We start from the raw sequence: 57,671 nt of genomic DNA on the forward strand, positions 1-57,671 counted from the left end.
ATCACTTTGGCGGACATGAGAAAAATGTAGCTCGTATGAAATCATCCTCGGTCCGTGTTCTCACACCATACGCGGTGAGTCAGCTACATAGCAACAACGGAGAGACGATTGAACAGGTTACGATCAGTCATGTAGATACGGACGAGGTACAGGTGTTGAATGTCGATGCCGTCATCGTGAATCATGGGCTTAAATCCGACTTCGGCCCGCTTCGGGATTGGGGGCTGGATATGGGTGAGTGGCATGCCCGAGTGAGCGAAAAGCTGGAAACGAATCTGCCGGGGATTTTCGCGGCAGGTGATTTTGTCGAGTACGGAAGCAAACTGTATCTAATTGCCGGTACGTTCACAGATGCCGCCCTTGCACTGAACAGCGCCAAGCTGTACATTGATCCAGCAGCTGACAAAGCGGCATATGTATCTTCTCATAACAGCCGATTCAAGGAAAAAAACCGCGAGCTTGGTGTCGTGGAGTAAGAATATGGAAATAAGTTATATAGGATTAGAGATAGGGTAGGGAAAATGTAAAAGAACTTCCGCGACTACAATTCATGTGGTTTTGGAGGTTCTTTTTTTTGCCAGGTTACTGACTTCTCGTTCTAAAGGTTGGATGCATACACCATATAGAATAAAATGAAGATAGCCTGTCCTTTTCGGTTTTATATAGTAGATTTTGAGTAGAGAAGATAAGGAGCGTGAAAAATGAGCTTACAAGAGGTACTTGAACGGCTAGCAATCCATCTGCCAGACGACATGGTGGAAGCTTTGCATGTACATAGCAAGGAACGAGAGGGACGGAACGTTAAGCTTCGACTCATGAATGAGCAAGAGCTTGCCGAGGGAATCAAGTGGATGGGGCAGATTGAGGTATTTAAACATATCGTCCCTCTATGGACGGATGACCATTCTAATTATGTTGGCATATATGTGGAGGGGCCGTTAGCATATAAGTTGTGTTATATAAGTCACGAGGAAACGGATTTGTCACCGGCGCACAGAAGTGCGTTTTCTCTGATTGCAGAGTTGGAGCAAAATCCAGCACTGGAGTGGGAACAACTACGTAAGGATTATCCATCCGGCGATGACATTAGCACAGAACAATTAGCGGAAGATATTCGTTGCATGAATGAACTAAGAGCCTTGCTAGAGAAGGATTCACCTGTGGATGATGATGTGAGATGTCAGCTTCTTTACAGCCTAATGGCGATCACGCCTATCTGCGAACTAGACTCATTGCTACCCTATTTGGACGATGAGGATATGTATGTACAGGAACGAGCATGTGTCCTTTTGGGACATCATGGATATCAGCCAGCGACCGAATTATTAAAAGAAGTGGTGAAGCATGGAAGCCCGAATGGGAAGCTGGCAGCCCGTAAGGCGCTCTCAATGATTCGTAGTAAGCAAATGGACAAGCATTAAAAAATTAAACGAACCTGCCATAGAAAGTATGGACGGAATTGAAAGGTGACATATGAAGAGACGAACGGAGCAACAGGAAGCGATTTTGGCAAATATTATTCAAAAGGCAGAGCCCTTTGTACAGCAGCAGTTGGAGCGTGATCATAGTGGTCACGATTGGTGGCATATAGACCGGGTGAGAAAGCTGTCCCTTAAAATTGCTGCCAAAGAGGGCGCAGATTCGTTTATTTGTGAACTGGCAGCACTGCTGCATGATGTAGCGGATGAAAAATTAAATGATTCCAAGCAAGCGGGCCTGGATAAAGTAGAGCAGTGGCTGCTTCTGCATGTAAGTGATCCAGATGTGATCACGCACGTGATGACTATTATAGCTACGATGTCCTACAATGGTGGACAAAACCCGCCTGTGCAAACGCTGGAAGGTCAAGTTGTGCAGGATGCAGATCGGTTGGATGCTCTCGGAGCAATTGGGATTGCAAGAACTTTTATGTATGCAGGCTCAAAAGGCAGTATGATGCATCATCCAGATAAAGACTTTTCACAGCATGAGTATCGTGCCGCAGGTAAAAGTGCCATATACCATTTTTACGAAAAGCTGCTAAAACTCAAGGATCTAATGAATACCGCTTATGCCCGAGAGCTGGCGGAGGCCCGGCATCAATGGATGGAGATGTACTTGGAGCAGTTTTATAGAGAATGGAATGTGGATGATAAATAAAGTGTTTCAATAAGGCTGTTTCCTCTAACCGAGCATATCGGAGGGGAAATGGCCTTTATTTTTTCATAAATGTCATATTGATATTATCGAAAATGTGTGTTATTTTATTGTTAATAACATAATGATAATAACAATATATTATAAACTACAATGAAAGCGGGGAAGCGGCTATGTTTGGATTTAATTTTGTTAAATTTCAGCCCAGTGAATATGTGATGAAGGTGAAAAACGGGAAGGTGGTTCGAGAGGGTATTGGATTATCTTTTTATTACTACGCCCCGACCACCTCGGTTGTTGTCGTGCCCGTCTCTTCCATTGATGCGCCGTTCATGTTTGAGGACATGACGAATGATTTTCAGGCGGTGACGGTGCAGGGGCAACTGACGTATCGAATTGTGGATTATCGGAGAACGACGCAGATTTTAAACTATACGTATGACTTGAAGGAACGACGCTACATTTCGGATGATCCGAGCAAGCTGGCCCAACGGGTGATTAACATCGCCAAGGTGCTTACCAAAAAGTATTTGGAGCGTGTCCCGCTCAAAGAAGCTGTTCAGTCCAGTGAACGTCTGGCCCAAAACATGACGAAGGATATTGCACAGCATACGGAAATGGAAAAGCTCGGCATTGAGGTTATGGGACTGTCGATTTTGGCGATTCTACCCAATAAAGAGACGATGAGAGCGCTGGAGGCTCAAGCGAGGGAAGAGATTCTTCGCAACGCGGATCATGCTTTGTATGAGCGTCGTAATGCATCTATTGAGCAAGAGCGGCGTGTGAAGGAAAACGAGCTGAACACTGAGATTGCAGTGGAGACGAAAAAGAAACAAATCCGCGAAACTCAACTCGATGCCGAGCGTTCTGTGAAGCAAAAGCAAAGCGAGATGAAAGAGGAGCAGCTACGATTTGACACGGCCTTGGAGGAGAAAAAACGTGAGCTGATTGAGCTGACCGTAACGAATAAAAAGGCAGAAGCCGATGCCAAGGCCTATGAGCTGACAGCAGTCATGAAATCGTTGCAGGATGTTGAGCCGAACGTACTTCAAGCTATGGCCAACATGGATATGAGCCCGGATAAGCTAATTGCGATTGCATTCCAGGAGCTTGCAGAAAATGCAGGCAAAATCGGTCAGCTGAATATTACGCCGGATCTGCTGCAAGGTCTCATGTCAGATACGGGAGCTAGCGGATCAGCAGGATCGAGAGGGTCTGGAGGAAGAACACGATGAGTAGCCGAATGACAGAGCAGAAGATCATTTTGGTGAAGCGTAAAACGCGACTGGAGGAACTGATTGTCCGATACAATACGGTGCAGCAGGCTCGCTTCTTTATGGAACGGTTGGGTGCGGATTTCAGTGATTATGTGCTGGAGGACGAAAATTACCGCAGGGCGGTGGCAACGGCAACGTCGGAGTTAACGGCCTTGGGTCGTGTTCAGATTGTGGAGCGAGAGCATGTGCCGAACTTTATTTTTGGTGAGCAGGATACAGTGGTGGTGCTGGGTCAGGATGGGCTGGTAGCCAACACGTTAAAATATTTGACCGAGCAGCCGCTTATCGGTGTGAATCCAGATCCATTGCGCTGGGACGGGGTATTGCTGCCGTTTACTGTTTCCGACCTGCGCTGGGTGGTGTCGGATGTGTTCGTGCACAGACGGCCAATTAAGGAAGTTACGCTGGCTAAGGCCCAATTAAATGATGGCCAATCCTTGTATGCTGTAAATGATTTGTTCATTGGGCGCAAAACTCATGTCTCCGCGAGATATGAGCTAAGGCTGGAGGATCAGGTAGAGCAACAATCATCCAGCGGCATTATCGTTTCAACCGGATTGGGAGCGACAGGCTGGCTGACCAGTGTACTGGCTGGAGCGGCCGGAATTGTCGGCAGTGCTACACGGCATCCAATTTCGCTGACCCCAGGCCAGCTGATGCCCGGTGTAGCTTTCACTCAGGAAGGGGTAGCAGACGTAACGAGTCATGATCATCGTGCAACCTGGAGTTCGCCATCGCTTTATTTTACGGTGAGAGAACCATTCCCCAGTCGAACGACTGCTGCGGATCTCGTGTTTGGTCAGGTAGCAGCCGAAAAACCGTTACGGATTGCATCGCAGATGCCGGAAAATGGAGTTATTTTCAGTGATGGAATAGAAAGCGACTTTCTGGAGTTTAATGCTGGCATTGAGGCGACCATTGGACCGGCGGAGAAAAAAGGGCATCTGGTCGTGTAGAGGTTTGTACAAGACGGCAATGGGTAATTATGAGTAAGGTACAACCATCAGATGAAATTAAAAAAAGGAGGAATCAACATGAGCGACCACACTCAAGACGAAGCGAAAATCCGCAACAAGAAGGACGAGGACGGAGATTCCTTGATGGAGAAAACGAAGCTGGAAAATGGCGTGGATATCGAGCCTGAGGCTGATGAATGGATTGCGAAGCCCTCACCAGTGTCATACGATGATACGAAATCCTCTTCGAAGAAATAAGGCTCTTGCGTCCCAATAGAGCAGTGATGCAAAGACAGATGATCCCTAATCGGGTCATCTGTCTTCTTTACATAGGTTAATTGAATCTAGAATATACCTTCCATACTAGCTCACGACGGCTGCTTACATCTGTTTTCAAGAAAATCGCTTTCAGATGATCCTGCACCGTGTAGGCAGTAATATGAAGTGCGCTGGCCAGCTCCTTGGTCGAAAAGCCCTGAACAATGAGTTGGACAATTTGTCTCTCTCGTTCTGACCATGAGTACACCTCGGCCATAAGCGGTAGCATGTCAGTTGCTTTAGCAGCCTCAAACCATACGGCTAGCTGCTTCTGGCCCGTATGCTCCTGTCCGCCTTGCAGAAGGCTGGCTCTGATGGTTACCCATGGGGTTCCTGCGTCTGCGGAGGGGATACATAGTCGGGCTGGTGCAGTGGCAGTGGATAGTGCTCGCAAGCATACCGCCCGGACAGGAGCCGGAAGGCTGTCTTCATGGATTCCCTCCTGCTGCCGAAGCAGCTGTAGCCACTGCTCTGCTACTGTATTGGACGAGATCGCTTCTAGCTTATCGGAAAGCATGAGAATCCCTGGCTCAAGTTCATTTTCCGTGATCATGGCAGGGGCTGGAGATAAACCGACACTGGCCTGACGCAGATGGTAGGCTATGGACGGCGCTAATGCTTCAAGCAGTTGTTGCTCTTCCTCGCTGAATACAGGCTTTCCATGATGACGGAACAACGTAAGAAATCCCCAACAGCTCCCTTTGTACATAAATGGAACACGTAGCTCATCCCCGAATCCGGCGGGTTGCAAAACATCTCTATATCGTGTGCTCCGATCCGGTTGGCCTTGTGTAGACCCATGTAGCGTCGCTACAGACTGTCCTTCTCGCACCAACTGATCATATTTCATCATATCGTCGTGCAGATATTCGTATTCCAGCAGTTTGTTATGAATGTCCTCCACACCCGACTCTGTAAATGCCCCCGTGGAAAGTAGCGTACGCGGATCTACTGAGGTGCAGCATGCCGCATCGAAAGCAATCTGAGTACGCAAGCGGTCGATTAGGGTGTGCTTGTACGTTAGGGATGAAGGTGCTTTTTTCCCCAGATCAATGATTTGCTGTCGGGCGTCCTTAAGCTGTGCAAATTGCGTGTAGTGTGCGTTCATCATTTACTCCTATCGTGAAAGCTGGAGATTCTCAAGCGCGCTTATTTAAATCCCACATTTATGGGATGGTGGATATTCGTATTGTCTTTATAATTGAGAATGATTCTTAATAAAATCTACAATAAACGAATGGTCTGAGAAGATCAAGGCTAAATGTTTGGAGGAAAGCACATATGAGACATACCCCTATTGGAAATACGGACTCAAACCAACCTATGAGCTGGAATCATCCGAATGTGCATAAGTACGCGGATACGATTGCTTTAAAAATACCTGGATATGCTCATTTGTATGAGATGACAGACTGTTTGATAACCGCACAGCTTGAGGCACAAGCTCATACTAGAAATATAGATCCAAATGTGCTAATTGTCGGTGCTGGAGGCGGTCAGGAATTGATAACACTCGGAGGGCGCCATGAAGCATGGTCCTTTACGGCAGTTGATCCCTCTGAGCACATGCTGGATTTGGCACGTAAGCGTGTGACACATGCGGGCATCAGTTCAAAAATATCGTTTGTTGCAGGTACGTTGGAAGAGTTGTCTGGAGAACAGCCTGAAGAACAGCACGAAAAGCACGGCGAAGAGTCATGCAGAGAACCGATCTATGACGCTGCTACCTGCCTGCTGGTGCTTCATTTTCTTCAGAGCTTGGAAAGTAAACAGGCATTGCTACGCCAGATATCCGCTCGACTCAAGCCGGGTGCACCTTTTTGTCTAGCTTCTATTAATGGGAATCCGCAGGAGCCTTCTTTTTCCCTCCAAATGCAGGCGTGGAAAGGTCATATGCTGAGTCAGGGCATTTCACTGGAGGATTGGGAACGATTCGCTGCTTCCATCGGTCGTGAGTCAAACCCGGTGTCCAATGCGGCAATACAGGAACTGTTGATAGATGCAGGCTTTACCCACATCACCCGGTATTATGGCGCTTTTTTAGTAAATGCATGGTTTGCGGTTAAAGAGGGAGAGACGACTTATGACAAAGGATAACATCATCATCATTGGCGGGTATGGCCATGTTGGAAAAATTATATGCACGGAGTTAAGTGAAATGTTTCCCGGCAAGGTATTTGCCGCAGGTCGTAGCCTGGAGCGGGCCACTGAATTTAGCCAACAATCGAATGGTAAGATACGGCCCTTGCAGCTTAATATTCATGAGCCGATGGACCCGTCGATATTAGAGCAAGCCAAGTTGGTGATCATGTGTCTGGATCAGGACAATACGGCCTTGGTACGTGCCTGTCTTCAACATGGGGTGCATTACATGGATATTACCGCGAATGCGGACTTTTTGAGTCAGGTGGAGCAGTGTCATCAGGAGGCCCGAGCTTATCAGGCCACAGCCCTATTAAGTGTAGGATTAGCTCCGGGGCTGACCAATCTGTTGGCACTGCAAGCGACACAGCTCATGGATCAGACGGATGAGTTGAATATATCTTTGATGCTGGGCTTGGGGGATCGACACGGTCAGGCTGCCATTGAGTGGACAGTAGATCAGATTCATGCCGATTTGGAGGTTATAGAACAGGGACGCCCTGTGACTCGAAAAAGCTTTACCGACGGAATAGTAGCAGACTTTGGTGCAGGAGTGGGTCGTCATCGGGCGTATCGATTTCCTTTTTCGGATCAGCAGACACTTCCTCGTACGCTCAAAGTTCCTACGGTTAGCACACGCCTTTGCTTCGATTCGCGCTTGACCACCCGGCTTCTGGCAGGGCTTCGAACGATAGGAGTATCAGGTTTACTCCGACAGAAAACTGTGCGTGATGCTGTAGTTCGCAGCTTTGGCAAGATACATCTAGGAGGGAATGCTGTAGCGGTCAAGGTAGATGCCCGAGGAACGCTCAATGGCAAGGAGACGAAGGTCGAATGTCGGCTGAGGGGGCACCATCAATCTGATTTAACCGCTAAGGCAACCGTCTTTGCAGCGCTCGCCCTGTACCGTTCAGAACTTCCATATGGTGTATTTCACATGGAGCAGGTTTTTTCGTGGAATCGCATGCAGGCTTGGATGGGGCAGCAAGTAGCCGTAGATATTCAGGTGAACGGACAGCAAGTATAGAAGTCATATATTATAATAAAGGACTCTCATATAATCCAAGCTTATTCAGCAATGTATTGCGGATAGGTCTTGGATTTCTTTTCCTATTGAATTACACTAGAAAGAAGTACATATTTTTGGAAAAGACCTAAGGGGATATTTTATGGAAGGCCCGCGCCGTGTTGGTGAAGTTGAAGTTACAAGCCTGGTAGGCCTCTTGACCAATCCGGTCAACTAGCTAGCTGCTGAGGAGTCGATAAGAGATGGATATCGCTTATATCATAGATTTATTACGTAAACACGATGTGACCTTAGCTCCAGGCTTATCCATGCAAGAGGTTACCGACGTCGAAGACAGGTATAATATTCACTTCCCGCCCGATTTGAGGGAGCTTCTGATGAGTGTTCTTCCCATCGGTAAAGGCTTTATCCCTTGGAGAGATACGTCACCACAGCGGATGGGTGTAATTCGACAAAGGTTGAATTGGCCGCTGGAAGGTATGATTTTTGATGTAGAGCAGCATATATTCTGGCCTCCCGAATGGGGCGAAAAACCGACAGATTCGGCGGAAGCCGTTGATATATGTAAACGTGATGTTTTTACGTGTGCCCAAGCTAATCCCGATCAACGGACATCGATATACCCCAGAGCAGCCATCTGAAGAAGGAAATCCGGTATTTTCAGTGTATCAAACGGATATTATCGTGTATGGGGAATGTTTGCAGGAGTATTTCAAGCTGGAATTTGGGGAGAAGCCTTATGAACAAATTGATTTTAATGCCGTAAAAAAAGTGCGTTTTTGGAGCAACTTGTGTGAGTGAGTGTCAGGAAGATGAATAAGTCGAAACGAAGGAAGGGGAGCATGATGTGAAGGTGGAGCAGGAGTTGGAAGAAATCAAAGAAAGGTTGAACCAGATCGAGACACAATTGGAACAAAAGTCGACCTCCAAGAGAATCTTGAAGTACATGATCATTATTTTCTTGTCTATTTTTTTTCTTTTATTTCTAATAGGAATTATTCAATTTGTTTCAACCTAATCGGTGCAAGAGGATGAAGGAAGGGAGCTATTTATGTCCATAGAAGCGATTATTTTTGATCTGGATAATACTCTTATTCATCGTAAACAGGCGTTTGCGGCATATACAGAGCGCTTTATAGAACGATTTATTGTGGCAGAAGAACCGGCGAACCGCGCGGCTGTCGTTGAACGGATACGTTTGGCGGATCAGGACGGATATCGGGATAAGAGGGAACTGTATACCGAGCTGCATGCAGACTTGGAACTGAAAAATCCCGATACGTCAGTAGAAGAGATGCTGGGCTTTTGGTATGGTGAATTTCATAAGTTTACGGTGTTGATGGACGGGGCTAAGGAAGTGTTGTCCGAACTGCGGTCGCGTGGCTTGAAGCTTGGTATTATTACCAACGGCTCACTCCGCACGCAGCAAGCGAAAATAGACCGAGTTATGCTGAGGGACTATGTGGATTCTATTATCGTATCGGGCGGCGTCAACATCCAGAAGCCTAATCCTCGAATTTTCGAGTTGGCTCTGAATGAGCTGGACATTGTCGACCCCGGCCATGCCTGTTATGTAGGCGATCACCCGACAAATGATATTCGTGGTGCACAAAGTGCAGGATTGCATACCATCTGGCTCGAAGGCTTTATGACGTGGCAGGAAACGGGCATTGTACCGGACTATCAGATTGGGAGTTTGCGTGAAATCACAAGTTGGCTGGATCGTCGCAGTTATTCAACGAATAAGGAGGAAGGAGCATCATGAGTATGGAGCAGCAACCGAATCCCATTCTCTTATCGTTCCCTGACCAATTCCAGACGGAACGATTGACCATACGCGCCCCGCAATGGGGGGATGGGGCGGCAGTCAATGAGGCGATGCGAGAGAGTGCGAATGAACTGCGGCCTTGGCTTCCGTTTGCAAGAAATCTTCCTACGGCAGAGGAATCTGAAATCCGTTCGCGCCAAGCCAGACTTAAATTTCTGGATCGGTCTGACATGATGTTGTATATATTTGATACGGCTTCGGGAGAATTTGTAGCCAGCAGCGGTTTGCATCGCATTGATTGGGATGCACGAAGATTTGAAATTGGGTATTGGCTCAGAACATCATGGACCGGAAAAGGCATTATAACAGAGGCGGTGCACGGTATTACGGATTTTGCCATACAGCATTTGCATGCCAATCGGGTGGAGATTCGTTGTGATTCCAGAAACACGCGCAGCGCCAAGGTAGCGGAACGTGCAGGTTTTACACTGGAGGGGATTTTAAGAAACGTCGAGTATGATGAAGAGGGAAGCATGGTACACCAAATGGTTTTTGCCAAGGTGCGTGGTATTGAATTTTAGTATCCTCACACGAACAGTTTGGAAGTTGCTGATACGTTTGTACGATATTACGGAGGCTTATTATGATTAATTATATTATGAAAAATACAGACAAGCTGGTGTGCATACAATATGACATCAGCAAAAGGTTCAGCAATCTTGCAAGCGCTATCCAAGAGAGGATGCTTTACGAATTTCCAGTAGCTTGGCGGAGATGTCCCAGCATTAGGACAGGTGATTTAGCATGAGGAGCGTTCGTAAGAGCGTCATCAGGAAGGCCAATCGGGAAATAAAGGCGGAATTCCGCTGGAAGGCTCGCGCTGCGTACCTAATTGCTGTGCTGGTCACGATTTTGTTGGGTTTGGGAAGCCGGGTTTACTCCTCCCGTTTGCCTGAATTCGTTGCTGATCACTTTGGGGATGCCTTGTGGGCGTGCATGATTTATTTTGGGCTGAGAATGTTGTGGGTGAATCGTCAATTGTCTGTAGCCCTGTGGGGCAGCTTGCTGTTTTGCTTCGCCATTGAGTTCAGCCAGATGTACCAGGCTCCCTGGATTAACCACATTCGGGCAACGACGCTGGGCGGCTTGGTACTTGGGAAAGGGTTTCTGACCGCGGATCTGATCAGGTACACAGTTGGCATTGTGGTATCCTGGGGGCTGGACCAAGGCTGTCAAAAGCTGGCGGGGATCAATACACGTATAGACAATGACAAACCACTCAAATAACCTGAAAAGCGAGGGTTGCGCTTGAAACAAAAGGGAAAGCGTCACAGGTTGTTCGGTAAGATGATTGGATTATGCGCAGGATTCAGCTTGTTGTTTGCAACCATACTTATCCCAGGGCAGGCACTGGCCGAAAGACAACTTGCGGCGCCTCTTCGATTTGACTTTGGCCCTGGGAACGTAGCTGACGGCTACACCCAAGTCACTGCCAAGGATGCTTACACGCCTGAGCGAGGCTATGGATTTACCGATCTTTCCAAAGTGAATGAAGAGGATCGTGGTGGAAGTGATGCTATACGCTCAGATTTTGTTCGTGTTCAAGGATCATCATTTGTTGTCAATTTACCACCTGCGGATTACACGCTTTCCCTGATTGCCGGAGATACTGCCGGAAACACAGACATTACGGTTAAAGCCGAGTCCATCGTCAAGGTAGAACCTACTGCCAAAACAGCAGGACAATTTGTCGAGGCTGGATTTGAACTTGCACTCATCGACGGTCAGCTCGAATTGTATTTCTCAGGTAATGAAGCGAAGATTAACGCTTTGGTTATTACTCCAAAGGATGCTCGAACGGCTGGAGAACACCCTTCGGTATACCTTGCGGGAGATTCTACGGTTCAAACCTATAAATCCGCGATGAAGCCTCAGGCGGGCTGGGGGCAAAAGATTGCTCCGTTCTTCACAGATGAGCCTATTTTTGTGAACCGTTCTATTGGTGGACGAAGCACGAAAACCTTTCTGGTACAAGGGCGGTTAGATGATATTTTACGCAATATCCGTCCAGGAGATTATCTGCTCATACAGTTTGGACATAATGATGCCGCGATCAACAACCAAGAGCGTTATGTTTCACCCGCGGATTACAAAGTTTACTTAAAAACCTACATCCAAGGAGCCATCCAACGCGGTGCAACACCTGTGCTAATTACTCCTGTTGGTCGCCGGGATTATGATGCGGCAAGTGCCTCGTTTCGGATTAGTTTCCCGGAATATGTGCAGGCCATGAAGGAAACGGCATCGGAGACAGATGTTGCGCTGGTCGATCTTAGCCGCTTGAGTGTAGCGTACTATGATACACTTGGTCTGGAAGGAACACTCCCGTTATTTTTACATTTGGAGCCAGGGGTGTATCCTGCATTTCCTGATGGAGTGAAGGATGATACACATTTTCAGGAATACGGTGCGGAGCAAATAGCTCGGCTGGTAGCTCAGGGGATCCGTGAGCTGAATATTCCTTTATCCTCTTATGTACAGGCGGAGGATTCGCAATAAAACACGATTTCCATAGCCATGGTATACTTAGTAAATAAGCTGGTCCTACCCAAAGATAACATTTTTTAGGCTTGGGTAGGGCTTTAATGTTCTGGATCTTAAGGAGGAAGCGAGAATGGCAGTCGCTCAACTTCATAATCTTATTAACGGTCAACTCCTGTACAATCAGCATCGGAGTTTATTTTATATGCGTGAGGGTTCTGTTCTGTTAGGACCTTCATCAGAAATGACGTACTGGCTGACGCAGAGAAGCTCGGAACTGATCCTCATGCTTCAAAGCTTGAAGCGCCAGCAGACGTATAACGCTTTTGTGAAGGATGTAGCGGCTAAAATACTGTCCCAGTTTGTAAATACCAATCAGTATCTACATTTTCACACAGATCATGTGAGGGAGCTTACGGAGCTGTATGATCGACTCTTCACCCGGATTGAAAAACTGTTCCAGAAGAAATTTATAGATAGAGCAACCCTGGACTTGCTGCTCCAGCAACATTACGGGCATTTGAGAGATTTTTTAACTCGTACCAACGGACGTGAAATGTTTGCTAAGTATGCAGAGTGTGAGTATACCTTTTGGATACCTTGTGAGGAATATACGCCGGAGTTGCAAGCCAATCTGCTAGGATTGGACATTGCTCGTGTGCAAGAGCCTGTTCTAGACGTTGGTTGCGGATCTGAGGCACGGTTGGTTACTTATTTACGTGCTTGTGGAATTGAGGCTTACGGAACAGATCGGTTGGCTGAAACAGAAGGTTGTATCACTCGAGGAGATTGGTTAGAGACCACCTTTGGAGAAAGTGCATGGGGGACGATCGTTTCACATATGGCATTCTCCAATCATTTTATACATCATCATCTGAAGGCAGATGGTAATATTCATGAGTACGCTCGCAAATATATGGAATTGCTTAGAGCCATTCGGCCAGGAGGGAGTTTTATTTACAGTCCGTGCCTTCCATTTATGGAAGAGCTTTTGGATGCTCGAATGGGTTATCAAGTAGAGTATATCCAGTCATCTGAAGGTTACAGGGCCACGAAAATAACGCGTATTCATTCATAAGCGCGAGTAGTAGTCCATTCATTTGTCAGATTCATTCTTGGAATGGTAGTATAAGGATAGATATTACTCTATTTGGGATTCTGTTAATGATAGAGATTCTCATGACGCTAATTTGACACCATTATAGGATGATCATTAGCAGCATGGCTGCACTGAATAATAATGATTAGCTTACGGATAACGGAATTTTCAGGAAAGATTAAATCATATTTTCCTAAAAGCCGATATATGGGAATGAGGCGAGAACATACTGTTATTATACCCGCCCGAAAATGGAAGTATATAATTTGGGTTAGGAGAGTAGAAGAAGTGTCAGATCTGTATACGAAAAAAGAAGTAGAAGATTATGTAACGAACGTGGTTTTCGAACGACCTTTAGGTGTAAGCATTTCAGCCATTTTATTGATCTTTAATGGAGCACTTCTGTTGGTGACCCAGCTATTGACGCTTAATGCATTAAATGAGGCTTCTACGTTAGTAGGCATTTGTAGGGGCATGTTTCAAGGATTTATCGCGTTACTCGGTTTGGCAGGGACGACTGCCGGTGTCGGTATGTTATTTGGTAAGAAGTGGGCTTGGTGGCTGGCAGTATTTTATTTTACATATGAGACCATGCGTTATACGTGTGCAATTCTGTTTATACCGGATGTCCCTCCAACGTTGGGCGGTGTACAGCTAAACCCTGCTCTATACTACGTAAAATATGGTATGCGTATTATTTGGAATTTGTTGTTTACATTGTTCATGTGTCGTAGTAAAGTGACAGGTTTTTTTCAAACAAGTGAAATCAACAAGTGGAGAGCATGTATTGTATTATTCTTCATAAATGGAGTGATGGTTGGGGTTGGCTGGTGGCTGATAAGATAGGTTCTTCGATGTGAAGGAGGAGATGGATAATGTCAATGGAAACGTTTCCGATTTTAGAAACCGATAGGCTTCATTTAAGACAGCTTACAGTAGGGGATGCGGAGGATGTGTTCGGCTATTTCTCCAAGGATGAGGTCACACAATATTATGACTTGGAAAGCTTTACAGAGGTAGAGCAAGCCGAAAAATTTATTCGTTCGATGCTAACCAGATATGAGAAGCAAGAGGGCTTTCGTTGGGGGATTACGTTAAAAGAAGCTCCTGAGCGGATCGTGGGTACAATTGGATTTCATAACTGGCAGAAGAAGCACTCCCGTATTGAAATCGGCTATGAGCTGGCACCGGAATATTGGCGGCAAGGTCTGATGACAGAAGCAATGAAGGTGGTCGTGAATTATGGCTTTCATTTGCCGCATGTTCACCGTATAGAAGCCTTCATTGATCCAGATAACGAAGGCTCCAGACGGCTACTACTCAAAAGTGGCTTTACTAAAGAGGGTCACCTGAGAGACTATTTTTATGAAAAAGGTCAGTTTGTCGACGCTGTTATTTTTGGCTACCTTCGGAAGGAGTTTTCCGTGGATCGGTAAGTTTACAAATATCCCTTGTCTCCGTATGGCTGGAGTCGATCAAGCCAGGTCTGCTCCAGCTTTGTCAGTGCATCTTTGACATCAAAGAACGCTGAGTCCTTTTTCTTCAAAACGTCCAGCACTTCAAATTCAAACGAATCTTCGCCATACTCATACCATTCCTGTTGCAGTTGTTTATTCTTAAATCCACCCATGTTCAGCTCAAAACGTCGTCCATTTAGCGACTTTAAATTCGGCGTGGAAGAGACGAAAATTTTCCCATTACGTGTATTTCGAATGCAATAGATTCCTGCCTCTGTCTTCATCTCCATGTACTGCTGCACCAATTCTTTTCTTCGATTCATTGTCGAATCCTCCTATTGTATAAACGTTGAGATTCAAGATTCCTTCAACCAATATTCACTGCCATCCGGCTTACGATCCAATAGATTGTATTCAATCATATATCTTCGCACCGTGACATAATCGTCATATACTTCCTGTAAAATCGCATTGATATCCTTCTCATGATATATTTGTCTCTTTACAAAACGGCCCGCAATTTCACGCAGCACAATCAACTTGTGCTTTTCTTGCATTTTAAAGGTCTTTAGGCGTTCGTCCGTCCCATTCGGAAAATACTTCGTGAGTACCTTTTGCCGTTCGTCTTCCGTAATGTTGTAGCGTTCGTCCACCATCCGTGCTCCTATGGGTACTTCTACAATGGTGGGAGCGTGGCGGTCTTTCTCCTTTAGCAGCTCCATTAAAGTGAGAAATACCTTGGCCTGCCGTTCTTTTTCTTTGAGACCAAAGCGATGATTGCGTATGGTGGATGCGCTACCGATTCCGGTTTCCTTTTGAATATCCGCATCGCCCATGCCTTGATAGAATAACTGAAGCAACCGATTCTGATGATCCGTCAGTCCGGTTAACTTTTTGTCCAGGCCGATTAAATAGTCAAAGACTGAACCATACGTCCGCTCAATATGAAGGCGCATGTACCTCTCGGCATCATAAAATACCCCTTGATCCTGATATATGATGCCTTGCTCATATCGCTGTCCGTCCAACAGGCAAATTACCTGCTCTCCTTGGCGAATATATCCACGCTTCAGTTCTTCGATACCAGCATTCCAGAATAGTTCGGAATGATCCATTTTAGCAAACACCTCAATTAAATGATGATTATTTTATAGACAATATAACATTTTGTTTATTTTAAATCAATGAGTGGATATCTCTTTAGGGTCTCGACAATGTTCGCTATATACAAAAGAGACATAGGATTGTTATCATATGTAAATTGTTGAATTGCATTAAGACTGGATAGTTGCTATATATTGTAATACGGTGGGGTGGTAGACTATGAACAAAATGCGTTTAGAAGAAGTCATAGAAAGTGGAGATTTAAAGGAAGCGGTAAGGATTATAGAGGATGTGGTTGAAAAGTTGGATCATACATTCACTCCAATATTATTGAGATATTTAGCAACGACGGATAGTGTATTGCTAAGAAATGCAATCGCCATAACGTTAGCTGATCTAGGAGACAGTGAAGCGGTGTTACCTCTTATCGACTTATTAAGAAATCCAAAGACCAAGGGGAATAGAGGAACACTGTTATATGCTTTAGAATTTTTTGATGTATCTACTCATGTTGTGGTGCTGGTAGATTTACTGGATGATACCTTTGAAGCGAGTAGACAATCCTATCAACTGATAAGTAACGTACAAGATAAAATTACTAAGGCGCAAAAGGACATATGTAGACAAATCATAAGAAGAAAGCTAGCCGATTATAAAAACAAATATAAGCGTGACTTTTTGCTGGAATCTTTAGAACTTTTTACATGATTCTTTATTAGAGAGGTTTGGTTGGAGTGCTGAAAAAAGCTGTTTTATTCGTGATCGTCATTGTAATTGCATATACAGTTGTATCCATTACAACAGGAAGTCCAATAAAAAGAGTCCAATTTCGGAGCAATGTCACTGACTACCTACATAAAACGTACACTATGAACTGGAAAATTGATTCAGTTGATTATGATTTTAAGAATGATAAATTTATAGCAAATGTGATCTCTGGCTCAGGGATTTCTTTTTTGGTGGATGAAGACTATTATGGGAAAATGATGGATAACTATGCCTGTTCTATTTGGATGGATGAGATAAAAACTGGCGTGACCAAAAAAGCAAAGGAAGTTACAGGATCAGATGCCGAAGTGATAGTAGATATATATAGTCTTGGAAGTCATACTATAATATACCGCGATGAAATTCCAAGCTATTCTACTGTTAGCCGAGCCTTCTCATCAAACGCTACAATTCTTATTAAAGGTAACTTTTCAGCCACTCATTATCTTCAAGAAATGTTGGAAATAAAGCAGTGGATTGTTGAAAAGAAGTATGATGCTTCGTTAACATTTAAGTCTGAGAAGGGGAAAATTTATTTTGCAGTACCTGCAGAAGATCTGAAAAAAATTAAAAAGCCAGAGGATCTCAATCCTTATCGGCTTCAAAATAATTGATTATTCTACCCAAGAAGCTAAAAGTGATGCCTTAAAATGCTACATTCCTTAAAATTATTGTGAGGAGATATGATATGAAATATAGATTTGCTTTCATTGACGATGAAAGTGGGCTCACAGTTGGCTATTGTAGAGATGTGGTTGGTTTAACGGGTGATATCATTGTCGAAACATATGAAAAGGTCATTTTTGAGCAATTTGTATTTAACGAAGAATTCATAGAAAACATAACAAAGACAAAACAATCTGTATACAACTTGTACATTGCTATTTTAAATGATGAAGAAAAAGTGATTGGAAGCTATTATTATCATCTACCTGAATCCTACATAATCCATAAACTGAATTGCAATAAAGGAAACTTCAATCTAGAGTTAACAGGTATACTTGAAACGAAGCCCTCCCCTGTGGAATTAAGATTATGGGAGTTTTTAAAGGGTGCTCAGTCGCTTGAAAATAATATATGGCAAGGCTTTTCTAAAGAAGAACGGTCCGGGTGGCTAAACGTGACTAGAATACATTCTGCATCTAATCAATTTGCCAGACTGGATAAACGAGGAGAAGTCTACACCTTAGACGGCGAATACATATCTGATTTTACAACATTTTTTATAGCACTTGGTGAAGCGATTAATGGGCCCGGAGGGTACTATGGATTTAGCTTGGACAGTATATCGGACTGTCTCTGTGGAGATTTTGGGACAGTAGGACCGTTCACGATCCATTGGAAAAACGCACAATATTTCTTGGTAAGATTCGAGGAAGAATGGGATCAAGAAGAGAGATGTTATGGATTTTCACCACAGCAATATTTTATGGATCTTTTAACGATCTTGGTATCAGGCGGTGTTACCGTGAATTTTTCTTCGAATTAAGATAGCTAAGCAAGAAGGGATTTTTGAAATGGAATATAAATTAATGCAACCACCTTTTGACATGAAAGAATACTCTGAAATGAGTAAAAACGAAGCTAAAAAACATTTTAATTGGTTTAAACAGCAAATACCTTCGCGTTTAGAGCAACTTGGCGCATTTTCACAGATACATCTGGATTACACTGATCGTTCGCTCATAGATATTTGGGAATGGTATCTAGGGAATATACAGATTCAAAGTAAAAGTGCTTCAGAATTAGAAGAGGAGCATCCAGAGACTGAAGAATGGTTGAAGAGCTATATATATATATGAAAAAAACTCGACACAAAGTCTCAAGCTTTTACACTGGATATTGCCATTTATCTAGGAGAGGTTGTAAAAAGTAATCACAGTGGGTTGAACTGGGGAGTTGTTTTTAAACCAAAGTCTTATATTAGCGTAAATCGTCCTGTTATCACTGGTTTGACTAAGGAAACAGATGTGGATGTGATCAGGATTACATCGAATAAAATGTTTGCAGTTTTAAAGGGACAACATAACCCTAATGCTTTATTTGATATTTATCTACATGGAAAGAGTTTATTTGAAATCGCCGATAGGAAGGGATTATGATCTTCTAACCTAATTTAGTGGGAAGATCGGTGAAAAATTTGAATATTATACAAAGAACAGAGAGCCGTAACATGTTAACGGCTCTCTTCGTCGTCTTCCGGCAAGTATTCGATCAGTTCACCAGGGAGTACACCAAGGGTTTTACAAAGAGTATTCAAGGTTGGAAAGTCAATTCGGGCATTTGCGTTGGAGGCCAAAGCTTTAACCGTATTCCTATTAATTCCCGTAATAGAAACAATATCTTTCTGTTCGAGTCCACGGTCTTTCATAATTTTATCAAGAGAAAATCTAATCACAACAATTCCTCCAAAAGTAATCAAGTAAACTAGTTGACATGTATAGAATAGAAGCGTATATTTATAAATAAGTAATCTAGTTAACAAGATTATAAGTAAACTAAGTTGATGCCTTCATAGTATCAAAATGCTTTAAAATTAGCAACAGTTACTATTTTGATAATCCTAAACAAATAAATGCGTGAGGAGGCTTAAAAACTGTATAGAAGTTTCCGTGAAAAATGCATATAACAACGATTTGAATTATTATAAGTGGTTTTTAAAATGGATAAATTGTAATTACAGGTTAATATTTCATCGAACTAAGCTGTGATAAATGGGCAAAAGGAATGGAGCGAGGATATATGACAGAATGGGTAATGGGATTGGAACGGGTATCCATGGTTCAGGGGCCGTATGATTCACCTCATATATATGAGATATGCGAAGGGGTTCTGTATGACCATCAATACTTCTTTTACCTCGAAAATGGCATACTGTGTTTGCGCCATGTGAAGAAGGTGGAGCAATCATATCATACGCATCTTTACCTAGATGGAGAGAGCGGAGGCTTGCAACTGGCAGAGGGTGTACAAGGGGAAGTTATGCAAGTTGTCACGGAGATCATCGAACGCTTACGCGCCAAGGATGGACTGACATTTTTATTCGATGAACTGCTGTGGCTACATGGTAGGGGACCCATTGAATTAAACCTTTTCAATAAGAAGGATGAAGTGACCCCAAGTGGCAGACAACTTGCTACGAAATAAATGATTCTTATGCTCTATATCATGGAACTTGTAGAAAAAAATTATGATTTCAGTGAATGTACCAGTTGTTGACTGATGGAAATGATCGGATACCGAATCAATATGGTCAATTCCACCACAACAGCATCAACAGAGGGAGTAAATCCAAAATCATCTCCCAATAATATGTTTTGCTGCTGCTTTGATGAAGGAAATTCCGGTTCATCCAAGCCATATTGTTCTTTGAATCTCTCTTTCGTTTCATGATCTATGACAAGGTTATCCTGTGCAAAGGTATAGCAGTTAGGAACACTTAACTGTATTAAAAGAAGTAATGCAACGGGTATAAGCACTTTTTTGCTTTGCATGGTTAGCTCCTAGGTTTTCCGTTTTTGACCTCTTAACTTTTGTATCTACCATAATTGCATGTACTTGTGGAGCATTTGAGAGGAGATATGATGAAGCCACTTCTGCACTGGATTCGGAGGCAGAAGTGGCAATTCAACAATCACTGGCGGAATGGTCTGCTGTATGACTTTTTTTAATTTGCCTATAAAGATTCCTGAAGAGCCTTGGAAGAAGTGCTGTAATCAGCATAACGGGGAAGCACAATAGTATAGTATATTCCTACAATAACGGTACAGACCCCAACTAATAAAAACAAGACTTCAATTGAAATAAATGAAGGAAAGCTTACAGCAATGAAACCTAATGTAAGAGACTGGGACAGCATCATTAACGGATTAATCAAACCTTGCACACGTCCCATCATTTGAGGATCTACAATACGAGGAAGCCATCCTCCTATGCCAATGTTAATGAACGGAAGTATCAGTGCAATGACAAAGTTGATAATCAGAAAAGCATAGAGGTGGTTAACAAATCCAAGTATGCACATACCTATTCCGGCTACCAGAACTCCCGCTGCAATCATTTGGTGTAGCTTTAGCTTGGCGGAGATGAGAGATGCGATTAGGGTACCAAGCAACACACCAGCTCCAAAAATAATACCTGTCCAAACCATATACTGCTCATAGTTGCCTGGAGCTAGCTTATATTTAAGAATAAACATCGGTAAAACGCTAAATCCACCATTTAAAATACCAAACATAAAAAAGCCTGAAACCAACCAAAGCAATAGTCTGTTGCGTAATATGTAAAGAAACCCTTGTTTAAAATCGATCATGACAAGTTTGAATTTTAATTGTTTGAATTGATGTGCCCCGTTCGGAAGGCGTACTTCCTTTGGAATTTTGCAGGAACGAATAAGCAGTGCAGACACAATAAAAGAAATAGCATCAATTAGGATGGCTCCAGTAATTCCAAAGTGCCAGTAGACGACGGCCCCCAGAGTTCCTCCAAATAACATGAAAAGACTCCCCATCATTTGATTGAGGCCTGCGGCAATAGTGTAATCATCTTCGTTTAATATTCCCTGTATAATGGCACTTTCGGCTGGGAAGAAAAATTTGGAGGCAGCACTACGGATGAAGAGGAGGGCAAATATCAAAGGGATCGAATCGACCCAAATAAAAATAAGCAAACATAAGGATAAAAAAGCGCTGATCCAGTCACAATTTACAGCAATTTTTTGTCTATCCATCCGATCTGCCAGCACTCCAACCACGAGAAAAACTACCAGCATGGGGAGCGAATACATTAACTCGGCAAGCGTTGCATAATAAGGCTGATTTGTAAACCGTTTCAACAAATAAAACATGAATGCAGTAACCCCGATAATTCCTCCCATTTGTGAGGCGAAGGTTGCCAGAAAAAACCTGACATAATTCTTGTTTCTGAGTACTTGTTTTAATCCAGTCACAGTTCCATCCCTTTCGCTTTCAAAGCGGTTTTTAGATGCCTAATTAAAATAATAGTGAAAAGTAGGAATATTGTACAGAAAAGTGACTTTAATGTCACTTTAAGTTTGAATTTGCATCGTATCAGACCCTCTGCCTTTTAAATTCTGCTGTTAACGATAATCACAGGGGGGTGGACTGGGAAGTTGTTTTCAAAATGGTTTGGCGTAGTATGAGGAGCAACATAAACTAAAATAACCAGCCGTCGGTTGATATCCGACGGCTGGTTATTTTAGTTGCCAGGTGTTTGATTCCTGACTCACAAATGGGTGTCAATCTTCAATCTTAAATGAAGCTAAATCCTCGCCATTTGTAGCGCTCTCTTTTTTATACCAGTCAAAGTTTTTCTTCTTTTTGTGGAATGGCTTCTTTTAATTGTCCGATATGTTGTCTGAAATAATCCATACGGTAATCGTCTATAATGAGGATGTAAGAATTACAGAATAGCCCGATTCATCTCATTTACGCATGGATATGTTGAGAAAAAGGAAATGCTCATAGCTAGAAAACTTTATACAATGGAAGAGGAATAAGAATTGTGAAATTCGACTTTTGATGAAGGATTTCATATAATGTGAGCATATTGTGAACAACTTAAATTGAAGACTTAATAAAAAATGAAAATGATTTCCGTCCAGCTATGAATTTCAAAATTTGACGGAGGGAACGAGATGACAATGGAAGAGAGCAGCAGACAGATACCTTGGCAGGCGTATTACGGACCTAATCTAGGTTATGTGCAGGACCAGTATGAAAAGTATGTAGCGGACCCCGGAACGGTTGATCCGGCTTACCGCGAGCTGTTTGATCAATGGGGTGAGCCGCCACAATCCGAATACTCGGCTGCTTCCATGATAGACAACAAATTGCAAGGCCCCCCCACAAGTGCTTTGGGGCACCTTGATTCGAACACATTGCAGAAAGCGGTTACAGCGGGGAAAATGGTGTGGAATATCCGTGAATACGGACATTTAGCCGCCCAAATCGATCCGCTGGAACTGGATGCAGAGCAGGATACACGCTTGCTTAATCCAGCATCTTACGGTTTAACTGAACAAGACTTAAAGGCTTTTCCAGCCTCTTTAATATGGGATAACGCTCCTGCGGGAACACTTAACGGATGGGAAGCCATTCAACGGTTACGTGTAGCATACACAGGTCCGATTGCCTATGAATTTAGTCATATTCATAACGAGGAGGAACGCCGCTGGCTGAACAGCTATGCAGAATCCGGCTGGTCCTCCAAGCCACTCACAACACAGGAACGCAAGTCGTTGCTGGGCAGATTGGTAGAAGTAGAACAGTTCGAAGAGTTTTTGCACAAAACATTCGTCGGACAGAAACGTTTTTCCATCGAGGGTAATGATGTGCTTGTCCCTGTTCTCGACGAGATTATTCGTCTAACCACAAATGCAGGAGCAAGTCATGTCCTGATGGGTATGGCGCATCGCGGCCGTTTGAATGTACTGGCACATGTGCTGGGCAAGCCTTACAGTAAAATTTTCTCTGAATTTCATCATTCGCCGAATAAAGATTTGATCCCGTCGGAAGGTTCCACAGGAATTAACTACGGCTGGACTGGCGATGTGAAATATCATCTGGGTGCTGATCGTTTTGTAAAAGATGGGGGAGCAGTGCAAGCCCGTCTGACATTGGCAAATAACCCGAGTCACCTGGAATATGTAAATCCGGTAGTACAAGGATTTTCACGAGCTGCACAGGAAGACCGCAGTGAGGCTGGTTATCCGAAGCTGGATGTGAGCAAGGCAGCTACAATTATTATGCACGGTGATGCGGCTTTCCCGGGTGAAGGTATCGTGGCAGAATCACTTAATTTCACCAATTTGCGTGGCTTCCGTAATGGAGGCACGGTCCATATTATTGTGAATAATCGTCTGGGTTTTACAACGGAAAGTGTCGATTCCCGTTCGACCCGATATGCCAGTGATCTGGCTAAAGGCTATGAAATTCCAATTGTGCATGTGAACGCGGATAATCCCGAAGCTTGTATTGCAGCTGCTCGTATGGCTGGCGAATACCGCAATCGTTTCAAGAAGGATTTTCTGATTGATCTGATTGGTTACCGTCGTTATGGTCACAATGAATCCGATGACCCGGAAACAACACAACCACTGGTATATCGTAAGGTGAAGAATCATCCGACCGTGAGCAAATTGTATACTCAAAAGCTGATGAAGCAGGGGGTTGTGGATGAAGCGTTTAGTACCGGCCTTATTGAAAAGGTCCAAACCAGACTGAAGGAAGCGCATGAGCATGTGAAGAATCAACCGGAACAAGAGCCGGAAATGACACCTGTGAAGGCGAAAAAGAATCAGAATTCTATGGTACGTACTGCAGTGGAATTGAAAAAGCTGCGCCAAATCAATGAAAACTTGCTCAAATGGCCACAGGCTTTTCATGTATATCCGAAGCTGGATCGAATTTTACAGCGTAGAAAAACCGCTCTGAACGAGGGAGAAAAGGTAGATTGGAGCTTGGCGGAGACGTTGGCTTTGGCCACCATTCTCGCAGACGGCAAGCCTATTCGTATGACAGGTCAGGATGCGGAGCGAGCTACATTTGCACACCGTAACCTCGTGCTGCATGAGCCTGAAACAGGCCGTACACATTGCCCGTTGCATACATTGCCAGAAGCACGTGCTTCGTTCAGTATTCATAACAGTCCATTGTCTGAGGCATCTGTCCTCGGCTTTGAATACGGCTATAACGTGTATTCTCCTGAAACGTTAGTGATTTGGGAAGCGCAATTCGGCGACTTTGCCAACTGTGCACAGGTTATTTTTGACCAATTCATTTCTGCAGGCCGTGCCAAATGGAGACAGAAATCCAGTCTGGTGATGCTGTTACCGCATGGTAGCGAAGGACAAGGACCAGAGCACACGAGCGCACGTCTGGAGCGTTTTCTCCAGTTGTCCGCACAAAATAACTGGACTGTCGCTAATTTGAGCAGTGCCTCACAGTATTTCCATCTGCTGCGCCGTCAGGCTGCATTAAGCGAAAGTGAGGAAGCCCGTCCGCTTGTGATGATGTCGCCGAAGAGCCTGATTCGTAATAATCGTGTCGCTTCGCCTGCTTCTGAATTCAGTGAAGGAGCATTCCGTCCTGTATTGGAACAGCCTGGTCTGGGGGCACGTCCGGATCGTGTAGAGCGCATTGTACTGTGCAGTGGCAAGATTGCCATTGATCTCGAAGAAGCATTGGAAAAGGATAAGAATGAGGCAGAAGAGCGTCTGCATATTATTCGTGTGGAGCAGTTATACCCTTTCCCGGAAGAGGAAATTCGGAATATTTTCGGCCGCTTCCCGCATGTTAAGGAGTTTGTATGGGCTCAGGAAGAACCTAAAAATATGGGAGCTTGGAGTTACATGGAACCTCGTCTGCGGAATGTTGTGCCACAGGGAGCGGAAATTCGTTACGCAGGCAGACCAGATCGTTCAAGCCCGGCCAGTGGTTATCAGCAAGTACACAGCCTAGAACAACAGCGAATTATTCAATCGGCGTTGAAGCAGGATTCCAAAAACAATATTACACTCGGGAGGTAGCGGCTGTGAGCGATATTATAGTGCCAGCAATGGGAGAATCCATCACGGAAGGAACAATCTCCAAATGGCTTGTGAAGGAAGGGGATTCCGTAGGACAGGGAGATGTTCTACTAGAGCTGGAAACCGATAAGGTCAATCTGGAAATTAGTGCGGAAGAAGCAGGTGTGGTCCAGAAAATCCTTCGTCAGGAGGGTGATACTGTGGTCATCGGTGAAGCTGTTGGCTTGATCGGAAGCGGCAGTGGTGGTGCGGAATCAACCGGTGCTGGAGAAGTTGCAGCGACTCAAGCGCCTGAAGCACCGTCCGTAGCGACTTCACCGTCTTCCGTAGGAGGCGGCGTTAAAGCAGAAGAAAAGTCTGCACCGCCTATTTCATCGAATGGCGACGGGAATGGCCAGACGGCATCACCATCCGCCCGGAAGTTGGCGCGTGAGCGCGGGATTGATCTTGAGCAGGTACAGGGAAAGGACCCGCTCGGACGTGTTTTCCAGGAGGACGTAAAAACGCATAACAGCGCTGAAGTGTCACGTACAGCATCTGTACCTGCGTCTCCCTCTACTAGCAAGCCTGCGCCTACGTCTCCAGCTCAAACGGAGTACAGCAAGCCTGTGGAACGTCAGCGGATGTCTCGACGCAGAGCGACGATCGCTAAGCGTCTTGTTGAAGCACAGCAAACAGCTGCCATGCTCACCACTTTTAATGAAGTGGATATGACCGCCATTCTCGATGTGCGTAAACGCCGTAAAGATAAGTTTAAGGAAAAACATGATGTAGGCTTGGGTTTTATGTCCTTCTTTACAAAGGCAGTGGTTGGTGCACTCAAGCGCTTCCCTACCGTGAATGCAGAAATTAATGGCGATGATATCGTACTGAAAAAATACTATGATATCGGGATCGCTGTATCTGCCAAGGAAGGTTTGGTCGTGCCAGTTGTAAGGGATGCTGATCGTCTCGGCTTTGCTGAGATCGAGAAGAGCATTGCAGATTTGGCTGGCAAAGCACGCTCCAATTCGCTTTCTCTGGCTGACTTGCAAGGTGGAACTTTTACCATAACCAATGGAGGTATTTTCGGTTCCCTGCTGTCTACGCCAATTCTCAATACGCCACAAGTGGGTATTTTGGGAATGCATAAAATTCAACTTCGCCCGATTGCCATCGACGAGGAACGTATGGAAAATCGTCCGATGATGTATATCGCGCTGTCCTACGATCACCGGATTATTGATGGTAGTGAAGCGGTTCGTTTTCTGGTAACGGTCAAAGAATTGCTGGAAGATCCGGAATCATTGTTACTGGAAGGATAAAATAAATCGGGCAAGTGTATCTCCTCTTTACGTGTATGAAAAAAGCAGACTCTTGCGAGTCTGCTTTTTTTCCTGCATAGTTATAACATAAGGCAACTGATATGACAGGCAGTAGATGTAGAGAAGGGAGGGAACTGTTTTGGACAAAGACTTGCGCTATCCGATAGGATCATTCGTTGTTCCAGATACCATTACAGAAGAACAGCTTATCGCATGGATTCACGACATTGCTGAATTGCCTGCACGGCTGCGTCAGGCGGTCCAAGGACTGAATGAGCAGCAGCTAAATACGCCTTATCGCGAAGGGGGCTGGACGATTCGGCAGGTAGTTCATCATGTGGCAGACAGCCATATGAACAGCTATATCCGTTTTAAGCTGGCACTGACGGAGGACACGCCGACGATCAAGCCATATGATGAGGGGCGTTGGGCCGAAATACCAGACGCCAGGGAGCTTCCACTGGAACCTTCGTTGCAATTGCTAGAAGGACTGCATGAACGGTGGGTGACCGTGTTGCGATCGTTGGGAGAGGATCAGCTACACCGATCGTTTATTCATCCTGAATCGGGCCAGACGATCCGCCTGGAACGAAACATCGGCATCTATGCCTGGCATGGCAAACATCATACAGCTCATATTACTTCCTTGAGAGAACGAAATGCATGGTGATTTTTAAAACTATACCCGAATGAAATATAAAGGAATAAAAAGAAACCTTCAATCCCACTTTAATCGTGGTTTTAAAGGTTTCTTTTCTTATTTCCTCACAAGGCTGATGACTTGGGCGAGGTTGATTGTCCGGGTGCCTCGGAGTCTCCAGACAATGCGGAAACAGAGGTCACCTCTGTGTTAACATGACGGTCGAGCCAGTCCACGATGTCACTCATCACCTCTTCGCGGTTTGTTTCATGAAGCATCTCATGGCGACCGTCAGGATAGAGGCGATATTCGATGTCCTGAAGCTCTAGGCTTCGATACATTTCCACTAGTGACAACACACCCTTACCGAATAAACCCACTGGATCACGATCCCCGGCAAAAATATAAACTGGCAGTTTGGGATTGATGTGTTTCAGCGAGGAAGGCCAGTGGATTTCTTGCAATAGCCTGAAAAAATCCAGAAAAAAGCCTGTCGTGCAAATAGCTCCACATAATGGGTCGTGCACGAACTGATCCACTTCCTCAGGATCACGGGACAGCCAGTCAAACGCTGTACGAACCGGACGAAAGGCACGGTTAAAGCCGCCAAAGACCATGGCGTTGAGCAGCATGCTGCGATGATCCATTCCTTGTAGCTTGGCTTGCAGTAGAGCAACTTGCTCTCCGAGTTTTAGGAGACCACGTCGTCCGTTGGTTCCCGATAAAATAAACCCGTGATACGTTTGCCGATCATCATACATAATTTTCTGGGTTAAAAAGGACCCCATGCTGTGACCCAGCAAAAAACGAGACTGATCAGGGAATTCCTTAGCCGCAATTTCGCCTAGCTCCAGCATGCCGTTTGCCATTCGATTAAACGCATTAGCTCCCGGCATACCCAGCTTATCAGGATCACCAGCCGTACGCCCGTGACCGATATGATCGTTGGCATACACACCATAACCGCAACCAGTAAGCTTTTCGGCCAGTCGAATGTAGCGATAGGATGTCTCGCACATACCATGCGAAATTTGAACAATCCCCTTAATGGGCAAATTCTGATCAGGCAACCAGCGGTAGGCAAAAAGCTCTGTTCCGTCATTTTCAGCGATGGTGAAGGTGTATTCCCGCATAATTAGACATCACATCCTTTAAGCTTTAAGGAAGATAAGATCTAAGTACGGTCATTCCGTCATTCAGCGTGTAACCGCTCAGGTTAGCGGGCAACAGGAAGCAATCTCCAGCTTTACAGGAAAGAGACTCGGTATTATTGTTCCATGTTATGGTCCCACTGCCTTCACAAATCACGAGAATGGTGAAGCTGTCTTCCGTTGTAGAAAGTGCCCAACTTCCATCTACGATACCCTTTTCCACAACAAAATACTCACAGGCTGCCAGCTGGAGCCATTTTCCAGGCTGTAAGCCGTCCGTTTTCATCGTTGTTGCGCCTGCACCTTCGTAGGAGGTTACATTAAGGGAATCCTCGATATGCAACTCACGAGGCTTGCCGTCCAGTCCGGGGCGGTTGTAGTCATATAAGCGATAGGTAGTATCCGAATTTTGCTGGATTTCAGCAACGACAACGCCTGCACACAGTGCATGTACGGTTCCGGCGGGGATGAAGAACGTATCGCCTGCTTCGACTGGAACCTGGCGCAAACTGCCGAGGATATCCCCACTTTCAAGAGCTGTGCGCAGACTCTCGCGGGTTACACCTTCGGTCAGACCATAAATAATCTTGGCATCTGGCTTGGCATCAAGCACGTACCACATTTCAGTTTTCCCTAATTCTCCGGCTGGGAGTCCTGCGTAATCATCTGTCGGATGCACCTGAACGGATAAGTCATCATTACAATCCAGTAGTTTGATCAAAAGTGGGAATCGTCCGCCTTTTTCCGATACACCCTTGGCCCCGAGCCAATCCTGCCCGTAGGTCTCGCGGATTTCATCCAGTCCTTTGCCTGCCAGCTCACCATTGATGACCGTTGTTGTTCCGTTTGGATGATCGGCAATCATCCATCCTTCCCCGATATGTCCTTCTGGTGGGGTTAGACCAAATTGCTCTAAGGCCCGTCCTCCCCAAACTCTCTCTTTGAACTCAGGTTGAAATTGCAGCGGGTATGGCTTTAGCATAATTTCTCTCCTCCATAATGAGTAATGAGTGCGACCTAACAGAATAGGGAAATCAATAACGTGCCGCTGGGGCAATAAACTGAGATGAATAGCGCCCGAACGAGCTTGAAAAATGATATATGTAAGGCGGCTAAAAAAGCCGCTCATAACCTGAGTTTAAAATCCGACATTATTTCTTTTCAACCGCCACTACGTAAGGCGAAGCGGCTCGTTGTAATTGACGATAAATAATGCTTTGACCGCTGGAGACCGGGAGAGCTGAAGCCCATTGAAGGACGGCTTCTGCTTCTTCGCTGCCTCCAGCATGCCCTGGATAGAGTACGGCAGTCAGAATGCCGCGTGGTCGCAGCAATTGTAAGGCAGCATCAAGTGCGACGAGCGTGCTGTCTGTATGCGTGATGACAGTCGGATCGGCGCCTTCGGATGGCAAGTAGCCGAGGTTAAACATGACCGCAGCGACTTTGCCATGCAGCATGTCTGGAACGGCCTCCCGCATTTGCTCATGACCTTGTAGCAGTAGCGATACTTCTGCTAATGAAGGCGAAGCGTTTTCTTCCAGTCGACGACGGGCGCAATGCAGTGCTTCTTGCTGGATGTCGAAGCCATAGACACGGCCCCGTTTGCCAGTAGCTTTTGCCAGAAACAACGTATCTGTTCCTGTGCCGACGGTGGCGTCTATAGCAGTATCGCCTGGCTGCACCCGCGCAGCCACCAATTGATGAGCGTAGCTCAGGACGGATAGGAACCCCATTTAAGGTTGCCTCCAGTATTTTCCCTGCCACGTTTCACGTGACTTCAGTTCATGATCGATGGCATTAAGCACTTCCCATTTTTTAAGCGACCACAGGGGTCCCACTAGCAAATCGCGTGGGGCATCTCCGGTTAACCGATGAACGATCATTTCGGGAGGTAAAAACTCCAGCGTATCAACTATCAGCTTAACGTATTCGTCCTTTTCCAGAAAGCGTAGCAATCCCGCTTCATACTGCTTGACCATGGGCGTTTTGCGCATGAGATGCAGCAGGTGGATTTTGATGCCCTGCACATCCATAGCTGCTACTGCACGTCCCGTATCGAGCATCATTTCATGCGTCTCTTGGGGCAGACCATAAATAATGTGGGCGCACACGCGGATATTCCTCTTGCGCAGCTTTTCCACCGCATCCAGATAGCATTGAGTATCATGAGCACGGTTAATCAGCTCTGAGGTCGATTCATGGACAGTTTGCAGACCCATTTCGACCCACAGGTACGTGCGTTCGTTTAGCTCGGCAAGGTAATCCACTACATCGTCAGGCAGGCAATCAGGACGTGTAGCGATGGACAGACCGACAACGCCGGGCTGCTCCAGAATAACCTCAAAGTATTCTCGCAGTTCCTCAACCGGGGCATACGTATTAGTGTAGGCTTGGAAATAGCCAATATATTTGGCGTTTGGCCATTTTAGATGCTGCCGATCCCGAATCGTATTGAACTGGGTGACCAGATCATCACGACGACGCCCAGCAAAATCACCCGATCCGCGTGCGCTACAAAAGGTGCAACCCCCCTTAGCGATGGAACCATCGCGATTCGGACAGGTAAAACCCGCATCCAGCATGACTTTGAACACTTTATTTTGAAATTGCTCACGCATTTCGTAATTCCAAGTATGGAACCGTTTATCTCCCCACAGGAGAGGAGCAGGCAATAAATCTGTTTTCATGGGTGTACTCCTTTTTTTACGATCACCCTATTGTAACAAAAATCAGTCTTCATTGGGAATCATTTGACCGAACAAGTCAATAAAATGTGCGGATTTTATGGCGTTGCGGATTGAAAAAGGTTACACAATGTGTTATATTGTAAGCGGTACCAGACATACAATAAAAAGGACTGTTTTCGATCCTGAAGATAAAAGTTATCCGCTGCTAATGATTATTCTTCAGGGAGGCAGCTATGCTGTTTCTATCGCCTGTTTTAGGGTAAGTGCACGTCGGTTCCATCACAAATAACCCGTGAGGTGATCTTTTATGAATGCGCAGGATAAGACGCGTATGGATAAAGTTACTGTTGAGTTAACCTTTGATGAGGCGTTGGCATTGACTGGTGTCCGTTTTGGGCAGGATCGTCAGATTGGAACGACCGCACGTCAAAAAATCAGAGCGGCTTGCCAAAAGACAATTGATTTTTCACCTGCTGATGGGGTAGACTATGAACAATTAAATTAGTTGGACCCCAATCCAAATATATTGAAAAAGGAATTTCATTTCCGTATCTTCAAGCGGGGGTGAAATTCCTTTTTCCTTGATAACAGAGTATATGGAGGAGTAACATGCGTTTACGCGGAAGAAAAGGAATACGGGAAAGTCTGGAAGAACAGCAGGACCTAGTCATCTTGGAGCCAGCACAGTATAAGGGGAAATGGCAGCAGGTTTTTGGTAATGATCGTCCCATTCATGTGGAATTCGGTATGGGTAAAGGGCAATTTATAAGCCAAATGAGCTTCCGGAATCCGGAGGTTAACTATATTGGCTTTGATATGTATGATGAGCTGGTTCGCCGTGCAACAGAAAAGTCTCGTCTGGCCTGGAGTAATTCAGAGGTTGATACGCCGCCTAATATCAAATTGGCACTGGCAAACATTGAACAGATTGAGAATGTTTTTGAACCAGGAGAGATTGAACGCATTTATCTGAATTTTAGTGATCCCTGGCCTAAAGCCAAGCATGCACGTCGTCGTTTGACGCATCCGCGTTTTTTGGACAAGTACCGTCAGCTTTTGAACAGCAAAGGACAAATTCATTTTAAGACCGATTCGGAGACACTGTTTGAGTTTTCTCTGAATTCGTTTGCCGATAGCGGTTTACAGATGACGAATATTTCGTTAAACCTTCATCGTGAGGGGATCAACGAGGAGCATGTCATGACGGAATATGAACAAAAGTTCATGGGCAAAGGTATGAATATTCATCGAGTCGAGGTGTTGATCGGCAAAGATGCTTTGGAAGAGTACGGAAAAACACGCCTTGAAAAGTATGGGAAATAAAAACAGATTAAACGGATAAAATAAGACAGGGTGCTTCCTTTTAGGAAAGCACCCTGTTCGGTTCCAGTATATCCAAAATACTCTGTGCGCTCTGAAGAGGATAATATCGCGCTACATTATGGACGTGCTCCTGTCGCTTGCGGACGATTTCTGGAAAATCGTGTAGCAGTCGGTTCATCCATTTAACGACAACATCCAGCGAAGTAATCGGTTCTCCGAAGCCTTGAGCCGTAAAGTATTGACAATTTTCCTCCTCCTGTCCAGGGAGAGGTTTGTGAAACAGCATCGGAATCCCTTTGGCCAATCCCTCGGTGCATGTCATTCCGCCGGGTTTGGTGATGAGCAGATTCGATACCTCCATTAATTTGTCGATTTCCCGTGTAAATCCGAAGATGTGAATATTTGGATGATTAAACCTAGGATCCAATTGCATTTTACGACGAATTTTATCATTATGCCCCAAACAAAAAATAAATTGAATGTTTTCTCTCCACTGAGTAAGCGAACGATGTATGACTTCGTCATTCATAAGGCCCCAGCCGCCACCCATAACGAGTACGGTCGGGATGGGTTTAAGTCCAAATTGTTCTCTAATTTCATCGTGCCCAGGATGTTCCCAAAAATTTGGATGAACGGGAATGCCGGTCACCTGGATTTTCGAAACGGGTACTCCGCGTGCACGCAGCTTACGCATGACTTCAGGCGTAGATACAAAGTACCGGTCAACCTCGGGACTAATCCATGTTCCATGTGCATCGTAGTCTGTAATGACAGTACAAAGCGGAACATGTAAGCCTAAGCGCTTCAAACGTGAAATTACCGCGCTTGGGATGGGATGAGTACATACCACCAAATCGGGACGAAGCTGCCGGAGAATGTTTCGGGTCTGCGTGTAGAACAGACGGTGCAAAGCGAGCGTTGTAAGACGGTTTAATGATTTTTTGTACTGATGACGGTAAACCAATCCGACTAGGCGAGGCTGCGATACAACAGTCTTCTTGTATGCTGTAATAATGAGCGGGGCCATTCTTGGATTCAAAAAACTCCCCAGCTCCAGCACTCTTGTCTGCACATTCGGAGAAAGCTTCCGCAAACTGCTTGAGAGCGCGTAGGCAGCTTGAGTATGTCCGGCACCGAAACCTTCCGATAATAATAACACTCGTTTTTTAGCCACTCTCATTTCACCTGTTCCTGCTGGGATGTTCTCAATCATACCATATCGGCTTTAAGGCCAGAATGCAACCGTTCCTATTGCTGCAGACGTTCCGATGACCGCTCCTGCGAGTACATCCGTTGGGTAGTGGAGACCCAGATAAATCCGAGAAAAACCTACAATTGTCGCTACAGGCAACAGCAGCAGTGTTAGCATCGGTGACTGTAGCATAAAAGGCACGGTAGCTGAAAAAATAGCGGTCGTGTGTCCTGAGGGAAAAGAATGGTCCGACAAGGGGTTGCGGAATGTATTTGTACCTGGTAGCGCCAAATACGGGCGAATCCGCGGATACAGCCTTTTAACGATAGCTACGGGGATGTGACTGACCCCGAGAGCGATGGCTCCCTTCATACCGGAATCTTTCCACGGATTCGGAGCGAGCCACCAAATGAGGAGTGTGGAGGCTATAGTAAAGGTAGCCCCACCTAAATGTGTGAGATAATAAAGCCAGAAGTTCAAAAAACGGTTGTGTAAGCGTCCGTTGATCCATTTGAACAACTGCTGCTCCAGATTTACAAGTTTTACGACTAGACGTTGCATTTGGTTTCCTCCGGTTGCCGGTTCAGGTCAGTCGGCAAATATTTTGAGTCATTTTGACATAATCAGACCATAAGTAATTATTCTCTTGCTCTCATCATATTTTTAAACGCTGTTCATTTCAAGAATCACTAAAGATTCATAACTTACTTGGTTCAATTCTACACAAAAATGTTAATGGAATATAAGCCAAATTGTATAACTTTCTTTGCGTTCATCCGTCTAATAAGATAGAGTGTTTAGAAGTGGTTGCTAATTGGCCCACAAAAAGGAGGGACCAAAGAAATAAAAAGTTAGCAAATGGATGAAAATAAGACCTAAGCGTCATGAATGAGAAGCCCAGCGCCGCATTCCCGGTTCAAACGGGAGTTTGTTGTGTTTTTTTGCTGCTGAGACCGGTTTAAGGGCTTTGACAAAAGATTGAAAACCAACGAAAATCGTAATGGCATTCCTGTGTCAGCCAAAAGGGGGCTGCGCACAGCCAATGAAGAAAGCAAGGGTCGGGTCAAAAACTACAGAAAAGGCGCGCAAAGCGCCGCAACTTGCGCTACACAGATAGAAAACAAACAAACGCAAGATTTTAAGGGGTATAAAAAGGGGGTAACAAGAGATCATGTTAGACGCTATTTTCGTGACGCTCCAGATCATACTGGCGGTGATCGCAGTCTATCAGTTTGCATTCTCCTTGTTCGGATTGGTTCGCAAGAAAAGGAAAGAGCACGCGGCTCCAGAAAAATCATTTGCCATTTTAGTCGCTGCCCACAATGAAGAACAGGTTGTCGGAGCATTGATGGAAAATTTGAAGCAACTTGATTATCCGAAGGAACTTTACGATGTGTTCGTAATCTGTGATAACTGTACAGATAAGACTGCGGACATCGTTCGCGCTCACGGCATGAATGCTTGTGAACGTACGAATCCGAATCTGCGTGGTAAAGGCTACGCTATTGAATGGATGCTCAAGGAATTATGGGCTATGCCGCGCCAATATGATGCCATTGTCATGTTTGATGCTGACAATTTGGCGCATACCAATTTTTTGAGTGAAATGAACAATGATCTGTGTACAGGTGCCCGTGTTATTCAGGGGTACATTGATACTAAGAATCCTGAGGATTCATGGATTACAGCGGCATACGGGGTATCTTACTGGTACATCAACCGTTTGTGGCAGCTGTCACGTCACAATCTGAACATGGCTAATTTCCTCGGTGGTACAGGCATGTGCTTTGAAACAAATCTGCTTAAGGAAATGGGCTGGGGTGCGACAAGTCTCGTAGAGGATTTGGAATTCACCATGCGCTGCACACAACGCAACGTATATCCAAGATTTAATTACGATGCCAAGGTATATGATGAAAAGCCGTTGACGTTCAAAGCTTCGTCCAGACAGCGTCTGCGCTGGATGCAAGGTCACTTTACGGTAGCTCGTCGTTATTTCTTCCCGTTGCTGTGGCAAAGTATCAAGCATAGAAGCCTGATTAAATTCGATATGGCTCTTTATGGTCTGAACGTGTATATCGTACTGCTCACCTTCTTGATGACAGTAGCGATGTGGATAGATATTGCGCTATTTGGTGGACCCAATATCGAAAATATTTATGTGCAATTCCCGGCTTGGACCGGTGTTATAGCTGTGGGTCTGAATATTGCTACCTTTGTGATCGCGATGATTTTGGAAAAGGTCACGTTCAAAAAAGTATATCTCTACCTGCTGCTATTCCCGGTATATTTGGTTTCGTGGTATCCGATTACGTTCTATGCGTTCTTTACACAGAACAATAAGCAATGGAGCCATACCCAGCATACGCGTGTCGTTCGCTTGGAAGAGGTTCAGAGTAAGCAAGGTTAATTGGACGGGGAAATAGGGCTAGAGATCGGTGTCACCAACTTTTACAAAAGTGTTGACACCTTGATTGCACCGTGATAAAATATTTGAGTATGTTAATTGAAAAGTATGGATTAACAAGTAGAAGGTCCGACTTCTCACCTGCCCGGTATTGCCGGCTGGTTATGATCCAATGATTTGTGAATTGAACTTTCATGATGAATTGAGTATCAGACAGGGATGTCGGCTGTGTAGTCGTCATCCCTTTTTTGTGCTTAAACACAATACAACAATAACAGGTTCTGGAGGTGGAGGGTTATTAGTAAGGAACATATGATCAATGATGAGATTCGGGTGAGAGAAGTACGTCTAGTTGGTGCGAATGGGGAACAAATCGGGATTACACCGACGCGTGAAGCTTTGCAAATGGCGATTGACGCAAACTTGGATCTCGTAAACGTGGCGCCTCAAGCGAAGCCGCCCGTGTGTCGGATTATGGATTACGGTAAATTCCGCTATGAGCAACAGAAGAAAGAAAAGGAAGCCCGTAAAAACCAGAAGATCGTTGACATCAAAGAGGTATGGTTCCGTTCCAACATCGAGGAACATGACTACCAAACCAAGTTTCGCAATGTGGTGAAGTTCCTGAATGAAGGGGACAAGGTGAAATGCTCCGTTCGTTTCCGCGGTCGTGAAATTACTCATGCTAATGTGGGTCAAAAAATTCTCGAACGTGTGAAATTGGAAGTTGCTGATCTTTGTACCGTGGAGCGCCAACCCAAGCTCGAAGGACGCAGCATGATTATGATATTGGCTCCAAAGAGTCAATGACAAATTAAGGAGGAAGTTCAATGCCTAAAATGAAAACACATAGCAGCCTTAAAGGCCGCTTCAAAATTACCGGTACTGGTAAAGTAATGCGTTACAAAGCTTACAAAAACCATTTGCTTTCCCACAAATCCAAACGTGCAAAACGCGTTCTGGGTACTAACCCTGAGATGGCACCTGGGGACGTTAAACGTCTGAAACAAGGTCTTGCTAACCTGAAATAGCACTAGCACTGCAATGAATGAAGTATAAACATTATTTGGGAGGTCTATTGATATGGCAAGAGTAAAGGGCGGATTCGTCGTTCGTCGTCGTCATAAAAAAGTATTGAAGCTTGCTAAAGGTTATTTTGGTTCCAAACACCGCATTTTTAAAACAGCTAACGAGCAGGTAATGAAATCGCTTGTTTACGCATACCGTGACCGTCGTCAGACGAAACGTAACTTCCGCAGACTGTGGATCGTGCGTATCAACGCAGCAGCTCGTTTGAACGGTTTGTCTTACAGCAAATTGATGCACGGCCTGAAATTGGCTGGTGTGGACATTAACCGCAAAATCTTGGCTGATCTTGCAGTCAATGATATTAATGCATTCAACTCTTTGGCAACTGTTGCTAAAGGCAAAATCAACGCTTAATTATTAATAATGAAGCGTGGAAACCGCGAAAGTGGTAAAAAGGTATCCCAAGCAGTACGCTGTGTAGGGATGCCTTTTTTTGTACATACTCAATGTTACGGTAAAGACTTCGTTTTCTCCAAAATACGAATAAATATGACGTGAGATGGAAGAATGTATGTTTTTTTTAACTTTGTAGCGCTTACATTGGTGGGATTTTAAAAAAAATTGACCCAAGGTTATTAATTGTCTAGATTTTAGCCGATCATAATTGTATAATCTCTAAAGTAAGTCTTCTGTACGATCTGTCTCGTCAGTAAATGACATGCATGAGCATGTACATGTTCAAAGAAAAGAGACAGTCCAGGGATCTAACACTAAGGGGGAACAGTATCAGCATGAAGAAAATGTTCAGTATGTCTTTGGTTATGCTGCTGGCGATCTCGGTCATTCTCGCAGGCTGCGGTAACAAAAATCAAGGTGCGTCCAACGCAAATGGTGGAGACACAGGTGGTTCTGCCAAAACATCAAATGTCCAAATCGGCATGGTTACAGATGTGGGTGGAGTAAACGACAAATCGTTTAACCAATCTGCTTGGGAGGCACTACAAGCCACTGAGAAAGAATCAGGCGCTAAAGTTAAATACCTGCAAAGTAAATCCGATCAAGATTATATTCCTAACCTGAACCAATTTGTTAAGGGTGATTTTAACTTGACTTGGGGAATCGGTTTTAATCTGGCGAATGCGATTGGACAAGTAGCGAAAGACAACCCAAGCAAAAACTTGGCCATCATTGACAGTGTCGTGGATGCGCCTAACGTGAAATCGGTTGTTTTTGCTGAAAATGAAGGTTCCTTCTTGGTGGGGGTTGTAGCTGGTAAACTTACCAAAACAAACAAAATTGGTTTTGTGGGTGGACAAGACAGCCCGTTGATCAAACGTTTTGAAAAAGGATTCGAAGCAGGAATTAAAGCTGTAAATCCAAATGCAAAATTGGAAGTTAACTATACAGGTGCATTTGATAAGCCGGACCTGGGTAAAGCAGCAGCTGCAACGATCTATAACAGTGGTGCGGATATTATTTTCCATGCAGCTGGCGGATCTGGTACAGGTGTATTCAACGAAGCGCTCGCACGTAAGCAACAAGGTCAGCAAGTATGGGTTATTGGCGTAGATAAAGACCAATCGCTTGAGTTTGGTGACGACGTAACATTGACTTCGATGGTAAAACGTGTAGATGAAGCTGTAAAACGCGTATCTAAAGAAGTAATTGACGGTAAATTTAAGGGCGGTGTCGAGACACTGGCTCTGAAGGATAATGGTATTGGTTTGGCAGACACATCAACGAAAAATGTACCTAAAGACGTGCTTGATCTTGTAGAACAATACAAGCAAAAAATTATTAAGGGCGAAATTACAGTTCCTTCGAAATAAGTTTTGGCTTGAAGAACATAGAGGTGGCGACAAGGCTGGTTCATAAGACTAGCCTTGTTCTTACGTCTGGAGTTATATGGATTATAACGGGCAAAATCAGCTCATTGGAGCACATACTATAAAGTGTATAAGGGTGATCTCATGGATGCAGCGACCCCCGTCGTTGAGTTAAAGCAAATTACAAAACGATTCCCCGGCATCGTTGCCAACGACTCCATCAGCATCAAGCTGCATAAGGGAGAAATTCATGCCCTTTTGGGTGAGAATGGCGCGGGTAAATCTACGCTTATGAATATTCTTTTCGGACTGTATCAGCCGGATGAAGGGACAATTGAAATCGGAGGTAAACCCGTACAGATTGATAGTCCAAATAAGGCAATTGATCTGGGGATTGGCATGGTGCATCAGCATTTTAAACTCGTACAGCCGTTTACCGTGACCGATAATATTGTCCTGGGCTCGGAGCCACGTAAGGGTCTGAAAATCAATTATAAAAAGGCTGCCGCAGAAGTACAGCGGTTGTCTGAGCAGTACGGCCTTCAGGTAAATCCGAATGCCAAAATTGAGGATATATCTGTTGGTATGCAGCAACGTGTAGAAATTATCAAAACGCTCTATCGTGGTGCAGATATTCTGATTTTCGATGAGCCTACAGCTGTACTGACACCGCAGGAGATCACTGAGTTGCTGGACATTATGAAACGTTTGGTCGCTGAAGGCAAATCAATTATTCTTATTACTCATAAACTTAAAGAAATTATGCAAATTGCAGATACTGTTACGATCATTCGCCGAGGTCAGGTTATTGATACGGTCAAGACGTCTGAAACAACACCAAATGAGCTGGCAGAGAAAATGGTGGGCCGTCGTGTGTCCTTTAAAGTGGACAAGCAGCTTGCACAACCAGGACAAACGGTACTGGAAATGAACAATGTAATTTCTAAAAACAAGGATGGCATTAATGTTCTAAATGAGTTGAACCTGCAGGTCAAGGCGGGCGAGATTTTGGGGATTGCCGGAGTAGATGGCAATGGACAGAGTGAGCTGATCGAAGCTTTGACAGGCTTACGCAAGGTGGATGGTGGGAGCATTCGTTTGCTCGGACAAGAGGTTGCCAATCAGCCACCACGCAAAATTTCCGAGGCAGGCGTTTCACATATACCGGAGGACCGTCATAAGCATGGGTTGGTGCTCGATTTTTCTATGAGTGAAAATATGGTGCTGGAGACGTATTACCAGGCGCCTTACAGTAAAAATGGCTTCTTGAACAAAGATGCTATAGAGAAACAGGCCAAAAGTCTTATCGAAAAGTTTGATGTAAGAACACCGGATATTCACACGAAGGCAAGAGCATTATCTGGTGGGAACCAGCAGAAGGCTATCATTGCGCGTGAAATTGATAAAAATCCAGACCTTCTCATTGCAGCACAGCCTACACGCGGTCTGGATGTCGGAGCTATTGAATTTGTCCAGAAACAACTGATTGCCCAACGGGATCAAGGTAAAGCTGTGTTGCTCATATCTTTTGAACTGGACGAGATTATGAGTGTATCCGACCGAATTGCTGTCATCTATGAGGGCAAGATTGTCGGGGAAGTGCTGCCAGAAGAAACGAATGACCAGGAACTGGGACTGATGATGGCAGGAAGTGCAGTGAAGAAAGGAGTAGAGAATGGCTAATCTATTGAAAATATTCACAAAAGACTCCTTTGTACTGGCGCTGGTCTCTATTATTTTGGGTCTCCTTCTGGGTGCTATTGTGATGCTGATTGGCGGGTATGACCCTATTGTGGCCTATTCTGCATTGTTTAGCCGTGTATACGGAGATTCCTACAACTTTGGAGAGGCTATCCGTGAGATGACTCCGCTGATTTTAACGGGGTTGGCATTTGCTTTTGCGGCCCGCGCCGGATTGTTTAATATCGGCGGCGAAGGTCAGTTTCTGGTAGGTATGACAGCTGCTTCGATTGTGGGCATTAAACTCCATGGATTGCCAGCTATCATTCATGCACCGCTAGCTGTGATTGCAGGTGCAGTTTTCGGAGGTCTGTGGGCTGCAATTGCTGGCTATTTGAAGGCCAAACGAGGCGTGAATGAAGTTATTACATGTATTATGATGAACTGGATAGGTCTGTATTTGGCTAATTTGGTGATCAATCAGTTCGCACTTATGGATGGTGAAAATCGTTCTCTGGATATTCAGCCTTCTGCTTCTATTTCCATCGAATGGCTGTCCCAGATGATGGGGAATGCTCGGGTACATTGGGGCACGGTTATTGCTGTGCTGGCGGCAGTATTTTTCTATATTTTCATGTGGAAAACGAAGCAGGGCTATGAGCTTCGGGCTGTCGGATTTAATCAGGATGCATCCCGTTATGCAGGTATGAATGTAAACCGTAATATCATAAAAGCGATGTTCATTAGTGGAGTTTTTGCCGGATTGGCAGGCGCCTTTGAAGTGCTGGGAGTATTCCATTATCAATCTGTCATGGCAGGATCACCGGGAACGGGTTTTGACGGTATCGCTGTAGCTCTGATTGGGATGAATAACCCATTCGGCGTGTTACTCGGTTCTGTTTTGTTCGGAACGCTTACGTATGGTTCTGCGGGGATGAGCTTTAGTGCAGATGTACCGCCCGAGATTATCCGGGTTGTCATTGGCTCGATTATTTTCTTCATTGCGGCCCAAGGTATTGTACGTTGGGTTGTGAAGCCGCTCTACTCCAAGCGGAAGAAAGAGAAGGTGTTGTAAAATGAGTTGGTTAACACTTGGTGAATTAATCCATACAACGCTCGTTTTTGCGACGGCGATTATTTTTGCGTCTCTCGGCGGAGTTTTTTCAGAAAAATCCGGTGTAACGAACCTCGGGTTGGAAGGACTTATGGTATTTGGAGCGTTTGCAGCGGGTGTTGGCGGATTTTATGCCGAGCAAGCTGGACTAGGAGGCACCTCTGCGGCTTGGGTAGGTGTGCTGTCAGCTGCCGTGTTCGGTATTTTGGTTTCGCTAATTCATGCTGTAGCCTCTATTACGTTTAAAGCTGATCAGGTAATAAGCGGTATAGTTATTAACTTTCTGGCAGCAGGTAGTACACTGTACATGGTCAAGCTTTTATTTGAGGGAGATGGTGACACCGGTCGGATTCAGGGTTTTAACGAAATATCCATCCCTTACCTTGTGGATATCCCGATTGCAGGAAAAGCCTTTTTCCAAGCTTACCCAACGACATATTTAGCCATTCTATTAGTTATTATTGGCTATTTTACTTTGTACAAAACACCGTTTGGTTTACGTTTGCGTTCCGTTGGGGAGCATCCGGGAGCGGCCGATACAGTGGGAATTAAAGTAAATCGTCTACGTTATATTGGTGTTATGATCAGTGGGGCATTGGCTGGGATTGGTGGAGCTACAATCACCCTGACTACAACCAACATGTTCTCGCACAATACAGTTTCGGGGCAGGGATATATTGCTATTGCCGCTATGATTTTCGGTAAATGGAATCCGCTCGGCGCTTTTGGCGCAGCAGTGTTTTTTGGTTTTTCACAAGCCATTCGCAACTATGTGCAGCTGTTCGCATGGTCGCAAAGTATTCCCCAGGAAATTATTTTTATGTTGCCATATCTCCTGACGATTATTGTACTGGTAGCGGCTGTCGGACGTTCACGCGCTCCGGCCGCTTTGGGTCAACTTTATGATCCAAGCAAGCGTTAAAACTTATAGACAGCTGATGTGTACGTCTTTAAAAATGTACATTGGTGTGAGGATTTTGCAAAAATCCCATAAGCGACTTCCAATGAACAAGATATAGATCGAAATGGTTTAGTTCGTCTATATCTTGCACTTCGGAGCGACTGGAATCGAATTTTTCAAAATCCTGGTGTATAAAAAATCTGGTATCTGCATGTGCAGGTACCAGATTTTTTTATATTGTGCAGGCATTTAAACATACGCTACTGGCATGAATGGAATAGACTGTGCTATGCAGATTGGACGGGACGCTCGGCCCCTGTCAGCTCCGGTCTATTTTGTGGTGGTGATGAGCTATCAAGGAGCCGTTCAATCTGTCCATCCGTTGAGAAAGAAGGAGGAAATACGATGAAACAGGCAGTAACCAGAAAGCAGGTGGAGAAGCTTGTCGGCAAAGTCATCTTCGCTACTCGCAAGGATGGTTCCCAGGTCAGCGGCAAGCTGATTCGCATTTCGGGTAACCGACTGGTTCTTCAACCAAACCGCAAGAAAAAAGTAAACACGAAGGCGATTATTCCTCTGGTGCTGTTTGACTTGCTTGCCATCGGCACAGCTCCATACATTGGTGCCTATGGTGGGGGATATGGTGGCTACGGTCCAGGTTATGGAGGACCAGGATATGGTCCGCAGCCAGGCCCGTATACAGACGGGGGATACCCCGGGGTAGGATATCCGTATTACCCTAATTTATTTTAGTCATACAAAATCTTGGGCCCGAAAAAGATACTTTTTACAGTGACTTTTCGAGTTCATGGCATCGGCTCAGAGCTACGTATCGCAGCATTTGATATTGATGACGCAGATAAAAATGGATCCCCCTGATATTGTCTTCGTCCACCATAACTTTAGCCCGCTTGCAGCGACGCAGTCGTCCGTAGTGTTCGGCATGCTCCAGCAGTTTTTTTCCGTATCGCATACCTTGATGAGCCGAAGAGATTGCGATCAAATCAATGTATAATAGTTCGCCATGCAGCATAACATGAATGAAGCCAACAACCTGTGCATTATCCGGTCTGCAAGCTACAAAAGTGATGCCCCGGTTTAAGCGCCGGGGTAATTCTTTGCGTATTTGTTCCATTTCTTGGGCACTTAAATGTGATAGGGGGACAAGCTCTTGCTCGATTAGACGAAAGATGATGGTGTCATCTTGAGAGCTGCGTTTTCGAATCATAAACGGGCCTCCTTTTCTACCCTTTTAACAAGATAAGACGTGGCTTTGGAGGAGTGCACTGTCTCACCGTGTGGTCTTTTTTATAATATGCGGGTACCTCTTACAAGCGTGCGACTCTGAGGTGCTTCAGAAAAGAAACATAAATTTTTATGAAATATGGGTATTGACTATCCCAGATGGGAGACATATAATGTGTCTAAACATTTGAAAGAATGACATGAACTCAACGGCAATGAAGAGGACGAAGTGATTAGGGCTCTTTTGTTCAGAGAGTGAGGCATTAGCTGCAAGCTTCACCAAAATCCCTTTTTAACGAGCTCACCTTGGAGCTGTTTTCCTGAAAAGTATTTGGGCCCGATGATATTAACGGTGCGCTGAATCACCTATTAGGGAAAATCGTACGGTCTACGTTACAGACGCCAGATATGGAGATCCTTTGCGATTTCTGTACCTGCCAAGGTTCGATATTGCGAAATATCGGGCAAACACGGGTGGTACCACGGAAGCTACAGCCTTTCGTCCCTCAGTAACAGCAAGTCTGTTCTAGGGATGAAAGGTTTTTTTGTTTTTACAAATGTCAGATGTATGTAAATTTTGTAAAGGAGGATGACCAATGAGTGCACAAATTCCTGAAGTTAGGTCAACCAATGAATTACGTGAAAAGTGGATGAAGCCTGAAGTGATTACAGGTTCGGAAATTTTACTCCGTAGCCTGTTGCTGGAGGGAGTAGATTGTGTCTTCGGATATCCTGGTGGTGCAGTGCTTTATATCTATGATGCCATGTATGGCTTTAAGGATTTCAAGCATGTCCTCACTCGTCACGAGCAAGGAGCTATTCATGCGGCAGATGGTTATGCACGGGCGAGCGGTAAAGTGGGCGTATGTATCGCGACTTCCGGACCTGGAGCGACAAACCTGGTAACTGGTATTGCGACGGCTTTTATGGATTCGGTGCCGTTGGTGGTCATCACGGGTAACGTTATATCTTCCCTGATCGGTACGGATGCTTTCCAGGAAGCCGATATCACGGGAATTACAATGCCGATTACGAAGCACAGCTATCTGGTAAGAGATGTAGAGGATCTGCCGCGAATCATCCATGAGGCATTTCATATTGCCAACACAGGGCGGAAGGGACCGGTGCTGATTGATATTCCGAAGGATATTTCCGCAGCCCAGACGTTGTTCGTTCCACAAACGGGACCAGTGACCATGCGGGGTTATAACCCGAAAGTGCTGCCCAACAAAATTCAACTAGACAAGCTAACTCAAGCTATTTCCGAAGCAGAACGTCCATTCATTCTGGCAGGTGGAGGAGTTGTATACTCCGGTGGACATGAAGCACTTTACGAGTTTGTTCGTAAAACGGAAATTCCTATTACGACAACATTGCTCGGATTGGGTGGTTTCCCAAGTGGACATGAACTGTGGACGGGGATGCCGGGGATGCATGGAACATACACCTCCAATCAGGCGATTCAACAGTCAGATCTGTTGATCTGTATCGGAGCCCGCTTCGATGATCGGGTAACAGGCAAGTTGGATGGGTTTGCTCCTCAAGCTAAAATCGTCCACATTGATATCGACCCTGCTGAAATTGGAAAAAATGTTGCAGCGGATATTCCTATCGTGGGTGACGTGAAGGCAGTGCTGGAATTGCTGAATCAGGATGTGAAACGTGCGGATCGAGCTGATGCATGGAGAGCGCAAATTCAGCATTGGAAGAATGAGAAACCTTATTCTTATAAGGATTCTGAAACGGTGCTTAAACCACAATGGGTTGTTGAGTTGTTGGATGAAACGACCAAGGGCGGCGCAATCGTAACGACGGACGTGGGACAGCATCAAATGTGGGCAGCGCAGTATTACAAATTCAATCAGCCACGCTCATGGGTCACCTCTGGTGGACTCGGTACGATGGGATTTGGTTTCCCTTCTGCAATCGGTGCTCAGATGGCCAATCCCGACAGATTAGTAATATCGATTAACGGGGACGGCGGTATGCAGATGTGTTCGCAGGAATTAGCCATCTGTGCAATCAATAACATTCCGGTTAAAATCGTAATTATCAACAACCAGGTGCTTGGAATGGTTCGCCAATGGCAGGAATTGATCTATGACAATCGGTATAGTCACATTGACCTGGCTGGAAGTCCGGATTTTGTGAAACTTGCCGAAGCATACGGTGTCAAAGGACTGCGTGCTACGAATAAGGAAGAGGCACGTCGGGCTTGGCAGGAGGCGCTTGATACACCCGGACCGGTCGTTGTCGAGTTTGTAGTCAGCAAGGAAGAGAATGTATATCCGATGGTGACGCAAGGTTCGACAATTGATCAAATGCTGATGGGGGACGAGTAAAATGACAACAAAAAATACCATTGCTGTACTGGTAAATGATCAACCCGGCGTTTTGCAACGTGTGTCCGGCCTGTTCGGTCGCCGAGGCTTTAACATTGAGAGCATAACTGTGGGACAATCGGAAGAAGTTGGATTATCCCGTATGGTCATTGTGACTGTAGGGGATGAGAACAACCTGGAGCAGATTGAAAAGCAGCTTTACAAGCTGGTTGATGTGATCAAGGTCATTGATCTCAGTTCCAAGCCGATGGTAGCTCGGGAATTGGCGATGATAAAGGTAAAGGCAGAACCGCCTCAGCGGCCAGAGATCATGGGCGTGGTAGAAACATTCAGAGCAGCTGTAATTGATGTTGGAACGACGAGCTTGATCGTACAGGTCATTGGCGATACAGAAAAAATTGATGCCATGATCGAGTTGTTGAAGCCTTACGGTATTCGGGAGTTGACTCGAACCGGGGTTACAGCTATGATACGTGGCAATGCTTAATATGGAGCTTTAACGAATTACCGCTTATAGCGCATTACATCAATAAAGAACCGCCCGCATAAGAGCGGGGGCTCGAAGAGATTTTTAGATACTAATCACGAGGGAAAGTCTCTTGGAGTACCCGCTCATTATGAAGGGTCCAATTAAAAGGAGGAAATTAACCATGGCAGTTACAACGTACTACGAAAAAGATGCAGAACTCAGCGTATTGAAAGGAAAGACAGTGGCCGTTATCGGTTACGGTAGCCAAGGACATGCTCAAGCACAAAACTTGCGTGACAGTGGTGTGAATGTTGTTATTGGTTTGCGTGAAGGCAAATCAGCTGATGTCGCAAGAAACGACGGTTTCGAAGTTCTGAACGTAGCTGATGCAACAAGCCGTGCAGATGTGGTTCAAATTTTGCTACCTGATGAAACTCAAGCTTCTGTGTACAAAAATGAAATTGAACCTAACCTGAAAAAAGGCGCAGCTCTTTTGTTCTCCCATGGTTTCAACGTTCATTTTGGACAAATCGTAGCTCCTAAAGATAGCGATGTATTGCTGGTTGCTCCAAAATCCCCAGGACATATGGTACGTCGTACCTATGTAGAAGGGTTTGGGGTACCGGGGTTGATCGCAATTGAGCAGGACGCAACGGGTCAAGCCAAAGAAATCGGTCTTGCTTACGCAAAAGGCATTGGCTGTACACGTGCGGGCGTAATTGAAACCTCCTTCCGTGAAGAAACGGAGACGGATCTGTTCGGTGAGCAGGCAGTATTGTGTGGCGGCGTGAGCGCACTTGTAAAAGCGGGCTTTGAAACATTGACTGAAGCAGGTTATGCTCCTGAGATGGCATACTTTGAATGCTTGCATGAGCTTAAGCTGATCGTTGACCTGATGTATGAAGGTGGATTGGCAACGATGCGTGATTCCATCAGTAATACAGCGGAATATGGCGATTATGTAACTGGACCACGCGTGGTAACGGAAGATACGAAGAAAGCCATGAAGGATGTATTAACTGACATTCAACAAGGTAAATTTGCTCGTGACTTCATCCTTGAAAATCAATCTGGACGTGCATTCCTGACGGCTACTCGTCGTAATGAAGCTAACCATCCGATTGAAGTGGTGGGCGGACAATTGCGTGAAATGATGCATTGGATCAAAAAGTAATAATCTTTTGTACTATGAACTCGACAACATGAATTATTTATAAATATTAATTACAATGCGGCCCTGCTTATTGCGTGAGCCGCATTGTAATTTAAGGGTCCTAATCCTGAGGAGGTGCGTTAGGTTGCGCAAAATATATATATTTGACACAACGTTGAGAGACGGAGAACAGTCACCTGGCGTGAACTTGAATACTCGTGAGAAAGTGGAGATCGCTCATCAGTTGGAGAAGCTGGGAATCGATCGTATGGAGGCTGGGTTCCCGGCTGCTTCTCCGGGTGATCTGGCGGCTGTTAATGCAGTAGCAAAAGCTGTAAAAAATTCGACGGTTATTGGCCTTTCACGTGCAAGGGAACAGGATATTGATGCGGTTCGCGAGGCACTCAAGGGAGCTCAGGACCCGTGTATCCATATCTTTTTGGCAACTTCACCTATTCACCGTCAGCATAAGCTGCGGATGGAGAAGGCACAGGTATTGGAAACGGCTCGTGCTGCCATACGCTATGGGTTGAAATATTTACCTAAAGTGGAGTTTTCTTTGGAGGATGCAGGTCGTACAGAGCTTGATTTTGTGGTTGAAATGGTCAACATGGCTGTACAAGAAGGGGCTTCTGTCGTCAATATTCCAGATACGGTAGGTTACTTGACACCCTACGAGTATGGAAATATATTCAAACATATTAAGGAAAATGTGGTCGATGTGGAGAAGATTCAATTGAGTGCACATTGCCACAATGACCTGGGAATGGCTACCGCTAATACACTTGCCGCCATTCTGAACGGTGCGGATCAGATCGAGGGAACCATTAACGGTATCGGTGAACGCGCTGGGAACACGGCCATTGAGGAAATCGCTATGGCACTGGAGACGAGACAGGAATTTTTTCAGGCCAAAACGTCTCTTCAATTGTCTGAAATTGCGCGCACGAGCCGTTTGGTTAGCCGTTTGACGGGGATGGTAGTGCCGGGCAACAAGGCGATTGTTGGAGCCAATGCTTTTGCGCACGAATCAGGTATTCATCAAGACGGTATGCTGAAAGAGAAAACGACCTATGAAATCATGACACCAGAAAGTATCGGTCTGAAAGAAAGCAAACTGGTACTCGGTAAGCACTCAGGTCGTCATGCTTTCCGTGAGCGTTTGATCGAGTTGGGCTACGAATTGAACGAAGAAGATCTGAATCGCGCTTTTGGGCAGTTCAAGGATTTGGCTGATAAGAAGAAGGAAGTTTCGGACGATGATATTTTGGCATTGCTGGAAGAAAAATTGGCCGATGCACCTGAAGTCTTCAAGCTGGAAACCATCTTTGTTACCTATGGGAACAAGGCTACGCCTTCCGCACAAGTGCGTCTGGTTAACGATGAAGGTCAGGTTATCGAGACAGAAGCTGAAGGAAATGGTTCAGTCGATGCGATCTATAATGCGATTGACCAAGCCAGCAGCGAGAGCGTTGTACTTTCAGATTACTCCATCAAGTCTGTTACCCATGGTAAAGACGCTCTGGGTGAAGTGCACGTGGTGCTGACGCAAAACGGACTGTCTGTACAGGGACGCGGGGTAAGCACCGATATTCTGGAAGCAAGTGCTCGGGCTTACGTGGATGCGCTGAATGGTTTGATCGACAAGCGTAAAAACTACAGTAATCGCGTAGATTATAAATCTTAATTATATGCAGACTTAAGAGTTGGATATATACAGGATCGGGTGTTTCCGGTCCTGTTTTCTTTTTCTCTAATGAAAAAACCAGCTTATAGGCTGTGCCTATTGAATTGATAGATTCTATATCTTGGTCAAAGCCCTGCCATGTATGTTACAAAGAAGGTATGAAAAATACAGTTGTATAGCTGTATAACAAGAGGAGTGTACGTGATGGCAGACGTTAAAAAGATTGCGGTAATAGCGGGAGATGGAATTGGACCGGAAGTGGTCGCAGAGGCAGAGAAAATTTTGAAACGTACGGAAGAAGTGTTTGGCCTTTCATTTGAAACGGAACATGCGCTGTTCGGTGGGATTGCCATTGATAAGAAGGGCACACCATTGCCGGAAGAAACACTGGCAGTATGTCAATCTGCAGATGCTGTTCTGCTGGGTGCGGTAGGAGGACCACAATGGGACAACAATCCAAAGGAACTTCGTCCTGAAACCGGACTGCTGGGCATACGCAAAGAGCTCGGTCTATTTTCGAATCTTCGTCCTGCTGTCGTCTTCGACTGCCTCAAGGACGCGTCTACATTGAAACCGGAAGTGTTGGAAGGAACGGACCTGATCGTGGTGCGCGAACTGACGGGCGGCATTTATTTTGGCGAGAAGTTCAGACGAGAAAGTCCTCAAGGTGAGGAAGCAGTCGATACTTGTGCATATAATGTAACAGAGGTAGAGCGTATAGTGCGCCAATCTTTCGAAATTGCACAAAAACGTCGCAAAAAACTTGCATCGGTGGATAAGGCTAATGTACTGGAAACCTCCCGTTTATGGCGTGAAGTAGTTAACCGGGTCGCTGTAGACTACCCGGATGTCGAGCTGGAGCATGTATTGGTTGATAACTGCGCCATGCAATTGCTGCGTCGTCCATCTAGCTTTGACGTCATCGTGACGGAAAATATGTTTGGTGACATTCTCAGTGATGAAGCGGCTATGCTGACCGGATCCATCGGCATGCTCTCCTCCGCATCACTTGGACAAGGCAGCTTCGGCCTATACGAGCCGGTACATGGCTCGGCGCCTGACATTGCAGGTCAAGGGCTGGCGAATCCCATTGCAACGATTTTGTCCGTTGCTTTGATGTTCCGTCTCACCTTCGGGTACGAGAAGGCAGCTGATGCCATTGAGAAAGCGGTAGCTGAGGTACTGGATGCAGGGCACCGTACGGCGGATATTGCGGTGGATAAATCTCAAGCGATCTCGACAACTCAAATGGGCGATCTGATCGCAGCAGCTATTCGTTAAAAGCTCCGTAAATGTACCCGTTCTGAAAAAAAGCTTCCTATTATATAGTAAGGTTATACAGTCCAGCCTTTTCGGCAAATGTTTAGCACAGTAGCTCCTGAGCAATCAGGAGCTACTTGTATATTCGAAAGTTCAAAATGTGAATAAGTTGTGAATTTTTAAGCTAGTTTAAAATAATTATAAAAAAGTAATGGTTACAATATTGACTTTGATTTCAGCGAATGATAACATTTATCAAGTAAGTTGTTCATTACAATACAGATGATTGAGGAAAGCACATTCGGTGTTTTTCTTACATATTTTAAAGGAGGATTTCATATTATGGCAGAAAGATTGGTAGGAAGACCCGCCCCTGATTTTGCATTGGAAACAGTGACTGGAGACGGTCAAGAATTTGGTTCGGTGAAGCTTTCCGATTACCGTGGCAAGTGGCTCGTATTTTTCTTCTATCCACTGGATTTCACTTTTGTGTGCCCTACGGAAATTACAGCATTGAGCGATGCTGCTGACCAATTCAAAGAGCTGGATACTGAAATTCTGGGTATCAGTGTAGACTCCGTGCACAGCCACAAAGCATGGATTAACACAGCTAAAGAAAACAACGGTCTGGGCAAACTGAACTTCCCATTGGCTTCTGACATCACGAAAAAAACAGCAAGCGATTATGGCGTTCTGATCGAAGAAGAAGGCGTTGCATTGCGCGGCTTGTTCATCATTGATCCAGAAGGCGAATTGAAATATCAAGTGGTTAACCACAACGACGTAGGCCGCAGTGTGGAAGAAACTTTGCGTGTACTGCAAGCTTTGCAATCCGGTGGCTTGTGCCCAATGAACTGGAAACCAGGCGATCAAAATCTGTAATATAAGCTTCACAAGTTGAAATTAAACAAGCAAGCCCCCAACTAGCGGTTACTCTGCCGTTATTGGGGGCTTGCTTGCCTGCTCTGTGCAGTGGGAGATGTGAGGATAGCCTGTTTGAATGAGACAATACAGAGTGAAGTAACAAATAATTATGGAAATGTTGTTGTGTTCTGGAGGAATTTTGCCTGATGAAAGCGAATAAGGTAGTGTAGAAGATAAACAAGGCAGAACAGGTTTTGTTCAGAGGAGGCTGAGCCCGGATGAGTTATTGCTGTGGAGCAAGCATGGTAGGAACCAAGGGAACGCTGAAGCATTACCGCACCCAAGTTCATAATGTTCCTTTGCTGTTTTGCCCGGTATGTCGTCGCATTGAAGTTCATTATAAAGTCGAAAATGAGTATGAAATTCTGGCTGAATATGCACATGGAGATGGGGCAACCGAGATTGATTTTCAGGATTATGTCATGGAAGACGATGATACGATATTTGAAAATTGTGTGAATCGTGAAAGTGAAGATGCGTTTGAAATTGTGAAGCGTCAAATTGACATATCCCTGGATTTATTGATGGTAGCCAAACAGATGAATGATGAAAAATGGCAGGGAGAGCTTAAGAGAAGACTGGCCGTTATGAGCCAAAGACGATCCCGGCTTCAACATAATAAGAGCGGCAGTTGACATCCTACACACCAAAGAAGCTCTCAATTCTGGAGAGCTTCTTTGGTGTGTAGGGCGCTTGTTCCTAACGTAATCTTTCATTTTGGTAATGTTGCGCAGATATTATGACGAAAGAAAACAGGATAAAAATGTGGATTCGACACTTTTTCCGATTGACTGCGATCCTTAATCTTGTCTATCATAAAATAAGACTCGAATTGGAAAGAGATGGTCGGATTTCTGTGAAACTGTTTTCTACACCATTGAAGGGTAGTCGATAGATGCCTTTCTCTTCTTCAAGATTATTACGCGTCCGATACGGCCAGTTTGTCATTCCGAAACAAGGGGGAAGCCTGGCATGATCAGTGAATTCCAAGAAGCCTTGCTTGATACCGTGGGAGCTTGTCCTTCCACACAGATCGCCAATAACAAGTATGAAAATGTGCTGGAGAACCTGGATAGTGGTATCATGCTGTTTGACAGTGACGGGGTACTGACCTTTATTAACGTGCAAATGGCGAAATTGCTGGAGCTACCACGGAGTTCGCTAGCAGGTCGCAATTTGATGCAAATTTTGCATCATCCTGAGTTAAGTCGGTTTAAGAAGAAGAAAATCATGCGGATTTATAAAGAAACTATCTTTCATAGAAAGCGCTATCATGAGTTGATTGATGAGTATGGTCGGCATTGGTTGATAACAGTGACCTACGGTGATCAGATGGATGGCGATTTTTTGTTTAGCGTCAAGGATGTGTCGGATTATAAGCAGATTGAGCAGACGGCGTATCAAAACGATAAGCTGGCGATGCTGGGACGCATCTCTGCCTCTATCGCCCATGAAATCCGTAACCCGCTTACCGCAATCCGGGGCTTTATTCAATTGCTTCGACCGCATTTGGTGGAGTTGGGCAGGGATGAGTATGCTCGCATTATATTAACAGAAATTGATCGTGCGAACGACATTATTTATGAGTTCTTAAATTCGTCCAAGCCTTCGGCTCCGCAAAAAACGGCTGTATCTGTGATGGGGCTGCTGAAAGAGGTAGTGATGCTGACAGAAAGCGAAGCATTGATGAAGGGTTGCCAGATTGCATTGGACGAAAATGATGAGCTCATGAAGGTTTCCATTGACGTGAAGCAGATTAAGCAGGTTATCCTCAATATGATTAAAAATGCGATGGATGCCATTGAAAGCATTGGTGGGGAACGAGAGGGCTGCATCGATATCCATACAGTGCTTGAGGGCAATTATGTTCACATTTGTATTGAAGATAACGGATTAGGTATGGATCATAATACATTGGCGCGTTTATTTGATCCTTTTTTTACAACAAAAGAAAGTGGAACCGGATTGGGACTGGCTGTGAGCTATCGAATTATCAAAAATCACGGAGGCTTCATACATGTAGACAGTAAACATGGAAGTGGCACACAATTTAAAATCACGCTTCCTGTAGTTTAATATGGGGAGGTTTTCGCAGAGGGGTCCTGTACATACTATTTCTTTTATGTTGTGCAGCGTTGGGGTATAGGTATCACCTTTTTGGAAAAGGTTGTCTGAAGCGCATAATCTGACAAGATGATGCGCTTTTTTGGTGCTGTAAGCTCGGTTATTTGCGTAAATGCGAAAATTAATTCACGAATTTAAGACAAAAAAATGATTCACCTTTCACAGATTAAATGCTATTATATACCAGAATACAACATTATTTTTGATACTATAGACTTAAACAACGGCTTCCAAAGCTGTCAAACGTCTTAGATGATCGGAATCTCCGATATGCAGGGGGCTGAAGAGGCTGAATGAGTATACGGCTGGAAGTAAAAAAAACGATAGGTATCGGCATTGCTTCGATAGTTTTGTTTGTCTTGGTTCAGTTATTTCACGTAACTTTGAATAAGATATACTCCCATAATGTTTTTTTCTTGTTATATCCGATTGTAGGATTTGCCTGTGCTGCGATTTGTTTTTCTATTTTTTATCAATCCTGGTCCGTTTTACTGGAACAGTTATCTTTGCAGAGGCTTCTTATTGCCCCGACGTTTTTGGTGGCTGGTCTGCTTTACCTTGTTCATATTGTTTCGTTTAGTTTCGTAAGCCTGACGGACTTTGCTTTGTCTCCGGGCATTTCGTTATGGCTGCTATTTGTAAATCGTGCCTTTACCGCTGTCTTGCTCTTATGTGTTTGTTTCCTCCCGTTTAGCAAGACGAAGTCTGAATACAAAACAGTGGCTTTGTGGGCGGGGATAGGCTTCACTTTGCTGATTCTAGGAGTTATTAAGACATTTGGTGCAGGATTACCGGATCTACGTATACGATACGAAATAGGCAACCTGGGCTGGACGTTAAATCTGGCTGTGATGTTACTGCTTGTGCTCACTTTTATTTTCGGGGTGAGAAAATATCGGAAAGCCCGCCCGGCAGAGTTGGGCATGTTGCTTATTATTCGTGGGATTGGGCTGTGTGTTGTGAGTCAGTTGTTCTATTTATTTGCTGAGCAAATGAGCGATATTAATCACCTTCTGGGACTTTTGACCAACGCGATAGCATTTTATAATATGTTGAGCGGGCTGGTTCGGTTGATGGTTCTGGTTCCTTATCGTGAAAAGCAGGCAGCAGAATCTGAGTTTAATCACATTGCTTATAATGATGATATAACAGGACTCCCCAATCGTCGTCGCCTTTCCCAACGCTTAGATAAAATATTGCGCAAATCATTAAAATCGGATGAGACAGTAGCGCTTTTAGTGCTAAATATTGATCGTTTCAAGGCGATTAATGATTCGCTTGGACATATGGCAGGGAATTATTTGCTGTATGCAGTAGGCGAACGCTTGGGGCATTTTAGCCGTGAAGGGGAAGCTGTCTTTAGCATGGGTGGAGATGAATTTGCCTTTCTTCTAACGGGATACGACGATACAGATGCTATGAGAAATCGTATTGATGAAATGGTGAAGCTGTTCGATCAGCCTTTCGATATTGATGGTGAGTCTTATCATGTGACGGTGAGCGTTGGTATAGCTTTATACCCGTTGGATGCGAATCAGAGTGAACAGCTTATTCAGCAGGCGGATACGGCTGTCCATAGTGCCAAAGAGCAGGGAGTGAATTTTCAGCGGTATGCCAGCGCGATGCAGATGCGAGCGCATGAAAGACTCCAGCTGGAAAATGATCTGCGGCGAGCGCTTGAAAATGAGGAATTTTCATTGGTGTATCAACCACGTGTCCACCTGCAAAGTGGCGAGCTCACGAGTTTGGAGGCACTGGTGCGCTGGAATCATCCTCATCGTGGGATGGTGATGCCGGGCGATTTTATTCCGGTGGCTGAAGAAAGTGGTTTAATTGTGCCCTTGGGGGAATGGGTGTTACGGGAGGCTTGTCTACAAAATAAGCAGTGGCAGGAGCTCGGGTACCCACCAATCCCGATTTCGGTCAATTTATCCATGCGCCAATTTCAGCAAAAAAAGCTGGTGGATGTAATTCGGGGCATTTTGACCTATACGGAACTTGAAGCACGCTATCTAGAGCTGGAGATTACCGAAAGTATGACCTTTGATAAGGATCGGGCCTTTGAACAGTTGAAAAAAATAAAGGCTATTGGTGTCGCAATCAGTATTGATGATTTTGGTACTGGCTATAGCTCATTGCATTATTTGAAGAATCTCCCGATTGATCGTCTAAAAATTGACCGTTCCTTTGTAAATGAGGTACTGGTCGACAGCAAAAATGCGGCAATTGTATCTACTATTGCCTCCATGGCTCACCATTTAAAGCTGAAGGTTACGGCTGAAGGGGTGGAAAATGAGGAGCAACTTCATTTTTTGCAGGCACAGAATTGTCATGAGGGTCAGGGATATTACTTTAGTCGTCCCATTCCGGCAGAAGTCTTTGAAAAATTGTTTTTACGTAAACCTATGAATTGGCTGGCTCAGGATAGTATGTAGTATGCTTGCATTTTGCTGAAAGGTAAGTTATACTAAATAACATCCTGATTCAGCTTATTGACGATAGGTTAAGCGTGTCATACATAAGAATCGCGATGTTATAAAATGCGGGTGTAGTTCAATGGTAGAACTTCAGCCTTCCAAGCTGATAGCGTGGGTTCGATTCCCATCACCCGCTTACTGTTTTAAGAAGTTCGGAACCCTTGTGACGCAAGGGTTTTTGTTTTGTTTGGAGCTAGATAAATACATTATAGCCGGGGTGCCAACGGGGTATCACGGCTTTTTTGCGTTCTTACGAACTATTTTTACATTGCTGCACAAAATAAAATATAAAATATTTAGCTTAGATGCTATAAATAAACAGATAAAAAGAACTATTTACCAATTACTAAAAAATAAGTATAGTCGCATTGTTGGGATTTAACTAAAAAAAGGATGGTGTAGCTGCAATGAGGAAATTTTCTTTTCTGTTTTTAGCATTAACTTTGATGCTGTTTACTTTTCCAGCAAGTTCTACGTTCGCCGCTGCTGATTTTCCAAATACGTCGACGAATGGAATGACTGGTTTTGCCGGACAGGCTAAAAGTGAAAATGGAGCTACGAAGTCTGCCACAACGGGGGGAAAAGGTGGTCAGGTCATCTATATCAATAATCTAAACGATTTGAAAAACCAGTTAGGGGATTCAACTCCTAAAATTCTGGTAATCGAAAAAAATATTTCTGCCTCCTCTAAAACCGTGGTCAACATTGGTTCCAACAAATCACTCATTGGTTCTTATGCGCAAAACAAGCTGGTTAACATTCATTTGAAAACAACAAATAATTCGGGGAATGTGATCTTTCAAAATTTAACTTTTGAGCACAGTGCCAACATTAACGGTAACGATGACATCCAACTTTATCTCACGGCAGGTACAAATTATTGGATTGATCATGTTACATTTGCAGGTCACAATTATAATGCGAATGGCTCGGATCTGGACAAACTTTTGTACATAGGTCAATCGGCTGATTATGTAACCATTAGTAACTCCAAATTTGCCAATCATAAATATGGTCTCATTTTGGGATACCCTGATGATGGAAATAAAAATTATGATGGCATGCCCCATATCACGATCGCCAATAATTACTTTGAAAACCTGCTTGTACGTGGCCCAGGACTTATGAGATATGGATATTTCCATGTTAAAAATAATTATATTAATAATTTCCAGCTTGCTTACACCATTGCTACGAATGCAAGAATCTATTCTGAGTACAACTACTTTGGAAAAGGTAGTGAAAAGGGCGGTATTCTTGATGATAAAGCCAATGGCGAGTTTAAAGATGTGGGGAGTTTTCCCGCTATCAACAACCAAAAATCGCGTGTAACCAACTGGAACCCAAGCAAAAACTATAGCTACCAGGTTCAGACTCCTGAATATACTAAAGATTTTGTAACGAAATATGCAGGTTCGTCAAATACTACTTTGGTATTTGGAAAATAACGCGGGTTATTTGCAAATGTGTTGTGATCTGCTATACTGACTGCAAGTAAGTATCCCATGAAAAGGAAGGTAACCATACGTCCGATGAAGTAAGCACACTGATTTTCCCACTTAACTGCACAGTTACTGGCAGGCGGCTGTAAGCTG

59 protein-coding genes and 1 tRNA gene (1 of these 60 cut by a window edge) are annotated in these 57,671 nt (G+C 44.7%); 47 read left to right on the forward strand and 13 right to left on the reverse strand.

Features of this window, described 5'->3' with window-relative positions:
- From KAI36_RS07080 to KAI36_RS07105, 6 genes are all read left to right on the forward strand, one after another.
- Positions 1-476: the final stretch of an NAD(P)/FAD-dependent oxidoreductase gene (locus tag KAI36_RS07080; RefSeq protein ID WP_220027367.1), read on the forward strand. The gene continues 559 nt to the left of window position 1, outside the view; only the last 476 of its 1,035 coding nucleotides appear in the window; the start codon falls outside the window, past its left edge; its stop codon occupies positions 474-476.
- Between the two features lie 225 nt (positions 477-701).
- On the forward strand, positions 702-1,421 hold the full coding sequence (locus tag KAI36_RS07085) for a HEAT repeat domain-containing protein (protein ID WP_220027368.1): 720 nt from the start codon (positions 702-704) through the stop codon (positions 1,419-1,421).
- 52 nt (positions 1,422-1,473) lie between these two features.
- Positions 1,474-2,139 carry an HD domain-containing protein gene (locus tag KAI36_RS07090; protein WP_220027369.1) on the forward strand — a complete coding sequence of 222 codons (666 nt, stop codon included), beginning with the start codon at positions 1,474-1,476 and terminating at the stop codon, positions 2,137-2,139.
- A 170-nt stretch (positions 2,140-2,309) separates the two neighbouring features.
- On the forward strand, positions 2,310-3,371 hold the full coding sequence (locus KAI36_RS07095; RefSeq protein WP_220027370.1) for an SPFH domain-containing protein: 1,062 nt from the start codon (positions 2,310-2,312) through the stop codon (positions 3,369-3,371).
- Entirely contained in the window at positions 3,368-4,369 is a 1,002-nt protein-coding gene (locus KAI36_RS07100) for an NAD(+)/NADH kinase (RefSeq protein ID WP_220027371.1), read from the forward strand. Before KAI36_RS07095 ends, KAI36_RS07100 begins: the two co-directional genes overlap by 4 nt.
- Positions 4,370-4,447: 78 nt before the next feature.
- Positions 4,448-4,627, forward strand: a complete 180-nt coding sequence (locus KAI36_RS07105) for a hypothetical protein (protein ID WP_061829096.1) — start codon at positions 4,448-4,450, stop codon at positions 4,625-4,627.
- Between the two features lie 76 nt (positions 4,628-4,703).
- On the opposite strand, the gene KAI36_RS07110 is transcribed toward KAI36_RS07105, so the two are convergent.
- Entirely contained in the window at positions 4,704-5,795 is a 1,092-nt protein-coding gene (locus KAI36_RS07110; protein ID WP_220028067.1) for a LuxR C-terminal-related transcriptional regulator, read from the reverse strand.
- 173 nt (positions 5,796-5,968) lie between these two features.
- On the opposite strand from KAI36_RS07110, the gene KAI36_RS07115 reads away from it, so the two are divergent.
- From KAI36_RS07115 to KAI36_RS07160, 10 genes are all read left to right on the forward strand, one after another.
- On the forward strand, positions 5,969-6,784 hold the full coding sequence (locus KAI36_RS07115; protein ID WP_220027372.1) for a class I SAM-dependent methyltransferase: 816 nt from the start codon (positions 5,969-5,971) through the stop codon (positions 6,782-6,784).
- Positions 6,771-7,856, forward strand: a complete 1,086-nt coding sequence (locus KAI36_RS07120; RefSeq protein ID WP_220027373.1) for a saccharopine dehydrogenase family protein — start codon at positions 6,771-6,773, stop codon at positions 7,854-7,856. Before KAI36_RS07115 ends, KAI36_RS07120 begins: the two co-directional genes overlap by 14 nt.
- Positions 7,857-8,098: 242 nt before the next feature.
- Positions 8,099-8,497, forward strand: coding sequence for an SMI1/KNR4 family protein (locus KAI36_RS07125; RefSeq protein WP_258382264.1), 399 nt, complete (start codon positions 8,099-8,101; stop codon positions 8,495-8,497).
- Positions 8,498-8,907: 410 nt separating this feature from the next.
- Positions 8,908-9,621 (forward strand): HAD family hydrolase, encoded by a 714-nt coding sequence (locus KAI36_RS07130; protein ID WP_220027374.1) that lies wholly within the window; start codon positions 8,908-8,910, stop codon positions 9,619-9,621.
- Positions 9,618-10,205 (forward strand): GNAT family N-acetyltransferase, encoded by a 588-nt coding sequence (locus KAI36_RS07135; protein WP_220027375.1) that lies wholly within the window; start codon positions 9,618-9,620, stop codon positions 10,203-10,205. The genes KAI36_RS07130 and KAI36_RS07135 overlap by 4 nt, the downstream gene beginning before the upstream one ends.
- A 223-nt stretch (positions 10,206-10,428) precedes the next feature.
- On the forward strand, positions 10,429-10,911 hold the full coding sequence (locus KAI36_RS07140; RefSeq protein WP_220027376.1) for a ribosomal maturation YjgA family protein: 483 nt from the start codon (positions 10,429-10,431) through the stop codon (positions 10,909-10,911).
- Between the two features lie 60 nt (positions 10,912-10,971).
- The gene (locus tag KAI36_RS07145) at positions 10,972-12,183 is read left to right on the forward strand and encodes a rhamnogalacturonan acetylesterase (RefSeq protein ID WP_220028068.1); all 1,212 of its coding nucleotides are present in this window, start codon (positions 10,972-10,974) and stop codon (positions 12,181-12,183) included.
- 115 nt (positions 12,184-12,298) lie between these two features.
- Complete coding sequence (locus KAI36_RS07150; RefSeq protein ID WP_220027377.1) at positions 12,299-13,243, forward strand: class I SAM-dependent methyltransferase; 945 nt, start codon at positions 12,299-12,301, stop codon at positions 13,241-13,243.
- 309 nt (positions 13,244-13,552) lie between these two features.
- Complete coding sequence (locus tag KAI36_RS07155; protein WP_220027378.1) at positions 13,553-14,110, forward strand: hypothetical protein; 558 nt, start codon at positions 13,553-13,555, stop codon at positions 14,108-14,110.
- Positions 14,111-14,139: 29 nt separating this feature from the next.
- Complete coding sequence (locus KAI36_RS07160) at positions 14,140-14,700, forward strand: GNAT family N-acetyltransferase (RefSeq protein ID WP_220027379.1); 561 nt, start codon at positions 14,140-14,142, stop codon at positions 14,698-14,700.
- Between the two features lie 2 nt (positions 14,701-14,702).
- On the opposite strand, the gene KAI36_RS07165 is transcribed toward KAI36_RS07160, so the two are convergent.
- Both KAI36_RS07165 and KAI36_RS07170 read right to left on the reverse strand, forming a co-directional pair.
- Complete coding sequence (locus tag KAI36_RS07165) at positions 14,703-15,044, reverse strand: GIY-YIG nuclease family protein (protein ID WP_220027380.1); 342 nt, start codon at positions 15,042-15,044, stop codon at positions 14,703-14,705.
- A gap of 33 nt (positions 15,045-15,077) precedes the next feature.
- Positions 15,078-15,836, reverse strand: a complete 759-nt coding sequence (locus KAI36_RS07170; protein WP_220027381.1) for a DUF2087 domain-containing protein — start codon at positions 15,834-15,836, stop codon at positions 15,078-15,080.
- A 208-nt stretch (positions 15,837-16,044) separates the two neighbouring features.
- Here KAI36_RS07170 and KAI36_RS07175 point away from each other — a divergent pair, with 208 nt between their 5' ends.
- The 5 genes from KAI36_RS07175 to KAI36_RS07195 all read left to right on the forward strand — a co-directional run bounded on the left by KAI36_RS07175 (position 16,045) and on the right by KAI36_RS07195 (position 18,695).
- Entirely contained in the window at positions 16,045-16,533 is a 489-nt protein-coding gene (locus KAI36_RS07175; protein WP_220027382.1) for a HEAT repeat domain-containing protein, read from the forward strand.
- A gap of 161 nt (positions 16,534-16,694) precedes the next feature.
- Positions 16,695-17,207: a hypothetical protein gene (locus KAI36_RS07180; protein WP_220027383.1), complete on the forward strand. Its 513-nt coding sequence runs from the start codon at positions 16,695-16,697 to the stop codon at positions 17,205-17,207.
- A gap of 74 nt (positions 17,208-17,281) precedes the next feature.
- Positions 17,282-18,082 (forward strand): barstar family protein, encoded by an 801-nt coding sequence (locus KAI36_RS07185; RefSeq protein ID WP_220027384.1) that lies wholly within the window; start codon positions 17,282-17,284, stop codon positions 18,080-18,082.
- A 28-nt stretch (positions 18,083-18,110) separates the two neighbouring features.
- Positions 18,111-18,395: a hypothetical protein gene (locus KAI36_RS07190; RefSeq protein WP_220027385.1), complete on the forward strand. Its 285-nt coding sequence runs from the start codon at positions 18,111-18,113 to the stop codon at positions 18,393-18,395.
- Positions 18,396-18,479: 84 nt separating this feature from the next.
- Positions 18,480-18,695: a hypothetical protein gene (locus tag KAI36_RS07195; protein ID WP_220027386.1), complete on the forward strand. Its 216-nt coding sequence runs from the start codon at positions 18,480-18,482 to the stop codon at positions 18,693-18,695.
- A gap of 74 nt (positions 18,696-18,769) precedes the next feature.
- On the opposite strand, the gene KAI36_RS07200 is transcribed toward KAI36_RS07195, so the two are convergent.
- Positions 18,770-18,991, reverse strand: a complete 222-nt coding sequence (locus tag KAI36_RS07200) for a helix-turn-helix domain-containing protein (RefSeq protein WP_220027387.1) — start codon at positions 18,989-18,991, stop codon at positions 18,770-18,772.
- A gap of 344 nt (positions 18,992-19,335) precedes the next feature.
- Between KAI36_RS07200 and KAI36_RS07205 the strand changes: the two genes are divergently transcribed.
- The gene (locus KAI36_RS07205; RefSeq protein WP_220027388.1) at positions 19,336-19,740 is read left to right on the forward strand and encodes a hypothetical protein; all 405 of its coding nucleotides are present in this window, start codon (positions 19,336-19,338) and stop codon (positions 19,738-19,740) included.
- Between the two features lie 41 nt (positions 19,741-19,781).
- Here KAI36_RS07205 and KAI36_RS07210 read toward each other — a convergent pair whose 3' ends face one another.
- Together KAI36_RS07210 and KAI36_RS07215 are read right to left on the reverse strand one after the other, a co-directional pair.
- Entirely contained in the window at positions 19,782-20,087 is a 306-nt protein-coding gene (locus tag KAI36_RS07210; RefSeq protein ID WP_220027389.1) for a hypothetical protein, read from the reverse strand.
- 182 nt (positions 20,088-20,269) lie between these two features.
- Positions 20,270-21,541 (reverse strand): MFS transporter, encoded by a 1,272-nt coding sequence (locus KAI36_RS07215; RefSeq protein ID WP_220027390.1) that lies wholly within the window; start codon positions 21,539-21,541, stop codon positions 20,270-20,272.
- A 708-nt stretch (positions 21,542-22,249) separates the two neighbouring features.
- On the opposite strand from KAI36_RS07215, the gene KAI36_RS07220 reads away from it, so the two are divergent.
- The 3 genes from KAI36_RS07220 (at position 22,250) to KAI36_RS07230 (ending at position 27,115) form a co-directional block, all read left to right on the forward strand.
- Positions 22,250-25,141 carry a 2-oxoglutarate dehydrogenase E1 component gene (locus KAI36_RS07220; protein ID WP_220027391.1) on the forward strand — a complete coding sequence of 964 codons (2,892 nt, stop codon included), beginning with the start codon at positions 22,250-22,252 and terminating at the stop codon, positions 25,139-25,141.
- Between the two features lie 5 nt (positions 25,142-25,146).
- The gene (gene odhB, locus KAI36_RS07225; protein WP_220027392.1) at positions 25,147-26,445 is read left to right on the forward strand and encodes a 2-oxoglutarate dehydrogenase complex dihydrolipoyllysine-residue succinyltransferase; all 1,299 of its coding nucleotides are present in this window, start codon (positions 25,147-25,149) and stop codon (positions 26,443-26,445) included.
- Between the two features lie 139 nt (positions 26,446-26,584).
- Positions 26,585-27,115: a YfiT family bacillithiol transferase gene (locus KAI36_RS07230; RefSeq protein WP_220027393.1), complete on the forward strand. Its 531-nt coding sequence runs from the start codon at positions 26,585-26,587 to the stop codon at positions 27,113-27,115.
- A gap of 95 nt (positions 27,116-27,210) precedes the next feature.
- On the opposite strand, the gene KAI36_RS07235 is transcribed toward KAI36_RS07230, so the two are convergent.
- From KAI36_RS07235 to mnmL, 4 genes are all read right to left on the reverse strand, one after another.
- On the reverse strand, positions 27,211-28,218 hold the full coding sequence (locus KAI36_RS07235; protein WP_220027394.1) for an alpha/beta fold hydrolase: 1,008 nt from the start codon (positions 28,216-28,218) through the stop codon (positions 27,211-27,213).
- A gap of 25 nt (positions 28,219-28,243) precedes the next feature.
- Complete coding sequence (locus KAI36_RS07240) at positions 28,244-29,218, reverse strand: type I phosphomannose isomerase catalytic subunit (protein WP_023987749.1); 975 nt, start codon at positions 29,216-29,218, stop codon at positions 28,244-28,246.
- A 169-nt stretch (positions 29,219-29,387) separates the two neighbouring features.
- Positions 29,388-29,969, reverse strand: a complete 582-nt coding sequence (gene mnmM / locus KAI36_RS07245) for a tRNA 5-(aminomethyl)-2-thiouridylate-methyltransferase MnmM (RefSeq protein WP_220027395.1) — start codon at positions 29,967-29,969, stop codon at positions 29,388-29,390.
- Complete coding sequence (mnmL, locus tag KAI36_RS07250) at positions 29,970-30,923, reverse strand: tRNA modification radical SAM protein MnmL/YtqA (protein ID WP_071640041.1); 954 nt, start codon at positions 30,921-30,923, stop codon at positions 29,970-29,972.
- Positions 30,924-31,230: 307 nt separating this feature from the next.
- Here mnmL and KAI36_RS07255 point away from each other — a divergent pair, with 307 nt between their 5' ends.
- Both KAI36_RS07255 and trmB read left to right on the forward strand, forming a co-directional pair.
- On the forward strand, positions 31,231-31,428 hold the full coding sequence (locus tag KAI36_RS07255; RefSeq protein ID WP_013309373.1) for a hypothetical protein: 198 nt from the start codon (positions 31,231-31,233) through the stop codon (positions 31,426-31,428).
- Positions 31,429-31,532: 104 nt separating this feature from the next.
- Complete coding sequence (gene trmB, locus KAI36_RS07260) at positions 31,533-32,246, forward strand: tRNA (guanosine(46)-N7)-methyltransferase TrmB (protein WP_023987752.1); 714 nt, start codon at positions 31,533-31,535, stop codon at positions 32,244-32,246.
- Between the two features lie 40 nt (positions 32,247-32,286).
- Here trmB and KAI36_RS07265 read toward each other — a convergent pair whose 3' ends face one another.
- Both KAI36_RS07265 and KAI36_RS07270 read right to left on the reverse strand, forming a co-directional pair.
- Positions 32,287-33,420 carry an MGDG synthase family glycosyltransferase gene (locus KAI36_RS07265; RefSeq protein ID WP_023987753.1) on the reverse strand — a complete coding sequence of 378 codons (1,134 nt, stop codon included), beginning with the start codon at positions 33,418-33,420 and terminating at the stop codon, positions 32,287-32,289.
- Positions 33,421-33,471: 51 nt separating this feature from the next.
- Positions 33,472-33,999, reverse strand: a complete 528-nt coding sequence (locus KAI36_RS07270) for a phosphatase PAP2 family protein (RefSeq protein ID WP_013309376.1) — start codon at positions 33,997-33,999, stop codon at positions 33,472-33,474.
- Between the two features lie 610 nt (positions 34,000-34,609).
- Between KAI36_RS07270 and KAI36_RS07275 the strand changes: the two genes are divergently transcribed.
- The 9 genes from KAI36_RS07275 to KAI36_RS07315 all read left to right on the forward strand — a co-directional run bounded on the left by KAI36_RS07275 (position 34,610) and on the right by KAI36_RS07315 (position 43,148).
- Complete coding sequence (locus KAI36_RS07275; protein ID WP_025722412.1) at positions 34,610-35,848, forward strand: glycosyltransferase family 2 protein; 1,239 nt, start codon at positions 34,610-34,612, stop codon at positions 35,846-35,848.
- Positions 35,849-36,157: 309 nt separating this feature from the next.
- Positions 36,158-36,655, forward strand: coding sequence for a translation initiation factor IF-3 (gene infC / locus KAI36_RS07280; RefSeq protein WP_013309378.1), 498 nt, complete (start codon positions 36,158-36,160; stop codon positions 36,653-36,655).
- Between the two features lie 20 nt (positions 36,656-36,675).
- Entirely contained in the window at positions 36,676-36,876 is a 201-nt protein-coding gene (gene rpmI, locus KAI36_RS07285) for a 50S ribosomal protein L35 (RefSeq protein ID WP_013309379.1), read from the forward strand.
- A gap of 52 nt (positions 36,877-36,928) precedes the next feature.
- Positions 36,929-37,288 (forward strand): 50S ribosomal protein L20, encoded by a 360-nt coding sequence (gene rplT / locus KAI36_RS07290; protein WP_007429517.1) that lies wholly within the window; start codon positions 36,929-36,931, stop codon positions 37,286-37,288.
- Between the two features lie 377 nt (positions 37,289-37,665).
- On the forward strand, positions 37,666-38,703 hold the full coding sequence (locus KAI36_RS07295; RefSeq protein WP_023987755.1) for a BMP family lipoprotein: 1,038 nt from the start codon (positions 37,666-37,668) through the stop codon (positions 38,701-38,703).
- 141 nt (positions 38,704-38,844) lie between these two features.
- A complete protein-coding gene (locus KAI36_RS07300) occupies positions 38,845-40,383 on the forward strand; it encodes an ABC transporter ATP-binding protein (protein ID WP_220027396.1) in 1,539 nt (512 codons plus the stop codon).
- Positions 40,376-41,455 (forward strand): ABC transporter permease, encoded by a 1,080-nt coding sequence (locus KAI36_RS07305; protein WP_220027397.1) that lies wholly within the window; start codon positions 40,376-40,378, stop codon positions 41,453-41,455. Before KAI36_RS07300 ends, KAI36_RS07305 begins: the two co-directional genes overlap by 8 nt.
- 1 nt (position 41,456) lies before the next feature.
- A complete protein-coding gene (locus KAI36_RS07310) occupies positions 41,457-42,416 on the forward strand; it encodes an ABC transporter permease (RefSeq protein ID WP_010349245.1) in 960 nt (319 codons plus the stop codon).
- A 384-nt stretch (positions 42,417-42,800) separates the two neighbouring features.
- Complete coding sequence (locus KAI36_RS07315; RefSeq protein WP_023987757.1) at positions 42,801-43,148, forward strand: hypothetical protein; 348 nt, start codon at positions 42,801-42,803, stop codon at positions 43,146-43,148.
- Between the two features lie 34 nt (positions 43,149-43,182).
- On the opposite strand, the gene KAI36_RS07320 is transcribed toward KAI36_RS07315, so the two are convergent.
- Positions 43,183-43,623, reverse strand: coding sequence for a GNAT family N-acetyltransferase (locus tag KAI36_RS07320; protein WP_025724102.1), 441 nt, complete (start codon positions 43,621-43,623; stop codon positions 43,183-43,185).
- A gap of 613 nt (positions 43,624-44,236) precedes the next feature.
- Here KAI36_RS07320 and ilvB point away from each other — a divergent pair.
- From ilvB to KAI36_RS07375, 11 genes are all read left to right on the forward strand, one after another.
- A complete protein-coding gene (ilvB, locus tag KAI36_RS07325; RefSeq protein WP_023987759.1) occupies positions 44,237-45,982 on the forward strand; it encodes a biosynthetic-type acetolactate synthase large subunit in 1,746 nt (581 codons plus the stop codon).
- A gap of 1 nt (position 45,983) precedes the next feature.
- Positions 45,984-46,469: an acetolactate synthase small subunit gene (gene ilvN / locus KAI36_RS07330; RefSeq protein ID WP_023987760.1), complete on the forward strand. Its 486-nt coding sequence runs from the start codon at positions 45,984-45,986 to the stop codon at positions 46,467-46,469.
- A gap of 163 nt (positions 46,470-46,632) precedes the next feature.
- Entirely contained in the window at positions 46,633-47,625 is a 993-nt protein-coding gene (gene ilvC, locus KAI36_RS07335; protein WP_013309387.1) for a ketol-acid reductoisomerase, read from the forward strand.
- 124 nt (positions 47,626-47,749) lie between these two features.
- Positions 47,750-49,291, forward strand: a complete 1,542-nt coding sequence (locus tag KAI36_RS07340; RefSeq protein WP_220027398.1) for a 2-isopropylmalate synthase — start codon at positions 47,750-47,752, stop codon at positions 49,289-49,291.
- Between the two features lie 204 nt (positions 49,292-49,495).
- Entirely contained in the window at positions 49,496-50,572 is a 1,077-nt protein-coding gene (gene leuB, locus KAI36_RS07345; protein WP_028542967.1) for a 3-isopropylmalate dehydrogenase, read from the forward strand.
- Between the two features lie 321 nt (positions 50,573-50,893).
- Complete coding sequence (locus KAI36_RS07350; RefSeq protein WP_023987763.1) at positions 50,894-51,433, forward strand: peroxiredoxin; 540 nt, start codon at positions 50,894-50,896, stop codon at positions 51,431-51,433.
- Between the two features lie 260 nt (positions 51,434-51,693).
- A complete protein-coding gene (locus tag KAI36_RS07355; RefSeq protein ID WP_013309391.1) occupies positions 51,694-52,110 on the forward strand; it encodes a hypothetical protein in 417 nt (138 codons plus the stop codon).
- A gap of 337 nt (positions 52,111-52,447) precedes the next feature.
- Positions 52,448-53,551, forward strand: coding sequence for an ATP-binding protein (locus tag KAI36_RS07360; protein ID WP_023987764.1), 1,104 nt, complete (start codon positions 52,448-52,450; stop codon positions 53,549-53,551).
- A gap of 341 nt (positions 53,552-53,892) precedes the next feature.
- Positions 53,893-56,034 (forward strand): putative bifunctional diguanylate cyclase/phosphodiesterase, encoded by a 2,142-nt coding sequence (locus KAI36_RS07365; RefSeq protein ID WP_220027399.1) that lies wholly within the window; start codon positions 53,893-53,895, stop codon positions 56,032-56,034.
- Between the two features lie 107 nt (positions 56,035-56,141).
- Positions 56,142-56,212 (forward strand) — tRNA-Gly (locus KAI36_RS07370).
- A gap of 310 nt (positions 56,213-56,522) precedes the next feature.
- Positions 56,523-57,524, forward strand: a complete 1,002-nt coding sequence (locus KAI36_RS07375; RefSeq protein WP_375162981.1) for a polysaccharide lyase family 1 protein — start codon at positions 56,523-56,525, stop codon at positions 57,522-57,524.
- The last annotated feature ends 147 nt before the right edge of the window (positions 57,525-57,671 follow it).

The sequence above is a fragment of the Paenibacillus sp. S02 genome (genome assembly GCF_019454065.1).
In the GTDB taxonomy this organism is placed as follows: Bacteria; Bacillota; Bacilli; order Paenibacillales; family Paenibacillaceae; genus Paenibacillus; species Paenibacillus polymyxa_B.

Coding starts and splice junctions, on each gene's coding strand:
- KAI36_RS07085 (WP_220027368.1), top strand. CDS start 702: ATGAGCTTACAAGAGGTACTTGAACGGCTAGCAATCCATCTGCCAGAC.
- KAI36_RS07090 (WP_220027369.1), top strand. CDS start 1,474: ATGAAGAGACGAACGGAGCAACAGGAAGCGATTTTGGCAAATATTATT.
- KAI36_RS07095 (WP_220027370.1), top strand. CDS start 2,310: ATGTTTGGATTTAATTTTGTTAAATTTCAGCCCAGTGAATATGTGATG.
- KAI36_RS07100 (WP_220027371.1), top strand. CDS start 3,368: ATGAGTAGCCGAATGACAGAGCAGAAGATCATTTTGGTGAAGCGTAAA.
- KAI36_RS07105 (WP_061829096.1), top strand. CDS start 4,448: ATGAGCGACCACACTCAAGACGAAGCGAAAATCCGCAACAAGAAGGAC.
- KAI36_RS07110 (WP_220028067.1), bottom strand. CDS start 5,795: ATGAACGCACACTACACGCAATTTGCACAGCTTAAGGACGCCCGACAG.
- KAI36_RS07115 (WP_220027372.1), top strand. CDS start 5,969: ATGAGACATACCCCTATTGGAAATACGGACTCAAACCAACCTATGAGC.
- KAI36_RS07120 (WP_220027373.1), top strand. CDS start 6,771: ATGACAAAGGATAACATCATCATCATTGGCGGGTATGGCCATGTTGGA.
- KAI36_RS07125 (WP_258382264.1), top strand. CDS start 8,099: ATGGATATCGCTTATATCATAGATTTATTACGTAAACACGATGTGACC.
- KAI36_RS07130 (WP_220027374.1), top strand. CDS start 8,908: ATGTCCATAGAAGCGATTATTTTTGATCTGGATAATACTCTTATTCAT.
- KAI36_RS07135 (WP_220027375.1), top strand. CDS start 9,618: ATGAGTATGGAGCAGCAACCGAATCCCATTCTCTTATCGTTCCCTGAC.
- KAI36_RS07140 (WP_220027376.1), top strand. CDS start 10,429: ATGAGGAGCGTTCGTAAGAGCGTCATCAGGAAGGCCAATCGGGAAATA.
- KAI36_RS07145 (WP_220028068.1), top strand. CDS start 10,972: ATGATTGGATTATGCGCAGGATTCAGCTTGTTGTTTGCAACCATACTT.
- KAI36_RS07150 (WP_220027377.1), top strand. CDS start 12,299: ATGGCAGTCGCTCAACTTCATAATCTTATTAACGGTCAACTCCTGTAC.
- KAI36_RS07160 (WP_220027379.1), top strand. CDS start 14,140: ATGTCAATGGAAACGTTTCCGATTTTAGAAACCGATAGGCTTCATTTA.
- KAI36_RS07165 (WP_220027380.1), bottom strand. CDS start 15,044: ATGAATCGAAGAAAAGAATTGGTGCAGCAGTACATGGAGATGAAGACA.
- KAI36_RS07170 (WP_220027381.1), bottom strand. CDS start 15,836: ATGGATCATTCCGAACTATTCTGGAATGCTGGTATCGAAGAACTGAAG.
- KAI36_RS07175 (WP_220027382.1), top strand. CDS start 16,045: ATGAACAAAATGCGTTTAGAAGAAGTCATAGAAAGTGGAGATTTAAAG.
- KAI36_RS07180 (WP_220027383.1), top strand. CDS start 16,695: ATGAACTGGAAAATTGATTCAGTTGATTATGATTTTAAGAATGATAAA.
- KAI36_RS07185 (WP_220027384.1), top strand. CDS start 17,282: ATGAAATATAGATTTGCTTTCATTGACGATGAAAGTGGGCTCACAGTT.
- KAI36_RS07190 (WP_220027385.1), top strand. CDS start 18,111: ATGGAATATAAATTAATGCAACCACCTTTTGACATGAAAGAATACTCT.
- KAI36_RS07205 (WP_220027388.1), top strand. CDS start 19,336: ATGACAGAATGGGTAATGGGATTGGAACGGGTATCCATGGTTCAGGGG.
- KAI36_RS07210 (WP_220027389.1), bottom strand. CDS start 20,087: ATGCAAAGCAAAAAAGTGCTTATACCCGTTGCATTACTTCTTTTAATA.
- KAI36_RS07220 (WP_220027391.1), top strand. CDS start 22,250: ATGACAATGGAAGAGAGCAGCAGACAGATACCTTGGCAGGCGTATTAC.
- KAI36_RS07235 (WP_220027394.1), bottom strand. CDS start 28,218: ATGCGGGAATACACCTTCACCATCGCTGAAAATGACGGAACAGAGCTT.
- KAI36_RS07240 (WP_023987749.1), bottom strand. CDS start 29,218: ATGCTAAAGCCATACCCGCTGCAATTTCAACCTGAGTTCAAAGAGAGA.
- mnmM (WP_220027395.1), bottom strand. CDS start 29,969: ATGGGGTTCCTATCCGTCCTGAGCTACGCTCATCAATTGGTGGCTGCG.
- mnmL (WP_071640041.1), bottom strand. CDS start 30,923: ATGAAAACAGATTTATTGCCTGCTCCTCTCCTGTGGGGAGATAAACGG.
- KAI36_RS07255 (WP_013309373.1), top strand. CDS start 31,231: ATGAATGCGCAGGATAAGACGCGTATGGATAAAGTTACTGTTGAGTTA.
- trmB (WP_023987752.1), top strand. CDS start 31,533: ATGCGTTTACGCGGAAGAAAAGGAATACGGGAAAGTCTGGAAGAACAG.
- KAI36_RS07270 (WP_013309376.1), bottom strand. CDS start 33,999: ATGCAACGTCTAGTCGTAAAACTTGTAAATCTGGAGCAGCAGTTGTTC.
- KAI36_RS07275 (WP_025722412.1), top strand. CDS start 34,610: ATGTTAGACGCTATTTTCGTGACGCTCCAGATCATACTGGCGGTGATC.
- infC (WP_013309378.1), top strand. CDS start 36,158: ATGATCAATGATGAGATTCGGGTGAGAGAAGTACGTCTAGTTGGTGCG.
- rpmI (WP_013309379.1), top strand. CDS start 36,676: ATGCCTAAAATGAAAACACATAGCAGCCTTAAAGGCCGCTTCAAAATT.
- rplT (WP_007429517.1), top strand. CDS start 36,929: ATGGCAAGAGTAAAGGGCGGATTCGTCGTTCGTCGTCGTCATAAAAAA.
- KAI36_RS07295 (WP_023987755.1), top strand. CDS start 37,666: ATGAAGAAAATGTTCAGTATGTCTTTGGTTATGCTGCTGGCGATCTCG.
- KAI36_RS07300 (WP_220027396.1), top strand. CDS start 38,845: ATGGATGCAGCGACCCCCGTCGTTGAGTTAAAGCAAATTACAAAACGA.
- KAI36_RS07305 (WP_220027397.1), top strand. CDS start 40,376: ATGGCTAATCTATTGAAAATATTCACAAAAGACTCCTTTGTACTGGCG.
- KAI36_RS07310 (WP_010349245.1), top strand. CDS start 41,457: ATGAGTTGGTTAACACTTGGTGAATTAATCCATACAACGCTCGTTTTT.
- KAI36_RS07315 (WP_023987757.1), top strand. CDS start 42,801: ATGAAACAGGCAGTAACCAGAAAGCAGGTGGAGAAGCTTGTCGGCAAA.
- KAI36_RS07320 (WP_025724102.1), bottom strand. CDS start 43,623: ATGATTCGAAAACGCAGCTCTCAAGATGACACCATCATCTTTCGTCTA.
- ilvB (WP_023987759.1), top strand. CDS start 44,237: ATGAGTGCACAAATTCCTGAAGTTAGGTCAACCAATGAATTACGTGAA.
- ilvN (WP_023987760.1), top strand. CDS start 45,984: ATGACAACAAAAAATACCATTGCTGTACTGGTAAATGATCAACCCGGC.
- ilvC (WP_013309387.1), top strand. CDS start 46,633: ATGGCAGTTACAACGTACTACGAAAAAGATGCAGAACTCAGCGTATTG.
- leuB (WP_028542967.1), top strand. CDS start 49,496: ATGGCAGACGTTAAAAAGATTGCGGTAATAGCGGGAGATGGAATTGGA.
- KAI36_RS07350 (WP_023987763.1), top strand. CDS start 50,894: ATGGCAGAAAGATTGGTAGGAAGACCCGCCCCTGATTTTGCATTGGAA.
- KAI36_RS07355 (WP_013309391.1), top strand. CDS start 51,694: ATGAGTTATTGCTGTGGAGCAAGCATGGTAGGAACCAAGGGAACGCTG.
- KAI36_RS07360 (WP_023987764.1), top strand. CDS start 52,448: ATGATCAGTGAATTCCAAGAAGCCTTGCTTGATACCGTGGGAGCTTGT.
- KAI36_RS07365 (WP_220027399.1), top strand. CDS start 53,893: ATGAGTATACGGCTGGAAGTAAAAAAAACGATAGGTATCGGCATTGCT.
- KAI36_RS07375 (WP_375162981.1), top strand. CDS start 56,523: ATGCTGTTTACTTTTCCAGCAAGTTCTACGTTCGCCGCTGCTGATTTT.